We start from the raw sequence: 57,671 nt of genomic DNA, 5'->3' as shown, positions 1-57,671 counted from the left end.
GAGTTGCCCGTAGGTGGCGGTTGCCAGGTCGTGCTTGAGGTGCAGGGCCGGTACGACTCCTACGAGCTCGGTATCCGCACCCCGACCTCGGACGGCGTTCGCAGCATCGGCTGGGACGACATGGCTCACTGGCATCCGTTCGCGTTCCGGTGGTGGGAACTTGACTTCATCTGCCGTGCGGTAGCTGCCCTCGACCCGCTGATGCCGCACCCGGGTCCCACGCTGGTCCTGCTGTGCCGCTTCGTCAGCGTGCACGACGACGATGACGTCGAGCAGATCGCGTCGACCATGCACAAGGTGTTCGAGTCACTGCGCCCCGCTGGCTGGGCTCGTTACTGGCCGAACGTCACCGACTGGCTTTCACGCCGCGACTTCCGCGGACGCGGCGTCTCCTGGACCCGCGACCAGCCGGGCAACCTTTACGCCGTCCAGGAGGCCGACAACGACTACCCCTTCTACAGCATGCGCGCCCAGCCCACAGACGACCCGGCAGGCTTCCCGTACGACGAATGGCGCCACCTGCTTCTAGCAGCGGGCAACACACTCGGCGTCTAGGGCCAAACGTCAAGCATCAGCTGGGACGGATCTGGGCGGGTTCAAGGGGTGAGACTAGACAGTCGTCTAGTCTCCGCTCGCCGAGAAGGCTGCTCTACGGCGTCCAACCCAAGAAGCCCGGCCCGGTTTGAAGCCGGGGAACTGCAAGAACAAGGTCCACAAGCGGGAAACCCTGGGCATCGGCGGCCGACGTGTCCTGATCTCTCGGCAGTGGTCGGGGAAGACTCTGGCCGACCACCGGGCCGACCGGCGGGAGTGGGTCAAGGCCCTGCTCGGCGTCACCACCGACGCGGCCACCGCGCCGGCCGGCGGCGAACAACGGCACGCTTGGGAACTCGCCGAGCCGACCGATCCGGACGTGCCGCCCCTCGGCCACCGGGTCCTGCGCGCGAGCTCCGAGCGCATCCAGTGGCGTGCCCAACTCGATGCCGCGAGACGTGATCAGGCACCACCCGATGTTTCGGCAACTGCCACGAATGAGGAGGGAGCGGCATGAGGGCCCGGACGATCGAACCGCTGTGGACGGCTGAAGACGTGTCGACCTTCCTCGGCGTACCGGTGAGCACCCTCTATCAGTGGCGCTACCGGCGGATCGGGCCGCGGGCGTCTCGGGTCGGCCGGCACCTGCGCTATAACCCCGCCGACGTGCGTGCCTGGTTGGACGAGGCGGCCGAGCGATGAGCGTGGTCAGGCGCCCCGACGGTAAGTGGCGCGCGCCCGGTACCGGGATGCCTCCGGCAAGGAGTATGCTGGGTACTTTGACCGCAAGGTTGACGCCGACCGGTGGCTCGCCTCGGTGAAGACGGCACTCGCCCGCGGTGAATGGGTCGACCCGGCTCTGACGCGCGTCACGGTCGGCGATTGGGCCGCCCGGTGGTTGGACAATCAGGTGCAGCTCAAGCCGTCGACCCGCCAGCGGTACGCCAGCCTGCTCCGGATGCAGGTCCTGCCGGTGTGGGGCCGCGTTCCGCTTTCGGCAGTGACGCACGCCGACGTTGGGGAATGGGTGCGCCGCATGACCGAGGCGGGGCTTGCGCCCTCCACGGTTCGGCAAGCGCATCGGGTGTTCTCGTTGTTGCTGGCGCTGGCGGTTCGTGATGGCCGGCTGACCCGCAACGTTGCAACGGGTGTGCGCCTGCCACGGGTGGGACGGGCGGAGAAGGTCTTCCTGACGCACACCCAGGTCGGCGAGCTCGCCGCGGCGGCAGAGCCGCACGGGCTGATCGTCCGCGTGCTGGCCTACACGGGGTTGCGCTGGGGTGAGCTGGCCGCCCTCCGGGTGCGACGGGTGGACCTTGTGCGGCGGCGGCTCCTGGTGGCGGAGTCGGTGACCGAGGTCAACGGGAGGGCGATATTCGGTACGCCGAAGACGCACCATCGCCGGTCCGTACCGCTCCCCCGCTTCCTGGTCGAGCCGATGGCCGCGCAGGTGGCGGGCCGCGCCCGTGACGAGCTGGTATTCACGTCCCCGGGTGGCGAGGTGCTGCGGAACAACAACTTCCGGCGCCGGGTCTTCGACCGCGATGCGGCGTCGATCGGTCTCGCCGGCCTCACACCGCACGAGCTGCGGCACACGGCGGCCAGTCTCGCGGTGGCCGAGGGAGCGAATGTGAAGGCGGTCCAGCGGATGCTCGGGCACGCTTCGGCGGCGATGACTCTGGACGTCTACGCGAACCTGTTCGAGGACGACCTGGACCAGGTCGCCGACCGCCTCGACCGTGCTGCGGCTCGTGCTGCTGCGGACTCAGTGCGGACCGACGGCGTTGGTCCGGATCTTGACGCGGTTCACCCGGGTCGCCGTCACCATGGCTGACCAGGGCTTTCGCGTGGTGGGGCGGGCGGGACTCGAACCCGCGACCGAGGGATTATGAGTCCCCTGCTCTAACCCGCTGAGCTACCGCCCCGTTACCGCGCCGGATCGTAACCCGCCCGGTCGATCACCGGCCACCACCGAAACGGGCGGTCTCTCAGTGTCTCCGCCGCCGCAACAGCACGATGGGCAACGCGAGGATAACAGTGAGCAGCCAGCCCACCCCGACCATGCCCCACAGCCAGCCGATGTCACCGTCCGACTCGTCGGCGACGAAGAGACCGAAGGTGAGCAGCAGGGTGATCCCGCCGACGCCGAGGGTGGCGAGGCCGCTGAGCACCATCAGCGGGATCTCCCACCAGGACCGCTGCACCGGGGCCGGGCGCTGCTGCGGGTGCGGCCGGTTGGCGGCCGCGTACGGCTGGGGGATCTTCTCCGGCGGGCGGGCCGGCATGGGGACCCGCCGGTCGGCGGGGATCTGCTGGTCGATCACGCCGATGGCGGCGGGGTGCAGGTCGAACAGGGTCGGCTCGATGTGCATCGAGATGGCGTCGTGACCGATCAGCCGGCGGGCGCCGTCCGGCCAGGCGAGCAGGGCGGCGCACTCGGCGTACCGGACGGTGAGCGGGCCGCCGGGGCCGACGTAGCTGACGCCGTCCACGCCGACCCGCAGCTCGCCGTCGCCCTCCCGTTCCCGGTAGGCGGTGCCGGGCAGGGTGTGGGTGGAGCGGGTGGGCGCCTCGGCGAAGCCGGCCCAGTCGGCGGTGGTGCCGTCGGGCACCATCAGCAGCGCGGTGGCGGTGACCTCCTGGGCCACCTGGTGCAGGTCGGGGAGGGTGACGGTCTTGAGTTCCGCGCGGAGTTCGTCGACGGTGACGGTGGGTTGGCCGGTGAGCAGGTCCACCGCCTGGCCGGGCAGCCGCGCGGCGTCCACCTCGGCGGTGCCGAGGGTGTCCTCCCGCTTGGCCACGGTGGCGTCCAGGTCGGCCTGCTCGATCCGGCCGACCCGCAGCTTGGCCAGCACGTCGATGAAGCCGCCGAGCACCGCGTCCTGCTTCTCGGGCAGCGCGTCGGCGAGGGCGCGCAGCGTGGCGTGGCCGTCGCCGCGCGGCTCGTACCCGGTGTTGATGGTGTAGGAGAGCCCGTCCTCCTGGCGCAGCGAGCGGTACATCTCGCGCTCCAGCACCCCGGCGAAGACGCCCGCGGCGGTCCGGCGCCGCACGACCGAGTCCAGCACCACGGCCCGCGAGCCGTTGACGAAGTACGCGGGGGTGCGCGGCAGCGCCGACGACACCGGCGGCACCGGCTGCCGTACGCCGGCGGGCAGCGCCAGCCGCAGCCCGGCGGGTACCCGGTCGCCGGCGATCCAGAGCACCGCGTTCTCGCGGGTGAACCAGCGGGCCGCCCAGTACCGCAGGTCGTGCTCGGTCAGGGCGTACAGCCCGAACTCCGGGTAGCTGCTCAGGCCGTGGTCGCGGGCGCCGTGCCGCCACAACGGCAGCGCGTCGACGGCCGTGTTGCCGCGGCTGCTCCACTCGGTGCGCAGGATCTCCTTCTCCACCTCCAGCCGGGCCATCGGCAGGTCGTGGATGGTGTGGCAGACGGCGGTGAGGAAACCGGCGATATCGGACTCGGAGCCCTGCATGTAGAAGGAGGTGAAGGTCGGCGCGGTGGCGCCGTTGAAGTGGTAGTCGGTCAGCCCGAGCGGGGCGAGCGCCAGGTGTTCCAGCAGGTGGGTGATGCCGCTGCGGGCCAGGGTCTCGTCGGCGGTGCCGACCCGGAAGGTCAGCCCGGCGCGCATCGGCCCGGCGGTGGGTGCCATCAGCGTGGGCACCCCGTCCACGTCCAGCTGCCGGATCAACGAAACACACCCTTCGCGTACGCCTCGGCGCGGATGTTGTCAAGCACCTCAGTGCCGCCCACGTACGACCACGGGTGCTGGCTGCCCAGGTGGCCCAGGGCGGCGAGCTGCGCCCCGGCCGCGGCCCACTGCCCGGTCAGCCCGAACCAGAGGACGAAGACCGATCGGGTGGAGACCCAACCGGGCTCGTGCCGGAAGTTCGGGTGCAGCACGGAGCGCTGCGCCGCCGCCCAGATGTCCTGCATCACCCGCGGGTCCTGCAGGTACGCGCCCTGCTCGCCGTCGCTGTCGGAGGTGACGAACCGTTCGAGGTGCGCCTCGGCGAGCAGGACGGCGTTTTGCGCGCCCTCCGGGGCGGAGAGCATGCACTCCCGGGCGAAGTCGAACGCCTTCTCCCAGCTGCCGCCCCACTTGGGGCAGAGCTGCTGGAACAACCGGGACTGGGCCGACATCTGGTGCGGGGCGTACCGGGCGAGCCGGTCGTAGCGGCGGCGGGCCTCCGCCTGGCCCAGTCCCAGGCCCATCGCGGTGGTCAGCCGTTCCTCCCAGGCGATGACGTTGCCCGGTTCCCGGGCGCAGACGTCGATGAGGATCTGCTCGGCTTGCCGCAGGTGGTCGTGGAGCTGGGCGAACTGCTCCCGGCTGACGTACTTCGCCAGCTTGTCGGTCCGGATCTTCCAGCCGACCTGGACGAGGTGCGCGGCGAGCATGGTGGCGGCGACGGTATCGCCGGGCTGCTGGGCGAGGACCTGGCGGAGCCAGGTCCCGGTCGCGGCGTCGTCCTCGGCGAACCCCATCAGGAACGCCCTGCCCGCCCAGTCGCGGACGTCGAGCAGCTGCCGGACTCGGGGCCAGTCGCGCCCGGCGAGGGCCGCGCGCATGTCGTTGACCTCGGGAAAGGCGGCGGCCGGGTCGAAGGTGATCGCCGGGAGGGGTGTGGGCATGGCGGCGATCATAGGTGATCACGAGGGGGCCTCGGGTCACCCGTCCAGCTCGGACGGGGCCCCCTGCCCGGGGCGGAGCGCGGCGAGGACGGCACCGGCGGTGCGCCACCCGCTGGCGAGCGCCCCCTGGACGGAGGGGCTGTCGCGGTGGTCGCCGGCCACGAAGAGCCCGTCGCCGAGCGCCACGGGCTTGCGCAGCCGGCCCTGCGGCGGCGGCGCGGCGGGCAGCGCGTCCGGGATCGACACGGTGGTCAGGTGGGTCCAGTCGGCGGTGGACCGCCCGTAGAGCCGGTCCAGCTCCCGCCGGATCACCGGCTCGGGCGGGGCCTGCGGGCCGACCACGGAGGTGGCCACCAGGTGCCGCCCGGCCGGGGCGTACGTCGGCGCGGCGTTGCTGGGCACCACCGTGTTGGCGACCAGTTCCCGCCGGTCGCCGTCGACCAGCAGGATCGGCTCGTCCAGCGGCGCCGACTCGGCGGCGTGATCTTAGGTGGTGTAGCGGTGCATCCGTACCCGCACGAGCCGCGGCAGCAGCGTGGCCGCCGCCGGCGGGTCCACCGCGACCACGACGGCGCGGCAGGCGATGTCGCCGGCCTGGGTGCGGACTCGGCCGGGCGCGACCTCGGCGACCGGGGTGTCCAGCTCGATCAGGTCGGCGGGCAGCGGGTCGGCGACGGCGCGGGGCAGCGCCCCCATGCCGTGCGCGGGGAGGCCGATCCGACCGCGGGCGAAGGAGCGCAGCACCATGGCCAGCACGTGACTGGAGGTCTCCAGCTCCCGGTCGATGAGGACGCCCGACAGGAACGGTCGGAGCAGCTCCTCGATGATCGCGTCGGAGAGGCCGGCCCGGCGCAGGGCGGCCTCGCTGGTCGTCTCCGCGGCGGCGAGCAGCCGGCTCACCGGCAGGGTGGCGCAGCCGATGGCGAGCGCGGCGAGGCGCAGCCGGTCCACCAGGGACCCGGCCCCGGCGGTGGCGGTCCGCGCCGCCCCGGTGGGTTCGCGCAGCGGGTTGACCAGCCGGTCGAGGCGGTCGCCGCGGCGGACCAGCACGCCGGAGGTGAACCAGCCCAGGTCGAGCGCGGCCAGGTCGAGCAGGGTGCCCAGCCGGGGGTAGGCGGTGTTGAGCACCTGGAAGCCGCGGTCGAGCAGGTAGCCGTCGACCTGGTCGGTGGCGACCCGGCCGCCGAGCCGGTCGCCGGCCTCCAGCAGCAGCCAGGGCACGCCGGCGCGGTGCAACCGGCGGGCGGCGGCGAGGCCGGCCAGGCGTCCGCCGACGATGACCACGTCGGTCTCAGCGAGCATGTTCGACCTCCGCGCCGGCCCGGTCGCCGTTGCGGTTCGTCCGGGACAGCCGGCTCGGCCACCAGACCTTCGGCCCGATGTCGTACGCCAGGGCGGGCACCAGCAGCGACCGTACGACGATGGTGTCGAGCAGCACCCCGACGGCGACCGCCACGCCCAACTCGACCAGCACCACCAGCGGCAGCACGGCGAGCGCGGAGAAGGTCGCGGCGAGCACGATGCCGGCGGAGGTGATCACGCCACCGGTGACCGCGAGGCCGCCCAGCACCCCGGCGCGGGTGCCGCGCTTGACCGACTCCTCGCGGACCCGGCTCATCAGGAAGATGTTGTAGTCGATGCCGAGCGCGACCAGGAAGACGAACGCGAAGAGCGGGAAGGACTGGTCGACGCCGGGGAAGTCCAGCACGTACTTGAAGATCAGCGCGCAGAGCCCCAGGGTGGCCAGGAACGACAGCACCACGGTGGCGATGAGCAGCACCGGGGCGAGCAGGGCGCGCAGCAGCAGGGCCAGGATGACCGCGATGACCACGAGCACCACCGGGATGATGACGTTGCGGTCCCGGGTGGAGGCGGCGGCGGTGTCCACGTTGATGGCGGTGAAGCCGCCGACCACGGAGTCGGAGCCGGGCACCCGGTGCACCGCCTCGCGCAGGTCGCGGATGGTCCGTTCGGCGCCGTCGCTGTCCGGCGGGTCGGCCAGCGTCACCTGCAGCTCCACCCGGCCGTCGACCACCTTGGGTGGCGCGTTCGGGTCGGGCGGGCCGGCCTGGCCCCGCTCGGTGACCGGGCGGACCGAGGCCACCCCGGGCACGCCCTGGGCGACCTGGGCCACCTGCTGCGCGGTCGCCTGGGTGGTGAAGATGGTGGCCGGGCTGCCGGTGCCCGCCGGGTAGTGCCGGGCGATCACCTCCTGGCCGGCCACCGAGTCGGTGCGGCTGGTGAACAGGTCGGACTGGCCGAGGGTGGTGGCGCCGAGCTGGCTGAGGCCGAGGGTGAGCGCGGCCAGGGCGACGGCGGTGACCAGCCACACGGCGCGGGACCGGCGGGCGACGAAGCCGGCGATCCGGCTCCAGATGCCGTCGGCCTGCGGGTCCGCCTGGTCCTCGCGGGGCGTACGCGGCCAGAACGCCCAGCGTCCGCCGAGCACCAGCAGCGCGGGCAGGAAGGTGAGCATCACCAGCAGCGTGACGGCGATGCCGAGGGCGGCGACCGGACCGAGTGCCCGGTTGGAGTTGAGGCTGGACAGCAGCAGGCAGAGCAGGCTGACGATGACGGTGGTGCCGGAGGCGATGACGGCCGGGGCGGCGCCCCGCCAGGCGGTCTTCATCGCGTCCCACGGCCGGTGGTGCCGGTGCAGCTCCTCCCGGTACCGGGCGATCAGCAGCAGGGCGTAGTCGGTGCCGGCGCCGAAGACCAGCACGGTGAGGATGCCCTGCGCCTGCCCGTTGAGCTTGATCACGTCGTGCTTGGCCAGGTGGTAGACGAAGACCGACGCCAGCGAGTAGGACATCCCGGCGGCGAGCAGCGGAAGGATCCAGAGCACCGGGCTGCGGTAGACGATCAGCAGGATGACCAGGACGACGACCAGGGTGACCAGCAGCAGCGGCCCGTCGATGGCGGTGAAGACCTCGATCAGGTCGCCGAGCAGGCCGGCGGGTCCGGCCACGTTGACGGTGAGCCCGTCCCGGTCCGGGCCGGCGATGTCGCGCAGCTCGTCGACGACCTGCCGGATCTGCTCGCCCTCGGCAGCGTCGATCGGCACGATCACCTGGACGGCCTGCCGGTCCTGGCTGACGATCGACGGCGGGAGCGGGCCCAGCACGCCGGGCAGTTGGGCGAACCGGGCGGCGTCGGCCTGCACCCGCTGCTGGTCGGCGGGGGTGATCCCGGAGGGGCGCTCGTAGACGACGAGCGCCGGCGTCGTCTCCTTCGCCACGAAGCCGGCGGAGAGGTCCTGGGCCCGGGTGGCCTCGGCGTCGGTGGGCAGGAACGCGGCGTTGTCGTTGGTGGCGACGTCGCCCAGCTTCCCGGAGTACGGCCCGGCGACGCCCCCGACGACCAGCCAGCCGACCACGACCGCCACCGCGATCAGGGTGGCCGTCCAGCGGCCTCGTCCTCCGGTCATCTCCACCCCTCATGATCGACGCACCAATCGACGCAGCGGGAGTCCAAGTCGACATCGACCATCCTGCCGGGCAACCCGACCCTGCGGGGCGAAAACCTCCCGCCGGCGGCTGGGGGCCGGCTGGAGGTTCGCTGGAGCTGGCGCACCGGGAAACGAGAAACGCCCGCCGGCGGGGCCGACGGGCGTGCTGTGGAGCGAAGCTCCCCCGTTTGGACTCGAACCAAAAACCTGCCGGTTAACAGCCGGCTGCTCTGCCAATTGAGCTACGGGGGACCGTGCACCGCCGGGTCGCGGATCTCTCCGCGCCGTGCGACGGGGACAAGAGTACAGGACATCGGGGGGTGGCGCGCCAGGGGGTTACCGCATCGCCGTCCGCTCTCCCGCCGGGATTCGGACGCGCCGGAATTCGGACAAATCGTCATCTCGGCGCATGGAGGCATGGGCGCGGAGCAGGATGGGTAGTTAGCCGCCGACAGAGGACGTAGGCGCGAGTGGGTCGCCCCCGGTCGGGGACGACAGCGCGTCAGGTACGAGAGGAGCCGCCATGCGCGGAAAGATCATGTTTCTTGGCGGGCTGGCTGCGGGATTCGTCCTGGGCGCCCGTGCCGGCCGAGAGAAGTACGAGGAACTGGTGGTCCGGGGCCGCAAGGTGCTCGACCACCCGACCGTCCAGGAGGCGGCGGGCGTCGCGCAGGCTCAGGCGACCCGGCTCTACAGCGAGGGCAAGGACAAGCTCGGGCAGACCAAGCTCGGCGAGAAGCTCAGCGGCAACGGCAACACGCAGCAGCTGACCGCGGCCGACAAGCCGTTCGCCGGCACGCCGGCCACGGTGGGCGCCAAGGCCGGTTCATCCAGCACGGGCTCGGCCGGCTCGACCTCCGGGTCGTCGGGCACCACCAGCCCGCGTACCAAGCCGTCCGGCACGGGCAGCAACGCCAGCACCCTCTGACCGCACCGACGACAGCGGGCCGGCACCTTCGGGTGACCGGCCCGCTGTCGTCTGTCCGAACGACACCGAGCCGCCCCACTTTTGCTGATCCTGAACAAAAGTGGGAGAGGTTCGTTCAAAACTTTTGCCTCCAACCTCTTCTCTTTGCTGGCGTACGCAAATATCGTCCTGCGTAGAACCTGGCCAGGCTCTCGTCACCTCCCCAGCGACCTCCTCAGCCTCGTCCCGGCTGAGGCGGACCCGCCCGACCAGAGCGAGGTTCGATGCGCAGACCAATCGGCCGCAGGGCCGCCACCCACCTGAGCCTGCTCGCCCTCGTCGGCGCGACGCTCGTCGCGACGGCGCAGCAGCAACCGACCCCGGCGCAGGCAGCGCCGGCACTCACCGCACCGGCACCCGTCAGCAACGGCATCGAGTACAAGGTGCTCGTCTTCACCCGCTCGGCCAGCGGCAGCAACGGCGCCACCGCGGCCGGGGTGCAGGCCATCCAGCAGCTCGGGCGCGACCGGCGCTTCACCGTCGAGGTCACCGACGACGCCCGCAAGTTCGACGCGCCACACCTGAAGCAGTTCCGGGCGGTGGTCTTCCTCAACACCGCCGGCGACGTGCTCAACGACGCCCAGCAGGCCGCCTTCGAGGAGTACTACCGCGACGGCGGCGGGTTCGTCGGCGTCCACTCCGCGATCGAGGCCGAGCCGGGGTGGTCGTTCCTCACCAACGTGCTCGGCACCCGGGCCAACGGCGCCCCCTCCGCGGTGAGCAAGGCGACCGTGACCGTCGCCGACCGGGTCCACCCCGCATCCGAGACGCTGCCGCAGCGCTGGAGCACCACCGACCGGTGGTACAACTTCGCGGCCAACGTCCGGGGCGTCTCGCACGTGCTGGCCACCGTGGACGAGAAGTCGTACAGCGGCGGCAGCATGGGCTTCGACCACCCGGTGACCTGGTGCAAGGACTACCAGGGCGGCCGGTCGTTCTACACCGGACTCGGCGCCACCGCGGAGAGCTACGGCAGCGCCGACCTGCGCGCCCACCTCGGCGGCGCGATCCAGTGGGCGGCCGGCGTGACCGACGGCGACTGCGGCGCCACCGTGCTGGCCAACTACCAGATGACGGTGGTCGGGGCGCAGCCCAACGTCAACGAGCCGATCGGCTTCGACGTGCTCCCCGACGGCCGGGTGATCCAGACCGACCGGCGCGGCGGCGTACGCCTGCACGACCCGGCGAGCAACGAGACCACCGTGCTGGCGCAGATCCCGGTCTACACCCACAGCGAGGACGGGATGTACGGCCCGGCGATCGACCACGACTTCGCCACCAACAAGTGGGTCTACCTCTACTACGCACCGCCGCTGGACACCCCGACCGGGGGCGCGCCCACCACCAGCACCGACCCGGCCGCCTGGGACCAGTGGAAGGGCTACTTCCAGCTGTCCCGGTTCAAGTTCGTCGACGGGGACACCCCGTCGCTGGACCTGAGCACCGAGCAGAAGATCCTCCAGGTGCCGGTGGACCGGGGAGCCTGCTGCCACGTGGCCGGCGACATCGCGTTCGACTCGAAGAACAACCTCTGGCTGGTTACCGGGGACGACACCCCGGCCGGCGGCGGTGGCTCCGGCGGCTTCTCGCCGCACAACGACTCGGTCAGCGCCACCGGGGTCTACCAGGCGCCCTTCGTGGACGCCCGGCGCAGCTCGGCGAACACCAACGACCTGCGCGGCAAGGTCCTGCGCATCACGGTCGGGGCGGACGGGTCGTACAGGGTGCCGGCGGGCAACATGTTCCCGGCGGGCACCGCGAAGACCCGGCCGGAGATCTACGCGATGGGATTCCGGAACCCGTTCCGGATCACCCTCGACAAGAACGACGTCGCCTACGTCACCGACTACTCCCCCGACTCCTCGACGGCGCAGGTCGGTCGTGGACCGGCGGGCACCGGCCGGATGATGGTGGTCGACAAGCCGGCGAACTACGGCTGGCCGATGTGCGTGCAGCCGAACCTGCCGTACATCGAGATGAACTGGACCACCAACCCGATCTCGCCGGTCGCGCCGTTCGACTGCGCGGCGCCGAAGAACACCTCCCGGCACAACACCGGCCTGACCGACCTGCCGGCGGTGGAGAAGTCCGAGCTGTGGTACTCGTTCCAGGCGCCGACCCCGTGCCCGGAGTCGTACCTGTCGACGCCCACGCAGACCTGTCCGGTGCTCTTCCCCGAGCTCGGCACGGGTGGCGTCGGCCCGCACGGTGCGGCGAAGTACGACTTCGACCCGGAGCTGAGGTCGGAGACGAAGTTCCCCGAGTACTACGACGGCGCGATCTTCTTCGGCGAGTTCACCCGGGACACCCTCAAGGAGGTCCGGCTGGACGACAAGGGTGACATCCTGAAGATCAACAATGTGCTGAACTGCGGCCAGGCGCCGACCACGCCGGCCAAGCCGTTCCTGTGCGACAACCCGATGGACATGCGTTGGGGCGCCGACGGCAACTTCTACCTGCTGACGTACGGCGACGGGTTCTTCAACGTCAACCCGGACGCGGCGATGCTGAAGTTCAGCTACGTCAAGGGCCTGCGGGCACCCACCGCCACGCTGACCGCGACCCCGACCAACGGCATCGCGCCGCTGACCGTGGCGTTCTCCAGCGAGGGCTCGAAGGACCCGGACCCGGCCGACTCCATCTCGTTCGCCTGGGACTTCGACGGCAACGGCACCACCGACTCCATCGACCCGAACCCGACGCACACCTACACCGCCAACGGCGTCTACACCGCCCGGCTGACGGTGACGGACTCCAGCGGCAAGACCGCGTCGGCGAACACCACCATCACCGTCGGCAACACCGCGCCGACCGTCACCGTCGTCACCCCGCTCGAGGGCGGCTTCTTCAGCTGGGGCGACGACATCCCGTGGTCGGTCACCGTCACCGACCCGGAGGACGGGCCGGTCGACTGCAGCAAGGTCGAGGTGACCTTCGTCCTCGGCCACGACCAGCACGGTCACGGTGAGGCCAACCAGTTCGGCTGCTCCGGGGTGCTGCCCACCGAGCCGGACGACGCCTCGCACGGCGGCTACATCTACGGCGTGGTCAGCGCGTCGTACACCGACCAGGGCGCCAACGGGCAGCCGGCGCTGACCACGGTGGACCAGCAGATCGTCCAGGCCAAGCGGCAGGAGGTGGAGTTCGCCACCGACGAGACCGGCACCACGGTGGGCGCCAGCGCCGACACCGGCGGCGGGCAGCAGCGCGGCAGCCTCGACCCGGGCGACTGGATCGCGATCAACAACACCGTGAACCTGAAGAACATGCAGTCGGTGACGCTGCGTACCTCCGGTGGCAGCGCGGCCACCGCCGGGCAGCCCCGGTTCGGCGTTCAGTTCCGGCTGGACTCGCCCACCGGCCCGCTGCTGACCACCGCCACGGTCAACGCGACCAGCGGCAACAACGCCTTCACCAGCACCACCGTGCCGCTGACCGACCCGGGCGGCTCGCACAAGCTCTACCTGGTCTTCACCACCGTTCCCGGCGGTGCGGCCAGCGGTTTCGGCAACGTCAACTGGGTCGAGTTCGCCGGTCAGGGCATCGGCGTCACCCCGTGACCACCGGGTGGGGCCGCCACCGGCGGCCCCACCCGGACACCGCAGCACCAGTCCCCCAGCACCAGTCAGCACGGAAAGGCAGCCAGGACATGAACGACACACAGCACGGAATGAGCCGTCGCCGGGTGCTCGGCACCATCGCCGGGGCCGCCGGCGCGGTCGCCGTCGGCGCCGCCGGCTGGGCCCCCTCGGCCGCCGCCGAGGGCAACGGCCTGCTCATCCCCACCGGCAAGCGCGGCATCATCCTCTACAGCGTCCGCGACCGGATCAGCGCCGCACCGGACACCTCCGGCGTCCCGTATGGGTTCGAGCGGGTGCTCGGCCGGCTCGCCGAGATCGGCTACCAGGAGGTCGAGTTCGCCGGGTACACCCAGAACACCGGGATCCTCGGCCGGCAGATCACCCCCGAAGAGATCCGCAAGATCCTGGACGACAACGGGCTGCGGGCCAACGGTTCGCACGCCTCCGTCCCGAGCACGGTCACCCCGGACACCATCGCCGCGTTCGAGCAGACGCTGGACACCGCCGAGATCCTCGGCATGACGCACATCGGCACCGGCAACGACCCGACCGGCAGCAACTACAAGGCCGACTGGGACGCCGCGGCCGACCGGTGGAACACCTTCGGCGAGATGGCCGCCGCGCGCGGGCTGAAGCTCTACACGCACAACCACGACGCGGCGTACAACTTCCTGCTGGACAGCGGCCCACTGGACGGGCTGGGCCGGCCGACCCGGTCCTCCGGCGTACGGAAGCTGGAGTACTTCTTCGGGCTGACCAACCCGGAGTGGGTCTGGTTCGAGATGGACATCTACTGGGCGCACGTGGCGCAGTACCGGTACCGCAGCTACGTCGACCCGGACGGCGTGACCCAGACGAACGTCTTCGACCCGCTGGCCACGGTGGCGGTCCGGACCACCCGCTTCCCGCTGTTCCACGCCAAGGACGGGGCGTTCAACCCGGCCAGCTCCGCCGGTTACGACATGGTGCCGCTCGGCCAGGGCGACATCGACTACGGCACCTTCTTCGCCAACATGGGCGCGAAGGGGTACCACAACCCGATGTGGGAGCAGGACAACGCGCCGGGCGGCAGCGCCGACCCGGGCCGGTCGCTGCGCTTCGCGGAGATCAGCTACGAGCACATGTCGGGTCTGCGGGGCTGACGGACCCGACCGGCACCACCGAGGGCCGCGCCCGGGAGAACCCGGGCGCGGCCCCCTCGCGTCACGCCTCGTGACGCCGATATGGCACATTCCGGAGGGAGGTGATCGCGATGACGCTGATCGGACCGGAGAACCCGGACCAGGCGCGGCTGCTGCGCCTGCTGCGCGACGACGGCCCCCGCTCCCGGGTCGAGCTGGCCGACGCGCTGGGCCTGAACCGGAACCGGTTCATCGCGGAGGTGGACCGGCTGACCGCCCAGGGCCTGGTGGAGACGGCCGGGCCGGCCGCGTCCCGGGGCGGTCGCCGCTCGTCCCTGCTCCGGGTCGCCGGGCAGGTCCGCTTCGGCGCGGTGGCCGTCGGCGCCGGGCGGCTCGACGTCGCGCTGACCGACGGCGGGCTGACCCCGCTCTCCCGTCTCGGCGAGCCGATCGACCTCCGGGACGGCCCCGAGGCGGTCGTCGGCCGCGCCGTAGAGCTGCTCGGCAAGCTCCGCGCCGAGGCGGGGCTGTCCCGGTTGGCCGGGGTGGGCGTGGCGCTGCCCGCGCCGGTCGCGGTGCGGGAGGGATCCCCGGTCTCGTCGCCCGCCCTGCCGGGCTGGCACCAGTTCCCGGTGCGCGACGCGATCGCCGCCGAGCTGGGCTGTCCCGTGCAGGTGGACAACGACGCCAACGTGATGGCGCTGGGTGAGCTGCACGCCGGCACCGGCCGGGCGTTCGACGACTTCCTGTACGTCAAGCTCGGCAGCGCCATCGGGTGCGGACTGGTGCTGGGCGGCACGCTCTACCGGGGCGCGACCAGCGGGGCCGGCGATATCGGGCACCTGCGGCTGGCCGACGACGGCCCGCTCTGCGACTGCGGCAACACCGGCTGTGTGGAGGCGTACTGCGGGGACGGCGCCCTGGTCCGGGAGGCGCTGGCCGCCGCGCACGGCGGCCGGGCGGCGGCGCTCGCCGACCGCCTGGCGGAGGCTGGGACGCTGACCGCGGCGGACGTCGCGCGGGCGGCGACGGCCGGGGACCGCACCGCGCAGACCCTGGTGCGCGACGGCGCCCGCCGGCTGGGGCAGGTGCTGGTCGGCCTGGTCAGCTTCTTCAACCCGGCCATCGTGATCATCGGTGGGGCGGCCCCCGGCATCGGGCCCGTGCTGCTCGCCGAGATCCGCGGAGTGGTCTACCGGCGCTCCACGCCGCTCGCCGCCGGCAGCATGCCGATCGTCCTGTCCGACCTGGACGACCGGGCCGCCCTGGTCGGCGCGGCCCGCCTGATCAGCGACCAGGTCTTCGCGGCCCGCTGACCCGGGGTGGGGCGGGGCTGCGCGGCTCGGTCCGGCCGCGCTCATGTCCGGGCAGCGGGGGCCGGCCGCCGTCGGGGATCACCCTCCGGCGCAGACGCTATGAAGCTGATAACGCAAGTGAATCACCGTGCCGGGCAGGCCCATCCCGCCAGGCGGCGGTTCGTCGTTGGCCGGCGAGCCCACAGTGAATCGTTTACGTCATCAGCTTCGTAGCCCCCGACGGGGCATCTGCCGACAGCCGCGCCACGCCCGTGCCGGCTCCGGCGACACGACTGAAATGCTCGCCCGCCCGGGGCCGACGCGGCCGGCCCCGGGCGGCGCGGGTCAGTCGCGGTTGCTGCTGAACGCGGCGTCGAAGGCGGCCGCCGGGGCGTCGAAGGCGAGCCGGCGGACGAACTGGAGCGCCTCGGGCGCGCCGACCAGCCGGTCCATGCCGGCGTCCTCCCACTCGATGGAGATCGGGCCGGTGTACCCGATCGCGTTCAGCGCCCGGAAGCAGTCCTCCCAGGGCACGTCCCCGTGGCCGGTGGAGACGAAGTCCCAGCCCCGGCGCAGATCCGCCCAGGGCAGGTGGGAGGAGAGCCGGCCGCGCCGGCCGTCGCCGGTGCGGACCTTCGCGTCCTTGCAGTCCACGTGGTAGATCCGGTCGGCGAAGTCGAAGATGAAGTTGACCGGGTCCAGCTCCTGCCAGACGAAGTGCGACGGATCCCAGTTCAGCCCGAACGCCGGGCGGTGGCCGATCGCCTCCAGGGCCCGCTTGGTGGTCCAGTAGTCGTACGCGATCTCGCTGGGGTGCACCTCGTGGGCGAAGCGGACCCCCACCTCGTCGAAGACGTCCAGGATCGGGTTCCACCGGTCGGCGAAGTCCTGGTAACCGCGTTCGATCATCGCCGGGGGCACCGGCGGGAACATCGCCAGGGTGTGCCAGATCGACGAGCCGGTGAAGCCGACCACCGTCTTGACGCCCAGCTTCGCCGCCGCCCGGGCGGTGGCCTGCATCTCCTCGGCGGCGCGCCGGCGGACCCCCTCGGGCTCGCCGTCGCCCCAGATCCGGGCGGGCAGGATGTCCCGGTGCCGCTCGTCGATCGGGTGGTCGCAGACCGCCTGACCGACCAGGTGGTTGGAGATGGCGAAGACCTGAAGGTTGTGCTTGGCGAGGGTGGCCCGCTTCCGGTCGACGTACGACTCGTCGGCGAGGGCCTTGTCGACCTCGAAGTGGTCACCCCAGCAGGCGATCTCCAGGCCGTCGTAACCCCATTCGGCGGCGAGCCGGCAGACCTCGTCGAACGGAAGGTCGGCCCACTGGCCGGTGAAGAGCGTGATGGGTCGCGCCATTGTCCTTCTCCCCTGTCGTCATGGGGGATTCCGTAGCGGACCGGGGCGAGGGCGACCGGGTGCGGGCGGCCCCGACTGAAGGCCGGTGGGCGCGTTCGCACCTGGGCCCGACGGGTTGCGCCTCCCGTCGGGTCACCGGCCACCTCGCGGTCGCCGCCCTCACTCTAGGTCGGCGGGGACCGTCGGGGAAGGCCCGGCACCACCGGCAACCGAACCCTCATCCGGCCTCCTCCTCGGGGGCGGGCAACTCGGCCCGGACCAGCCAGCCGCCGCCCGGACGCGGCCCGGCGGAGAAGACACCACCGACGCTCTCGGCCCGCTCGCGCATGCCGACCACCTCCGGGCGGGGCGGGCCGTCGTCGCGTACCTCGATGGTGACGCCCTCGGGGTCGTAGCGCAGGCGGACGGCGACGGCCCCACCCGGGGCGTGCTCGTGCGCGTTGGTCAGCGACTCCTGGATGATCCGGTACGCCGCCACGTCGACGCCGTCGGGCAGCGGCCGGGGCTGCCCGCCGACGGTCCAGCGCACCGACTGCCCGGCGCCGAGCCCCTCCATCAGGGCGTCGAGCCGGTTGAGGCTGGGCGCCGGCTCGGCGGGCACGGGGGTCCTGACCGGTGTGAGATGGTGGGCCGCCACGTCGTGCGGTCTCCCGTACGCCCGCCGGCGGCGCACCTCCACGCCGAGGGCGGCCGCGACGCCGAACCAGAGCAGCAGCACCACGACGGCCCGGCCCAGCCACGGCACGTCGCGGGTGAGCACCAGCAGGCTGACCACGAACAGCACCGTGGCCAGCAGCGCGCCGGCGAGCGTCGGGTGCGCCCGGACGATCCGGCGCCACTGGGCGAGGCGTCCCATGCGGCCCAAGGTACGGCAGCCGGCCGGGCGGGGCCGCGCGCGTCCGAAGTCGGGGCGGCGCGTCGCCGGCCCGGCGGGTCGGAGGTGGCGCAGGTCAGCCGGGGGCTGGCAGGTTCCGGCAGCGGTCGCGGGGAAAGCGGGGCGCCGCGCGCAGCACCACGTCACAGCCCGCCGCGCTGGTCCGCGCAACCAACTGCCGGTCAGTGTCGGCGGTACACCGCGCGGGCCGCCAGGTCCGCGAGCGCCGACAGCGCCGGCTCCGCCAGGGACTGCCGGTCCAGCGCGGCCCGCGCCTGCTCCGCGCGTACCCGGATCATCCGCTCCACCTGCTCCCGGGCCCCGGTGGCCTCGATGAGCTCGCGCAGCTCGGCGGCGCCGGCCGCGTCCAACGCCGGGTTGCCGAAGAGGGCCCGCAGCCGGGCGGACCCGGCCGGGTCGGTGGCGGCCCGGGTCAACGCCATCAGCACCGTGGGCTTGCCCTCGCGCAGGTCGTCCATGGTGGACTTGCCGGTGACCGCCGGGTCGCCGAAGACCCCGAGCAGGTCGTCGCGGAGCTGGAAGGCGTCGCCGAGCGGGTCGCCGAACTCGGCCAGGGCGGCCACCGCGGCCGGGTCCGCGCCGGCCAGGGCGGCCCCGATCTGCAACGGCCGGGTCACCGTGTACCGGGCGGTCTTCATCCGGATCACGGTCAACGCGGTCGCCACCGAGCCGTCCCCGACGGCCGAGACCAGGTCGAGGTACTCCCCCGCGATCACCTCGGCGCGCATCAGCGCGAAGACCGCGTACCCCCGGCGGAGCTGCTCGGCGCCCAGGCCGCAGCCGTGGAACATCTCCTGCGACCAGGCGATGCAGAGGTTCCCGCAGAGCAGGGCGGCGCCCCGCCCGTACGCCTCGGGGTCGCCCCGCCAGCCCGACCGGGCGTGCAGGTCGGCGAAGTGCCGGTGCACCGTGGGCTGGCCGCGCCGGCGGTCGCTGCCGTCCAGGATGTCGTCGTGGATCAGCGCGAAGGCGTGGAACAGCTCCAGCGCCGCCGCCGCGCCGACGATCGGTGGCCCGTCCGCCCCGCCGAAACCGCGCCAGCCCCAGTAGCAGAACAGGGGCCGCAGCCGCTTGCCACCGGCCAGGACGAACCGGCGCAGGGCGGCGTGGACGGCCCCCGGAACGCCGTCCGACCGACCCGGCCCCCGCCGCTGCAGGAACGCCGCGAGTTCCGCGTCGAAACGCGCCCGCAGCAGGGCCGGGTCGGTCGGTACGACGGTTATGGTCATGGCGCCTCCCGGGCCAGTCCGGCGAGCTGGAGCAGCAACGCCTTCACGTCGGTCGCGGCCAGCCGGTCGCGGGCGGCGGACGGGTCCGAGCAGAGCAGCACCGGCCCGTCCGCCGGGTCGGCGGGCAGCCGGCCGTGCGAGCCACGGACCGCCCGAGCGCCGGCGTCCAGCCCGACCACGCTCATCAGGTAGCGCAGGCCGAGCTTCTTACGGGCCAGCGCCACCGCGGCCCGACGCTTCGCCGCGCCCGGCGCCGCGGGGTCGAAGAAGAGTTCAGCCGGGTCGTACCCGGGCTTGCGGTGGATCTCGACCAGCCGGGCGAAGTCGGGGGCGCGGGCCTCGTCGAGCCAGTAGTAGTAGGTGAACCAGGCGTCCGGCTCGGCCACCAGCACCAGTTCGCCGGAGCGGTCGTGGTCCAGCCCGTACCCGGCCTGGCCGTCTGCGTCGAGCACCTCGGCCACCCCCGGCAGCCCGGCGCAGAGCTTCGCCACCGCCGGCACGTCGGCCGGGTCCTTGACGTAGACGTGCGCCACCTGATGGTCGGCGACCGCGAAGGCCCGGGACGTCCACGGGTCGAGGTACTCCATGCCGGCCTGGGTGTAGACCCGCAGCAGTCCCTCGGCGCGCAGCAGCCGGTTGACGTCCACCGGCCGGGACACGTCGGTGATGCCGTACTCCGACAGCGCCACCACCGTGGCGGCCTTCACCCGGGCGGCGTCGAGCAGCGGGGCGAGCACCGCGTCCAGCTCGGCCGCCGCCGCGGCGGCCCGCGGCGAGTTCGGGCCGAAGCGTTGCAGGTCGTAGTCCAGGTGCGGCACGTAGACCAGGGTCAGGTCGGGCGCCTGGTCGGCCAGGATCCGCTCGGCGGCCCGGCAGATCCACCGGGACGACGGCAGCCCGGCGCCCGGCCCCCAGTAGGTGAACAGCGGGAACGTGCCGAGCGCCTCGGTGAGGACGTCGTGCAGCTCCGGCGGATCGGTCCAGCAGTCCGGCTCCTTGCGGCCGTCGGCGTGGTAGACCGGGCGCGGGGTGACCGTCCAGTCCACGTCGGCGCCCATCGCGTACCACCAGCAGACGTTCGCCACCGTGTAGCCGGGCTCGACCCGGCGGGCCGCCTGCCAGAGCTTCTCCCCGCCGACCAGCGCGTGGTGCTGCCGCCACAGCAGCACCTCGCCGAGGTCCCGGAAGTACCAGCCGTTGCCGACGATCCCGTGCCCGGAGGGCGGCTCGCCGGTGAGGAAGGTGGACTGGACCGAGCAGGTCACGGCGGGCAGCACGGTGCCCAGCTCGGCGGCGAAGCCGGCCTCGGCCACCGCCCGCAGCCGGGGCATGTGCGCGAGCAGGCGCGGGGTCAGGCCCACCACGTCCAGCACCACCAGCCGCCGGCTCATCGCCGTACCCCCGTCCGGGCCGGAGTCGCGGCGGCGAGGCCGACGGCGACCAGCTCGTCGCGGGCGAAGGCCAGCTCGGCGGCGATCCCGGCGGCCAGCTCCGGGTCGGTGCGCGGCCGCCGCGCCGCCGGCAGCACCCCCCAGGTGTACGTCTCGACGTCGAGGTGGTCGCAGCCGGCGGTCGGGCCGGCGAACAGCCCGGCCAGGGCGGCCCGCAGCACCGGCAGGGTGGAGCGCAGCGGCGGCTCGGGCGGCGCGTGCAGCGGCACGTGGTAGTGCACCCGCCACGGCCCGGGCAGCCGCGCGTCGAGGGCGGCGTCCAGGTCGTCGGCCGCGTACGCCGGGTCGGCCGGGTCGGCGGCGGACGCGCAGCCGGCGGCGCGGGTCTGGTGCAGGAAGCGGGGCTCGACCCAGTGGCGCAGCGCCTCGGTCGAGCCGCCCGGGTCGGCCGCCTCGACGGCGGCGGAGACCTGCACCTTGACCACCGGCAGTCCGGCCGACGCCAGCCGGCCCAGCGCCTCGGCCGGCTCCTCCCAGGCGCACGCCAGGTGCGCCAGATCGAGGCAGATCCCGAGCCGGTCGGTATCCATGGCTGACAATACCGCGCTCGCTTGTCCCGTGGACTCCACAATGCACCCCGGTTCCGGTTCGAAACCGACCCGGATCGGCCGGCCGGTCTCCCGCTCGACCGCGGCGAGCCCGGTCGCCAGCTCGGCGAGCCGGCGCCGGGCGACGTCGGCCCGGTCGGCGTCCCACGGCTCCCGCCAGGCCAGCGGCAGGGTGGAGACCGAGCCCCGGGCCGCGTCGTCGGGGAGCAGGTTGGCCAGCACCCGGGCCAGGTCCAGGGTGTACGCGAGCCGGTCGCCGGTGGTCCAGTCCGGGTGGTAGACCGCGCCCTTGACCACCGGGGCCTGGAAGGAGGCGTACGGGAAGCCGTTGAGGGTGACCACCTCCAGCCCGCGTACGGTCAGCTCGGTGCGCAGCCGCCGGCGCAGCGCCGGGTCGGCGGCCAGCTCGGCGGCGACCGGGGCGGCCAGCCAGAGCCCGAGTCCGAGCAGGTCGGCGTCGAGGGCCCGGCGCACCGGCACCGCGTAGCGGTCGAGCTGGGCGAGGATGCCGGCCAGGTCCTCCGCGGGGTGGACGTTGGTGCAGTAGCCGAGGTGGACGGTGCTGCCGTCGGCGTGCCGGAGCCGCATCACTCGCCCCCGCGCAGGATGGAGTTGCCGGCGAAGGTGACGCCGGGCGCCGCCAGGTCGCTGAGGTCGAGCCGGCCGGACTGGCCGTAGAACTCCACCGGATTGCGCCACAGCACCTGGTCGACGTCGTCCCCGGTGAAGCCGGCGAGCAGCATCGCCTCGCCGGTGGCCCGGGTCAGCAGCGGGTCGGAGCGCCCCCAGTCGGCCGCCGAGTTCACCAGCATCCGCTCGGTCCCGTACGTCCGCAGCAGCTCGACCATTCGCGGCGGCGTCATCTTGGTGTCGGGGTAGATGGAGAAGCCCAGCCAGCAGCCGGTGTCCCGGACCAGCTTCACGGTGACCTCGTTGAGGTGGTCGACCAGCACCCGGCCCGGCTCGATGCCCGACTCGGCGACCACCGCGAGGCTCCGCTCGACGCCCCGCGCCTTGTCCCGGTGCGGGGTGTGGACCAGGGCGGGCAGGTCGTGGGCGACGGCCAGGGCGAGCTGGCCGGCGAACGCGGCGTCCTCGGCCGGCGTCATCGAGTCGTAGCCGATCTCACCGACCGCCACCACGCCGTCCTTGTCCAGGTAGCGCGGGAGCAGGTCGAGCACCGGGTGGCAGCGCGGGTCGTTGGCCTCCTTGGGGTTGAGCGCGACGGTGGCGTGGTGCCGGACCCCGAACTGCCCGGCCCGGAACGGCTCCCAGCCGATCAGCGAGTCGAAGTAGTCGACGAAGCTGGCGGCGCTGGTGCGGGGCTGACCCAGCCAGAACGCCGGCTCCACCACCGCGCGTACCCCGGCGGCGGCCATCCGCTCGTAGTCGTCGGTGGTCCGTGACGTCATGTGGATGTGCGGGTCGAAGATGCGCATCACGCCTCCCTGGCGGTGGTCAGGTCCGAGCCGGCGCCGAGCCGGTCGAGCAGGTCGGTGGCGTCGGCGGGCATGGCCCGGCCGGCGGCGTGCCGCTCGGCCGCCAGCGCGGCCAGCATCGCGCCGAGTTCGCCGTCCGCGCGCCCGTCGAGGTCGTCCACCACCGCCAGCGGTACGCCGGTGAAGACGCACTTGAGCACCGCCTGCCGCCAGGCGGACTGCTCCAGGTGCCGGGCGTACGGGCCGAGGGCGGCGGCTACCAGCCGGGTGTCGTTGGTGCGGATGGCGTCGTGCAGCAGCGGTACGCAGGCCGCGCCGATCGGCAGCAGCGGCAGCGCCCGCAGCACGGCCCGCTTCTCGGCCGCGTCGCCGTGCCGGTAGAGGGTCTCCGCCGTGGCCGCCGCCTGGTCGGCGGGGAGCGCGGTGAGCAGCAGCGCCCGGGCGGCCTCGTCGGCGGTCCAGCCGGGCGGGTCGGGCAGCGGTCCCCGCCCGCAGCGCCGCGCGGCGGCGGGGAACAGCCGGGCGATCGCCGCGGGTTCGGCCGCGACGCGGCGCAGCGCCGCGTCCAGCCACTGCGGATCGGGTACGCCCCGCAACGCGGCGCGCAGTCGGTCGGGTGTCATGCCGTCTCCCCTCTCAGGTACGTGGTGCGCCGCCGCCCTTCTCGGCCGCCCGGGCGGCGGCGTGCAGGAACTCGATCGAGCCGGCGGCCACGGTCGGTGCGGCGTGCGAGTGCCGGGGCAGTTCCACCGCGACCAGGCCGCGGTAGCCGGCGTCGGCGAGGGCGCGCAGCACCGGCGGGAAATCGATCTCACCGGCGCCGAACTCGAGGTGCTCGTGCACGCCCCGGCGCATGTCGTCGATCTGCACGTTGACCAGGTGGTCGGCGACCGCCGCCACGCAGTCCGGCACCGGCGTCGGCTCCAGGCAGCGACAGTGTCCGATGTCGAGGGTGATGCCGAATGCGGGTGGCGCGTCGAGCGCGGCCCGCAGCCGCCGCCAGCCGGCGATGTCCTCGACCAGCATCCCGGGCTCCGGCTCGAAGCCGAGCGGCACGCCCGCGGCCTCCGCCTCGGCGCAGACGGTGGCGCAGCCGGCCACCAGCCGGTCCCACGCGACGGCCGCCGGGACCTCCGGTGGGCGTACCCCGGCCCAGTACGAGACCGCCTCGGCGCCCAGGTCGGCGCCGATCCGCACCGCCCGGCGGAGGAAGTCGACCCGCCGGGCCGGGTCGTCGTGCAGCAGCGTCGGGGCGTGCTTGTGCCACGGGTCGAGCAGGTAGCGGGCCCCGGTCTCGACCACCGTGGCCAGGCCGAGCGCGGCCAGCCGGCGGTGCACGGCGGCGACCCGGCGGGCCAGCCCGGGCGCGAACGGGTCCAGGTGGTCGTGGTCCAGGGTGAGCGCCACCCCCTGGTAGCCGAGGTCGGCGATGACCGCCAGCGCGTCGAGCAGCCGGTGGTTGGCGAAGCCGTTGGTCCCGTAGCCGAATCGCAGCCCGGTCGGGCGGAGCGGCACGTCGGCCGCCCCGGCCGGCCCCGGTGCCGCGCGCCCGGTCATGTCGGCGACACCAACCGGGCGAGACGGCGCCCGAGCGGGGCGGCGGCCGCGACGGCCAGGCCGAGCAGCCGGGCGCCGGCCCGGGCGGTCAGCGCGCCCTGCAACGCGGGCAGGCCGGTGATGCCGGCCGCGACCGCGGCCCGGACCCGGCCGGGCGACGGGTCGGCCACCACCCTGGCCTGCGCGGCGCCGTACCGGGTGGCGTAGCCGGCGGCGAGCGCGACCGGGACCGGGTCGGCCCGGCCCAGCGCGGTCGCCGCCACGACGGCGGTGCCGGCGAGGGTGGCCCGGGGCAGCCGCCGGTCGGTGCCGGTGACCTCGCGGCGGGACAGCTCGGTGACCGTCCAGGTGTGCGCGGCCACGGTCAGCGCCGCCGGCAGCGCCCGGGCCAGGCGGGTTCCCGCCGAGCCGCCGGCGCGGCGGCCGGCCGGAGCCGGGCCGGCGGAGGTGGTGCCGAGCAGCACGTCCAGGCCCCGGCAGGCGGCCATCACGGCGGGACCGGCCGCGGTGTTCTTGGCCAGCAGGTCGTACCCCCAGATGGCGGTGGCGAGCGGCACCGCGACGGCCGCCGCCCGCCGGCCCCCGGCGGCGGTGGCCAGGGCGAGCCCGGCGGCGGTGAGGCCGGCGGCGAGCCCGAGCGCGGCCGGCGGGCTCACCCGGCCGGAGGGGATCGGCCGCTCCGGTCGCTCCACCGCGTCCAGGTGGCGGTCGGCCCAGTCGTTGGCCGCCATGCCGGCCCAGTAGAGCAGCACCGACGCCCCGGCCAGCGCCGGCGTCCGGCGGTCCAGGACGCCGGCCGCCGCCGCGCCCGCCAGCACGTCCCCGGGTACGGAGAGCGCGGCCGGCGCCCGGACCAGTTCGGCGAGGTCAGCGAGGCTGGCCATGGGCGCCTCCCCGGTGCAGGCCGGCGACGAGGTCGCGCAGCAGGGCCCACTGCTCGACGAGCGAGTGGGTCGGGGCGTCGAGCGGGTCCTTGAAGAAGAAGGCCAGCTCGGGGAGGGGGCCGCGCCGGCCGGCGGCGTGCGCGGCGGCGGTGAGCCGGGCCAGGTCGAGCACCAGCGGGGCGGCCAGCGCGGAGTCGCAGCCGTGCCAGGTGAACTCCATCCGCATCCCGGTGCCCAGGAAGCCGGCGAAGGTGATCAGGTCCCAGGCGGTCTTGAAGTCGCCCAGCTCCTCGACGTGGTCGATCCGGGTGTCGCCCTGCGGCAGGTAGCCGAGCGTCTCGCCGAGCACCCGCTGCTTGCTGGCCACCTTGGCCGCGTTCGCCGCCGGGTCGGCCAGGTTCGCGCCGTCCCCGCCGCCGAGCAGGTTCACCCCGGACCAGGACCGGACGGCCAGGTGCCGCATCGCGAACATCGGCGCCAGCACCGACTTGACCAGCGTCTCCCCGGTCTTGCCGTCGTGCCCCGCGTACGGCAGGCCACGCTCCGCGGCCAGCGCCGCGAGCGCCGGCAGCCGGGCCCCGGTGGACGGTGTGAAGTCGACGTACGGGCAGCCGGCGGTGAACGCCGCGTACGCGTACAGCGAGCTGGCTGGCAGCACCTCATCGGGGCCGGCCAGCGCGGCGCGCAGGGCCACCAGGTCGGCGTGCGCCGGGTGCGGGTCGGCGGCCGGCTCGGTGGCGCAGACGTTGACCACCACCACCCGGTCCAGCCCGTGCCGGTCCCGGAAGTCGGTCAGGTCCCGCGCGACGGCGGCGGCCCGGTCGGCCTGGGTGCCCCCGGCCGGGGCGGGGCGCAGCGCCCGCTCGACCTCGTCCAGTTCCCCCGCGAGGGTGTCGACCAGCCGGCCGGGCAGCACGCCCGCGGTGGCCAGCGCCTCGGCCCGCTTGATCAGCGGGGTCGCCACCACGTCGTGGCCGCCGAGGACGAGATCGGCGAAGGCCGGCAGGGCCGGACCCCGCAGCTCGGGCAGCTCGGTGACGCAGCCGGTCGGGCCGGTGAGCCCGGCCCGGAGGGCGAGCGCCCCGACGATGCTGGTGGTCGCGACCGAGCCGCGCGCCCCCATCAGCCAGATACCCGTACGCATCGTGCTCCTTCCCGTGGAACCTCCGTGCCGAGATCTCGCTAGTCGTCAATGTGCGGATGGGCCCCGTCCGCCCGTGGCGTCCCGGGGTTGCGCCCGGGTCCGGCGGCGAAGTCGGCGGCAGCGCGCCGGACGGGGTCCCGGGCGGGTGTGGGCGGACGGGGCTGGCAGGCCGGGTCGGTCGGCGTCCCGGTCCTGCCTGCCCCGCGTCGCCGGGTGGTACGCGTCCGCCGGTGCGGCCGGGGAATCCCGGTCCGGCCGCACCGGACGGCCGTGCTGCTCGTGCCGCACCGGAGCAGCTCCGGTGGCACGCCCTCCGGGGCCGGCCTCGTCCCCGCCGCGGGGCGCAACCGCGGCCGGTCCCTCGCCGGCCGGCTCCGGAAAGTCGATCGGGCGGCGCCGGCGGGTCGGCCGGCGCCGCGACGGGTCAGGCGGCCAGCTCGGCCGCCACGGCCGGCTCCACCTCCGTCCAGGAGGAGCCCAGCTCCGCCGAGCGGGTCACCGCGTCCAGCACGAGCTGGACCTGCAACGCGTCGGCGAAGGAGGGGGTCGGGTCGACGCCGGTGGCGACCGCCTCGACGAAGTCCCGCATCTGGTGGGTGAAGGAATGCTCGTAGCCGATGATGTGGCCCGGCGGCCACCAGGCCGACATGTACGGGTGCTCCCCCTCGGTCACCAGGATCCGGGTGAAACCCTGCTCGGCGGCGGGCCGGGTGGCGTCGTAGAACTCCAGCTCGTTGAGGCGTTCCAGGTCGAACACCACGCTGCCGAGCGAACCGTTGATCTCCACCCGGAGCGCGTTCTTGCGGCCGGTGGCGAACCGGCTCGCCTCGTACGTGGCCAGCGCGCCGCCGTCGAGCCGGGCGACGAATACCGCCGCGTCGTCGACGGTGACCGTGCCGGTGGCCCGGCCGTTGCCGTCCGCGTGGGCGGCCAGGCCGCTCGACCCGGCCGGCAACGGCCGCTCCTTGACGAAGGTCTCGGTCAGCGCGCTGACCCCGCTGATCCGCTGCCCGGTCACGTACTGGGTGAGGTCGATGATGTGCGCGCCGATGTCGCCGAGCGCGCCGGAGCCCGCCCTGTCCCTCTGCAACCGCCAGACCAGCGGGAACTGCGGGTCCACGATCCAGTCCTGCAGGTACGCCGCCCGGACGTGCCGGATCACACCGAGCCGTCCGTCGGCGACCAGCTGCCGCATCATGGTGACCGCCGGCACCCGGCGGTAGTTGAACCCGCACATGGCGCGTACCCCGTCGGCCCGGGCCCGGGCGGCGGCGGCCGCCATCAGCCGGGCCTCCTCGACGGTGTTGGCCAGCGGCTTCTCGCACAGCACGTGCTTGCCGGCGGCCAGCGCGGCGATCGCGATCTCGCAGTGGCTGTCACCCGGCGTGCAGATGTCGACCACGTCGATCTCGTCGGACTCGACCAGCCGCCGCCAGTCGGTGGTGTGCCCCTCCCAGCCGAGCCGGTCGGCGGCGCCGGCCACCTTTCCGGCGTCCCGCCCGCAGATGAGCGACATCCGGACCCGCGCCGGCAGGTCGTACACCCGGTTCACGGTGCGCCACGCCTGGGAGTGCGCGGCGCCCATGAACGCGTAGCCGACCATGCCGACCCGCAGGTGTCTGTCGTGAGTGGACAAGGTGGGTCTCCCCCCGTGTGTCAGAACCCGAGCTTCAGGTAGTTGCCCGCGTTCTCCTTGGTGATCGTCTCCGAGGCGAGCACGATCTCCTTCGGAACCTGGAGTTCCACCAGGTCGGACATGCCCTTCCCCTGACCGATGAGGCGGGCCAGGGAGATGGCCGAGGAGGCCATCGACGGGCTGTAGGTGACGGTGGCCTTGAGCACCGTGTTGTCGGCCTGGATGTCCTCCATCGCCTTCTTCGAGCCGGCGCCGCCGACCATGAAGAACTCCTTGCGGTTGGCCTGGTTGACCGCGGCGAGCACACCGATGCCCTGGTCGTCGTCGTGGTTCCAGAGTGCGTCGAGCTTCGGCAGCGCCTGGAACAGGCCGGTGGCCGCCTGCTGACCGGAGTCGGCGGTGAACTCGGCCGGGCGGCGGTTGGCCACCCGCAGGCCGTTCGCGGCGAGGGTGTCGGCGAAGCCCTTGGAGCGTTCCTGGGTCAGCTCCAGCGAGTCGATGCCGGGGATCTCACCGATCACCGGGTTGCTGACCCCCTTGGCCTTGAGCTGCTCGACGATGTAGGTGGCGGCGGCCACCCCCATGCCGTAGTTGTCACCCTTGATCTGCAGGCGGTAGGCCTTGGGGTCGGGGAAGGCCCGGTCCAGGTTGACCACGGGGATGCCGGCCTTCATCGCCTCCAGGCCGAACGCGTTCAGCTCCTTGCCGTCGTGCGGCAGCAGCACGATCACGTCCGGCTTCTGGGAGATCAGGGTGGACAGCGCGGCGCGCTGGGCCGCCGCGTCCGCGCCGGCCTCCACGCTCTTGAACTCCACGTCGGAGTACGCCCCGGCCTGCGCCTTGGCGTTGTTGGTGATGGCGGCGATCCAGCCGTGGTCGGCGGCCGGGGCGGAGAAGCCGATGGTCACCTTCTTGCCCGGCTCGGCGTTGCCACCGGTTGCGGCGGCCTTGGTCTGCGCCTCGGTCGGCGTCGCCTCGTTGCTGGTGCAGCCGGCGAGCACGACGCCGGCGGAGAGCGCGGCCCCGCCGAACAGCAGCCGGCGGCGCGACAGGTCGCGACTGTGCTGGGTCATGACGACCTCCATGGATGAGGTGGTGGGGTGAAAATGGGTGTGCTGGTCCCGGCCACCGTCGCTGTCGAGGTGGCCGCCGGTGTGCGGTGGGTCAGGTGGTGGTGGCCCGATTGCGGCCGAGGAACTGGGTGAGGCTGCGGAACTGCACCTGCTGGATCAGGACGGCGGCCACGATGATGCCGCCCTTGACCATGTTCTGGGCCTCCGTGGAGAGGCCGTTGATGGCGAAGAGGTTGGTGATGGTGGAGAAGATGACCACCCCGAGCAGGGAACCGATGATGGTGCCCCGCCCGCCGCTGAGCAGCGTCCCGCCGATGATGGCGGCGGCGATCGCGTCCAGCTCGTAGAGGTTCGCCATCGCCGCCTGCGCGGAGGTGGCCTGCGCGGTCAGCATGACCGCGGCGATGCCGCAGCAGAGGCCGGACAGCGCGTAGAGGTACAGCGTGTGCCGCCGCACGTTGATGCCGGCGAGCCGGGCGGCCTCCGGGTTGCCGCCGACCGCGACGGTGCGGCGGCCGAAGGTGGTCCGGTTGAGCAGCACCCAACCGGCGACAACCACCGCGGCGAGGATGTAGACCAGCAGCGGGATGCCGAGCAGTTCGGTGCTGGCGATGCCGTTGATGAAGGTGTTGTTCGAGACCTGGGTCTGCTTGTCGGAGATCTCGGCGGCGAGCCCCCGGGCGGCGACCATCATGGCGAGCGTGGCGATGAAGGGCACCAGCCGCCCGTACGAGACGAGCAGGCCGTTGACCACGCCGACGGCCAGCCCGACGGTGAGGGCACTGAAGATCATGCCGCCGGCGCCGTAGCTCTGGGTGGCGACCGTGGTGGCCCAGACGCCGGCCAGGGCGACGATCGCGCCGACCGACAGGTCGATGCCGCCGCCGATGATCACGAAGGTCATCCCGACGGTGACCACGCCGACCACCGAGGCGAGCTTGAGGATGGTGAGCGTGTTGCCCCACACCCAGCTCGCGTTCCCGTACAGGTCGGGCCGGGTGAGGATGCCGATGACGACGAGCACCACCAGGGTCGCCAGCAGGCCCAGGTTGCGCTTCGCGCCCTCCCCGCCGTCGCCCCGCCACCAGGAGAGCCGGCCGGGCGCGTCCGACTTCGCGGTCGCCGCCGCGGTCTCCGCCGGATCCACCGGCGGCGACTGCGCCGGCAGGTCCGCCGGCCGCTCCGGCGTCGCCGTGGGACTCATCTCGCTCATGCCGCCGCCTCCGTCCACACGTCGATTCGCTCGCTGCGCTCGCTCATGCCGGCGCACCTTCCATGAGGGACCCCGCCATGACGAGGTCGAGCACGGTGTTCTCGTCGAGTTCGCCGGCCGGGGCCTCGCGGACGACCCGGCCCTCCCGCATCACCAGGACCCGGTCGGCCAGCCCCAGCACCTCGGGCACCTCGCTGGAGACCAGCAGCACGCCGACGCCCCGCGCGGCCAACTGGCGGATGACCTGGTACAGCTCGGCCCGGGCCCCCACGTCCACGCCCCGGGTCGGCTCGTCGAGCAGCAGCAGCCGGGTGTCGCCGAGCAGCCAGCGCCCGACCACCACCTTCTGCTGGTTGCCACCGGACAGGGTGCGCACCGGCCGCCGGACGTCGCGGGGCCGCAGCTCCAGGGAGTCGGCGATCCGGTCCGCCTCGGCCCGCTCCCGTCCGGTGTCGGTGAAGCCGAGCCGGGCGTACCGGCCGAAGGTCGCCAGGGTGACGTTGCGGTAGATCGACTCGCCGAGCAGCAGCGCCTGGCTCTTGCGCTCCTCCGGGGCCATCCCCATGCCGGCCCGCACCGCCGCGCCGACGCTGCCGGGCCGCAGCGTCCGGCCGCCCATCCGGACCGTGCCGGCCTGCGCGCGGCGGGCGCCGTAGATGGTCTCCAGCAGCTCGGAGCGGCCCGAGCCGACCAGCCCGGCGATCCCGACGATCTCGCCGGCCCGCACGGTCAGCGAGACGTCGGCGAACTCGCCGGACCGGGTCAGGCCGTCCACCCGCAGCAGCTCGGCGCCCGCCGGGTCCGCGGCGGGGCGGTCCGGGAAGACGTATTCGATGCTCCGGCCGGTCATCCGGGCGACCAGGTCGCGGGTCGGGGTGTCGCGCGCCGGCAGGTTCGCCGCCGTGGTCCGGCCGTCCTTGAGTACGGTCACCCGGTCGCCGATCTCGCGGATCTCCTCCAGCCGGTGCGAGATGTAGATGACCGCGATGCCCTGCGCGGTCAGCTCCCGGATGATCCGGAACAGGTTGCCCACCTCGTCGTGGGCCAGCACGGCGCTCGGCTCGTCCATGATGATCAGTCGGGCCTCGTGGGAGAGCGCCCGCGCCATGCTGACGACCTGCTTGCCGGCGGCGGGCAGCGCCCGGACCATCCGACCCGGCGGGATCTCCGGGTGGCCGAGGCGGCCGAGGATCTCCCGGGTGCGGCGGGCCATCCGGCCGCGACGGACGAACCCGAACCGGCGCGGCTCGTGGCCGAGGAAGGCGTTCTCCGCGACCGACAGGTCCTCGACCAGGTCGAGCTCCTGGTAGATGGTGGCGATCCCGGCCCGCATCGCGGCCTGCGGGCTGGCGAAGGCCGCCGGCTCGCCCCGCCAGTGGGCCTCGCCGGAGTCCGGCCGGTGCACCCCGGAGAGCACCTTGATCAGGGTGGACTTGCCGGCGCCGTTCTGCCCGAGCAGGCAGTGCACCTCGCCGGCCCGCACCTCCAGCTGCACCCCGTCCAGCGCGCGTACGCCGGGGAAGGTCTTGACCACGTCGGTGAGGCGCAAGACCACCTCGCCCGCGACGGTGTCCGCGGGGGCCTCCACCAGCGGCGTCCTCGTCACGACGGCCTCCTCGCTCCTGCTCGTCGACGGTCCGTCCCGGTCGGCCGGTTCCCCCGTGTCCCCGGCCGGACCGGCACCCGGGACGACCGGATCGTCGTCGCGCGCGGTCATGACGCCTCCCCGGCTCGCGACTGCGGGGCTCGCCGGCCCGGCTCGCTCCTCGCGGTCATGACGCCTCCCCGAAGGCCAGGTCGCTGGCGAGCACGGCCGCCCCCGCGACCCCGGCGCGCGGGCCGAGCTCGGACAGGACGACGGGCAGGTTGCCGGTGGCCAGCGGCAGCGACCGGCGGTAGACCACGCTGCGGATCTCGGCGAGCAGGATGTGCCCGAGCTGGGCGAGCCCGCCGCCGATCACGATCATCGACGGGTTGGTGAAGCTCACCAGCCCGGCCAGCACGCTGCCGACCCGCCGGCCGCCGTCGCGGATGAGCTGGATGCAGGTGACGTCCCCCTCGGCCGCCCCCTGCGCGACGTCCAGCGCGGTCAACGCGCCCCGGGCGTCGAGCCGCTCGGCGAGCGCCGGGGAGATGCCGGCGCGGGCCGCCGCGGTCGCCTCCTTGGCCAGCGCGGCGCCGCTGAACAGGGCCTCCAGGCAGCCCAGGTTGCCGCAGGAGCACATCGGACCGTTCGCGTCGACCTGGATGTGGCCGATGTCCCCGGCGCATCCGTCGGTGCCCCGGTACACCTCGCCGCTGAGGTAGATGCCGCAACCGATCCCGGTGCCGATCTTGATGAACAGGAAGTCGTCCACCGAGTGGGCGACCCCGCCGTGCCGCTCGCCGATCGCCATGATGTTGACGTCGTTGTCGACCACCGCCGGGCAGCCGTGCTCCCGGGTGAGCAGCTCGCGGACCGGGAAGCGGTCCCAGCCCGGCATGATCGGCGGCGAGACCGGCACGCCGTCGCGGAAGCTCACCGGCCCCGGCACGCCGATGCCGACCGAGTCGAGCCGCTCGTACGCGCCGTCCACCTTGGCCTTGTGCAGCAGCTCGTTGACCCGCTGGAGGGTCACCTTCGGGCCGGAGCGGATGTCGGCCGGCTCGGTGTAGGCAGCCACCGGTTCGAGGCGGCCGTTGACCACCTCGACGTCGATCGAGCTGGCGCCCAGGTCGACCGCGGCGAAGCGCAGGTGCGGGCTCAGCTCGACCAGGGTGGAGCGCCGGCCACCGCGGGACGCGGCCAGGCCCGCCTCGGCGACGTAGCCGAGGCCGACCAGCCGTTCCAGCTCGGCGAGGAGGCGGGGGCGCGGCATCTGCAACCGGTCGCCGAGCTCCGCCCGGGACACCGCTCCCTCGTCCCGGAGCAACCGCAGCAGCCGTACGTGCAGGGGGTCCACCGTCCGCACCGGGACTCACCTCCGCATCGGAGTCGTTCACATCGACGCAACGGCGACGTGTCGTGTCCGACACAGTAGGAGCCTTCCGGGCCGCATGTCCATAGCTTCAGCGCGATCCAAGCCAAACTTTTGTCCATCTGAGCAAAAGCGCGTAGTGGATCACGAAAAGCGGGCCGTTCCGGCCCAGCTCACCCCACCGCCGCCCGGGGCGGCCGGCACGACGATCGACGCCAGATCGGCGAGATGGCGCGATCCGCCGACCTCCGACGCCGCCACCTCGCCGACCCGCAGCCGGTCTCCCGGACCCGGCGCGGCGAAACGGGGCGGGCACGGGACGCTGGACGTGCGACCGCCCCGCCGCGACGGACGCGGCGGGGCGGGGCGGTCGACGGGGCCGGATCAGCGACGGGCGTTGCGCTTCTTCTTCAGCTTGCGGTCGTCGCGCAGCTCGACGTAGGGCTCCTCCTCGGCCGGGTGCCCGGCCTCGATGGCGCGCCCGCGCTCCAGCTCCGCGTCGAACTCCGCGCCGAGCAGGATCGCGATGTTGCTCAACCAGAGCCAGACCAGGAAGATGATCACGCCGGCCAGCGTCCCGTAGGTCTTGTTGTACGAGCCGAAGTTGCTGACGTAGAGGGCGAAGAGGCCGGAGATCACCAGCCAGATCACCACCGCCAGCACGCCGCCGGGGCTGACCCAGCGGAAACCACCGTGCCGCGCGTTCGGCGAGGCCCAGTAGAGGATCGCGAACATCAGGCTCACCAGGATCAGCAGCACCGGCCACTTGGCGATGTTCCACACCGTCACGGCCGTCGAGCCCAGCCCGATCGCGCTGCCGACCTGCTCGGCGAGGCCGCCGGTGAAGACCACGATCACCGCGGCGGCCAGCAGCAGCACGCCGACCAGGGCGGTCACCCCGAGCCGGATCGGCAGGGTCTTCCAGATCGGCCGCCCCTCCGGCACGTCGTAGATGGTGTTGGAGGCGCGCATGAAGGCGGCGATGTAGCCGGAGGCCGACCAGAAGGCGGCGAGCAGACCGATGATCGCGGCGATGCTGGCCAGGCCGCCGGAGGCGCCCGCCTGCTCGATCGCGGTCTCGATGATCTCGCGGATGTTCTCCTGAGGCACGGCCTGGTTGACGGTGTCCTTGACCCCCTCGGTGGCGCGGGTGCCGAGCAGGCCGAGCACCGAGATGAGCACCAGCACGCCCGGGAAGATCGAGAGCACCCCGTAGTAGGTGAGCGCGGCGGCCCAGTCGGTCAGGCTGTCGTCCTGGAACTCCTTGACCGTGCGCGTCAGCGCGGCCTTCCACCCCGCGCCCGGTAGCTCGGTCGGGCTGCCCGGCGCTTCGTCCGGGCCGACCGGCCCGCGGTTGCGCCCACGGCCGGCCTCCCGGCCCGCCCGGTCACCGCCGCGGGCCGCGGCGGGTTCTCCGCGGTCGGCACGGTCGCGCCCGCTGCGGGCGGAAGTCTCGTCGGAGGCCATCGCCACTCCCTCGTCGTCGGCGTCGCCCTGCACATGCCCCGCGAGAGCCGGTGATTAACCAGCTACTTGTAGAGCAACCTCCCCATCCGTCGGGATGCCACCAACAGCCCCACCCCGGTCAGGACCAGCAGATACGCCACGTCGAGCAGCCACGACCAGCCGGTCGCCCCGACGGAGATGCCCCGGATCAGGTGCACCGACCGGTAGAGCGGGGTCAGCTCGACCACCCAGCGCAACACGGCCGGATACGCCTCGGCCGGAACGAAGGTGCCGGAGAAGAGGAAGAGGGTGAACTGGGCGGAGCCCATCAGGTCGAAATCCTGCCAGCTGCGCATGAACGTGGCGACGGCCATGCCGAGCGCGCCGAACGCGAAGCCGACCAGCACCGCGGCCGGGAACGCGGTCGCCGCCCGGCCCACGCTGGTCAGGTCCATCCCCACCATGACGACCAGGAAGGCCGCCGAGTAGAGCGAGCCCCGGATCATCGCCCAGCCCAACTCGCCGAGGGCGATCTCGAACGGCTGCACCGGGGTCGCGATGATCCCGTCGTACAGCTTCATGTACTTCATCTTCCCGAAGAAGTTGAAGGTGGTCTCCGCCAGCGCGCCGGTCATCGCCGACGAGGCCAGCATCGCCGGCGCGACGAACCCGGCGTACGAGACGACCCGGCCGCCCGGGAGGGTGAGGTCGCCAACCAGCGCCCCCACCCCGATGCCGATGGAGAAGAGGTAGAGCACCGGCTCCAGGAAGCCGGAGATGAGCACCAGCCAGTAGGCGCTCTTCAGCGCCGCGAGGTTGCGCTCGGCGACCGAGGCCGACCGGCGGGGCGCCCCCTCGAAGCTGACCAGCCGGGGCAGGACGAGACCGACCACGACACCCCTCCCCTAGACGACGAGCTCGCGGCGGAACGCGCGCCGGGCCAGCAGCCAACCGGCGATCGCCCAGGCGGCGAGGTAGAGCAGATGACCGGGGACGGACCACTGCGGCGCCACCCCGAGCGTGGCCGCCCGACAGAGGTCCACCCCGTGCCAGAGCGGCGTCGCGTACGCCAGCTGGCGCAGCCCCGACGGCAGCGACTCGACCGGGAAGAACACCCCGGCGAAGAGCGTCATCGGGATCACCGCGAAACGGAACAGCAGTGCAAGATAGCTGTCGCTCGGCGCCCAGGCGCTGAACGCGAAGGTCGGCGCGGCGACCGCCAGGCTGAGCAGCAGCACCACCGGCAGCACGGCCACCGCCCACGGCGAGCGCACCGCCCCGAACAGCGCGGTCACCAGCAGGAACGCGGCCGTGCTGGTGAACGCCCGGAACAGCACGAAGGCGAGGTGGCCGGCGAGGATGTCTCCCACCCGCAGCGGCGCCGCGGACTGGGCGAAGTAGGTCTTGATCCAGCGGAAGTTGCTCAGCACCGGCCAGGTCGACTCGCCGATCGCGACCTGCATCGCGGTGGAGGCGATCAGGCCCGGCACCAGCCAGTCGAGGTAACGCAGGCCGCCGACGCCCTGGTCGACGTACGCCCCGACGCCGAAGCCGAAGCCGACCACGGTGAGCACCGGCAGCAGGAAGGACGAGAAGACCCCCGCCCGCCAGGTCCGCCGATAGCCCACCAGGTAGTGCGCGAGCACCGCCAGCGCCGGCACCCGCGGCAACGCCGGCCGGACCCGCCCCGCCACGCTCACGTCCACCACCCCCGCTCTCCGCCCACCACGGCCTTCCTACCTCCCGGGTACGACAGACCGCCGGCCACCCTACGACGGTCCATAGGCCGTCAGTCCACCAACGTCCGGCCGGTGAGGTGCAGGAACACGTCCTCCAGGCTGCTGCGCCGGACCAGGACGCTGGCCGGGACGAGGCCGAGCGCGGTGACCTCGGCGACCGCCGCGTCGCCGTCGGCGACGTAGAGCAGGATCCGGTCGGGCAGCACCTCGACCCGCTCCCCCAGCCCGTCGAGCTTGCCGGCGAACGCCTCCTGCGAGTCGGCGGCGAAGCGCAGCTCCACCACCTCCCGCGTGGAGTGTTGCTCGATCAGGGCGCGGGGCGAGCCCTCGGCCACGATCCGACCGCCGTCCATCACCACGAGGCGGTCGCAGAGCTGCTCGGCCTCGTCCATGTAGTGGGTGGTGAGCACCAGGGTGACGCCCTGCTGCTTGAGCCGGAACAGCCGCTCCCAGACCAGGTGCCGGGCCTGCGGGTCGAGCCCCGTGGTGGGCTCGTCGAGCAGGACGATCTCCGGGTTGTTGACCAGCGCGCGGGCGATGGTCAACCGGCGCTTCATGCCGCCGGAGAGTGGCTCGACCTTGCTGTCGGCCCGCTCGGTGAGCTGGACGAAGTCGAGCAGCTCGGCGGCGCGCTCGCGGGCCACCCGGCGGGGAATGCCGAAGTAGCGGGCGTAGGTGGTCAGGTTCTCCCGGACGGTCAGCTCCGGGTCGAGGTTGTCCAGCTGGGGGCAGACGCCCAGCCGGGCCCGGATCGCCGGGCCGTCCCGGACCGGGTCCATGCCGAGGATGCGCAGCTCGCCGCCGCTCGGCGGGGAGATGCAGCCGACCATGCGCATGGTGGAGGACTTGCCGGCGCCGTTGGGCCCGAGGAAGCCGAACGCCTCGCCGGGTCGCACCTCGACGTCGATGCCGTCGACGGCGGTGAAGTCGCCGAACCGCTTCACCAGCCCCCGAGCCTGGATGAGTGGTTGAGCAGTGGTCACCGGCCGACCCTAGCCGCCGGGTCCGACAGCTTCGACCGGATTAGTCGCCGCGGACGCGCGGCACCCACGACACCACGCGGAGTGCTGTCCGCTACGCCACGTGAGCGACCTGACGGTCTCGCCGGGAGCCGCCCGCCGGGGCGACTCCGCCTCATAGTGGGCAGATCCTGTTCGGACTCACGCGACGCGGGAAGCTCGCTGCGGATTTTTGCGCGGACTGCGGCGGGGAAGTCCGCCCGACAAACGGGTGCGCTGAGTGACTGCCAGCCGATTTCCATGACTTGCCGCAATCACGAGGGGCAATGCGTGGTGTACGGAATTCGCGTATGTTCCCCTCGTGTCGCCCGTTCGTTCCTCCGACGGCTCTCCCCCGCGGCCCCGGCCTGCCGGCTCCCGCGAGGCGACGCCTGCGCCCAACGCCGCCCCGGTCGCCCTACCGCCGGACGACGGAGCGGTCGGCGACCCGGCCTGGGCCGACGACGGGCCGACCAGCGCCCACCCCGACACCCGCGAACTCGCCGCCCGCTTCGAGGACGAGAAACCGGGGCGCGTCCTTTCCGGACCGATCGGGCTGCTGTTCACCGGGGCGACGCTGGCGATCGCACTGCTCGCGCTCTGGCAGGTCTTCTTCCCGCTCCCGCAGGGCAGCAAGTATTACCTGATCATCTTCCTGACCGGCATTCTGCCGATGGTCTTCCTCGCGTACCCGGCGGACCTGCGACTGCCCCGCCGGCACCGCCCGACGGCCGACGCCCCGGGCGCACCGGCCGACGGGCACGCCGTACCGGCCGACGGGGCGGCTACCGGGGCCGGGACGGCGGCGGGCCGGGCGGCGCAGGGGCCCACCCCGACCGACCGGGCGCTCGCCGTCGCGGCGCTGGTGAGCTGCCTCTACCCGGTGCTACCGGTCACGCTCGGCGCCGGCGGTGGCGGGTACGACGCGTTCCTCGACCGGCAGGGCCTGCTCGTCCCGCTGGACGTCGCGATGGGCACCGTGCTGCTGCTCCTGCTGCTGGAGGCGTGCCGGCGCACCACCGGGTGGATCCTCCCCGCGGTCTGCCTGCTCTTTCTGGCCTACGGCTACTACGGCGGGCTGCTGCCGCAGTCCTGGCCGGTGGCCCACGCCGGCCTCGACTTCGGCCAGCTCGTCGACGCCTTCTACAACTCCGACAGCGGCTTCTACGGGACGCCGCTGGACGTCGCGGCCTCGTACATCGTGCTCTTCACCATCTACGGCGCGGTGCTGGACCTCTCCGGGGCGGGCCGATTCTTCGTGGAGCTCTCCGCCGCCGCCTTCCGGCGCTCCCGGACGGCCGCCGGGCGCACCGCCGTCGCCTCCGGTTTCCTGCTCGGCACCGTCTCCGGATCGGGTGCCGCGACGACGGTGAGCATCGGCGCGGTGACCTGGCCGATCCTGCGCCGGGCCGGCTACCCGGCCGAGCGTGCCGGCGGCATGCTGGCCGCCGCGGGCGTGGGGGCGATCCTCTCCCCGCCCACCCTCGGCGCGGCGGCCTTCATCATCGCCGAATACCTGGGCGTGTCGTACCTCCAGGTGCTCGGCTGGGCGACCGTCCCGACGGTCCTCTACTACCTCGGCATTCTGCTCTCGGTCGAGATCGACGCCCGGCGCTCCGGCGTGCGCCCGGTGGTGATCGACACCGGCTCTGCCTGGCGGCTGCTGGCCCGCTTCGGCTACCACTTCCTCTCGCTGCTCGTGATCATCGTGTTGCTCGCGCTCGGCATGTCCGCGACGCGGGCCGTAGTGGCCGCCACCGTCCTGGCCGCCGCGCTGTCCTTCCTGGACCGGCGGCACCGGCTCACCCCCGCCCGCCTGGTGGCCGCGCTCAGCGGCGGCGTGCGCGGGGTGCTCGCAGTGACCGCGGTCTGCGCCGCCGCGGGCATCATCACGGCGACCACCACCAAGACCGGCCTCGGCCCGCAGGCGGCCGCGCTGCTGGTCGGCGGGGCGCAGGCGGTCAGCTCGGACCCGGCGGTGGTGCTGGCGCTCACCGCGCTGCTCGCCGCGATCGCGCTCAGCCTGCTCGGCCTGGCCGTGCCGGTCACCGCGTCGTTCGTGATCGGCTGGGTGATCATCGGCCCGGCCCTGCTCAACCTGGGCGTCGCCGCGCCCGCCGCAGCGATGTTCGTCTTCTACTTCGCGGTCCTGTCCGAGGCCTCCCCGCCGACCGCGCTCGCGGCGGTCGCCGCCGCCGCGGTCACCGGCGGCCGGCTGGTGCCGACCATGTGGCAGACCCTGCGGTACGCCCTGCCGGCCTACCTCATCCCGATCGCCTTCGTGATCACCCCAGCCGGCCTCGGGCTGCTCGGCATCGGCGGCCCGGGGCGGATCGCCGTGGCCGGAGCGGTGGTTGCGCTCAGCGTCGCCGTGCTGGCCGTCGCGGCGGGCGGCTGGCTGCCCGGCGTCGGCCCGGCCGGCCCGCCGGAGCGGATCCTCGGCGCCGTCGCCGGGCTGCTGCTGCTCTGGCTCGAACCTGTCCCCATCACGGCCGGCGCGGTCCTGGCCGCACTGGCCGTGGCGGGTGTGCTCGTCCGACGTGGATCCGCCGGGGCGGACCTGACCGGGGCTGGTCACCGGTGAAGGTCACGCGCATCGCTTACTCGACGGGCCTGAATGCAGGTAAGTACGCCGCCCTGGCGGAGCAGGCGCGCCGGTTGGGTCGGGTGCGTAGCGAGGTGTGGCAGCGTTACGGGTCGGTCGCCGGTGTTGGGTCCGGGTTGACGGATCGACAGGTGCGGGACCGGTGGCTGGCCGACGGCACGCACACGCGGTTCGGTGTGCTGGCGAACGCGTGGAAGGAAACGGTCCGCGACGCCATGGCCGACATCGCGGCGAACCTCGCCTCGGCCAAGGTCGAGGTCCGGCGGGCGATCACCCGACGCACCACCGATCCGGTTGAGCGCAAGCGGATGTTCACCGCGCTGAAGGCCGACCGATGGGCTGTCGACCCCTTTCTGGCTCGACAGATGCGCACGCACTGGAAGCGTGGCCGCAACCGCACGCACGATCAGATCGTGGTGCGCGCCGACAAGTACAACACCGTCGTGGACCGGCGGGGCCGGTTGTGGTTGGCGGTTCCCGGTCTCGAACGCCGCCAGATGGTCAGGATCCCGCTGTCGTCGACCGTCGCCCCGACGGGCACGCTGCGGCTGATGCTGCGCGGCGGGCGGGTCGAGGTGCACTACCAGATCGACGCATCGCAGATGCGGTCGTCGCAGCGGCCGTGCGGTGACCGGACGGTCGGCGTCGACAAGGGCTACACCGAAGCCGTGACCGACTCCGACGGCGGCCGCCACGGCACCCGCCTCGGCCAGCTGCTGAGCAGCGAGTCGGACCAGTTGAAGGAACGCAACCGGCGTCGGGCGAAGCTGCGCTCGATCGCGAACACCGCCGCCCGTCGTGGCGACCATGCGAAAGCGCACCGGATCAGGGCCAACAACCTCGGGACCGTCAAGCGGGAGCGACAGGCCGCGCGCCACCGCGCACGGGTGCGCACGGAGATCTTCACCGCCGTGCACCGCGCCGTCGACAAGGCCGCCACCGTGGTCGCCGAAGACCTCACCAAGAGCTTCGCCGGACGCACCACGCTCGGCCGCAACGTCAACCGGCGCCTCGCCGCGTGGACCAAAGGGGTCACCGCCGAGGCCCTAACAAACGTGTCGGAGCGCAGAGGTTCTGTGCTCGTGCACGTCAACGCCGCCTACACCTCACAAGCCTGTCACCGCTGCGGCCGGCTCGGCCGACGCAGCGGGGACCGGCTTCACTGCACCTCGTGCGGGGTGGTGTGGCAGGCCGACGTGAACGCCGCGATCAACATCCTGCAGCGAGCAGGCGACCCCGACATCGCCCTGCACACCCCGCACCACGCAGTGAGGCAGATCCTGCAGGACAGGACCGATCGCCACCGGACCAGACTGCCGGTCCAGGACTCCAGCCCGGCCACCGCCGAGCGGAGAGCGAACCATCCGAACCGCTCAGCAATGAGCAACAACTAGGAAGCAGGAAAGACAGTGAGACGGATCGACGTGCGGATCGCCGCGGGGGTGGGCGCGCTGGCCCTTGTCGCGGCGGGTGCCGCCGGATGCGGGGGCCGTCAGGACGGCGCGGCCAAGGACGACGCCTCCAGCGAGGTCACCTGCAAGGTCACCGAGAACACCCGGGTCGGCATCGCCACCGGCAACGCCACCGGCGTCTACTACGTGGTCGGCAACGCGTTGGCCGGCCAGCTCTCCGCGGCCACCGGCGGCAAGCTGACCGGCACCGCCGCGGAGACCGGCGCCTCGGTGCAGAACGTCGAGCAGCTGGTCAGCGGCCAGTACGACGTCGCCTTCTCGCTCTTCGACACGGCGGTCAACGCGGTGCAGGGCAAGGGCAGCTTCACCGCCCCTCAGCCGGTCGAGGCGCTCGGCCGGATCTACGACAACTACACCCAGGTCGCCGTCCGGGCCGACTCCGGGATCACCTCGGTCGCGGACATGAAGGGCAGGAAGATCTCCACCGGCTCCCCCAAGTCCGGCACGGAGGTCATCGCGAATCGGCTGCTGGAGGCCGCCGGGTTGGACCCGGCCAAGGACATCCAGACGCAGCGGCTCGACCTGACCAAGACCGTCGAGGGCATGAAGGACGGCAGCATCGATGGCTTCTTCTGGTCCGGCGGGGTGCCCACCGGCGGGGTGACCGACCTGTTCACCACCGCCGGCGACAAGGTGAAGTTCATCGACATCACTCCGCTGCTGCCGAAGATGACCGAGCTCAACCCGGCGTACCAGGCCGGGACGATTCGCGCGGACGTCTACCGGACCGCGGCCGACACCCCCACCATCGTGGTGCCGAATGTGCTGTTGGTCCGAAAGGACCTCGACGCGAACGTCGCCTGCGCGATCACGAAGACGGTCTTCGAGAAGAAGGACGCCCTCGCCCAGGCCAATCCGGCCGCCAATGGCATCAGTCTGGAGAACGCCCGCAAGACCGACCCCGTGCCACTGCACCGGGGCGCGGCCAAGGCGTTGCAGGACCTCGGCGCGAACTGATCCACCCGGACCGGGTCCGGACGTCCCGTCCGGGCCCGGCATCGCGGCCGGGCGCTCGCCCCGGTCGCGTCAGGCCCGCCCCCGGCACCCGGTTCACTGGCGGCTCGGCTCCACAGTGGGGTACGCCTCAGACGTCAACGGGGGCGGTCGCGGCGCGGGCGGCGGCGACCAGCCGGTCGGTCTCGGCGGCCACCGTCTCGTCGTCGGCCGGCGTGCCCGGGTCGTAGCGGACCGTCCAGGTCAGCCCGTCCACGCCGGCCACCCGGCGGGCGGCGATCCGGCCGGCGCCGCCGGGCAGCTCGTGGTGCGCCGTGTACGCCACCGAGCGGGTGACCCGGGCGCGCACCTGGTGCGGCAGGTCACCGGGGTCGAGCAGGAGGTACGTCTCGGCCGGGCAGTCCGCGACGACCTGGTAGCCGTCCCGCTCGGTAACCTGCTCGGCCGGGGTCACGGTCAGCTCGCGGCCGGACCAGATCGCCTTGAGGATCTCGTGCCAGCCCAGCCGGTGGCCCCGGCCGGGCAGCCAGAGCCCGAGGTTGCTGGCGACCAGCACGCCGTCGCCCTCGCCGTTGCCGGCGGCGGCCCAGGCGAGCACCCGCTCGTCGGTCGCCAGCGGCGGCCGGTCGGCGGGGGGCAGCTTGGGTTTCCGGTTGAACAGTCCCATCACAGTCCTCCGGCGGCCTGCTCGCGAAGCGCCCGCGCGTGCTGCTCCAGCGAGAGCAGTTCCCCGAAGAGCGCGAAGTACTCGTCCTTGTTGCTCACCGGGTTGATCCGCTGGATCTTGGACTTGAGGTCCTTGATCCGGGCGGTCACCGAGCCCCACTGGAGCCGGGCCATGGTCACCGAGACGTAGCGCGGGTCCGGCTCACCGTCGATGCGCAGCGGCTCGACGGCCAGCTCGCCGACGAGCGCCCTGGCGGCCAGGTCCTCGCAGGCGTCGCGGACCTGCTCGATCCAGACCGCGCCGCCGGTGGCCGCCGCCGCGCCGCCGGCCGCCGCGACCGCCGCCCGCACCGCCACGTGGACGGGGTGGCGGTACGCGGCGGACTCGACCGCGTCGAACATCGGGCCGGCCAGCACCGGCTCCTGGAGGGCGAGCTTGAGCGCCTCCCGCTCGACCATCGACTGCGGGCTGTCCACGGCGGGGGCGGCCGGGGCGGACCGGGCCGGGCCGGGCCGCTCGCCGCTCGGCTGGCCGTTGGCGGCGGTCAGCACCGCCCGCTGCACCGGCTCGATCTCCATGCCGAGGTCACCGGCGAGCTTGCGGACGTACTCCGGGCGCTTCTCCCGGTCCTTGAGCTTGGCGACCAGCGGGGCGGCTCGGCGCATCGCCTCCACCCGGCCGTCGACGGTGTCCAGGTCGTACCGGTTGATCACGTGGCGCAGCGCGAAGTCGACCAGCGGCTCGCGGCGGGCGACCAGGTCGCGGACCGCCAGGTCGCCCTTGGCCAGGCGCAGCTCGCACGGGTCCATGTTGTCGGGGCTCACCGCGATGAAGGTGCGCCCGACGAAGCGCTGGTCGTCCTCGAACGCGCGCAGCGCGGCCTTCTGGCCGGCGGCGTCCCCGTCGAAGGTGAAGATGATCTCGCCGGCCACGGCGTCGGTGTCCAGCAGCAGGCGGCGCAGCACCCCGATGTGGTCGGCGCCGAACGCGGTGCCGCAGGTCGCCACGGCCGTGGTGACGCCGGCCAGGTGGCAGGCCATTACGTCGGTGTAGCCCTCGACGACGACCACCTTGCCCTGTTTGGCGATCTCGCGCTTGGCCTGGTCGATGCCGTAGAGGACGTGCGACTTCTTGTAGAGCGGCGTCTCGGGGGTGTTCAGGTATTTCGGGCCGTCGTCATCGGCGAAGAGCTTGCGGGCGCCGAACCCGATGACGTCGCCGGCGAGGTCCCGGATCGGCCAGAGCAACCGGCGGCGGAACCGGTCGATCAGGGAGCCCGACCGGGCCGGGCGGGACAGCCCGGCGGTGACCAGCTCGTCGTGGGTGAAGCCCTGCTGGCGCAGGTGCTTGGTGAGCAGGTCCCAGCCGTCCGGGGCGAAGCCGCAGCCGTACCGGTCGGCGGCGGCCCGGTCGAAGCCGCGCTCCGCCAGGAACTCCCGGGCCGGGCGGGCGCCGGCCGTGGTGAGCTGGGCGCGGTAGAACTCCACCGCGGCCGCGTGCGCGGCGACCAGCCGCTGCCGCTGGCCCTGCTGGGGGCGGCTGCGCGGGGTGGACCGGTCGTCCTCCACGTACCGCAGCTGGAGGCCGGCGCGGGCGGCGAGCCGCTCGACCGACTCGACGAAGCTGAGGTGCTCCGCGTCCATCAGGAACTTGATCGCGTCCCCACCGGCCCCGCAGCCGAAGCAGTACCAGACGTTGCGGGCGGGCGAGACGTTGAACGACGGGCTCTTCTCGTCGTGGAACGGGCAGAGCCCCTTGAGGTTGCCGCCGCCGGCCGACTTGAGGGTGACCGTGTCGGAGATGACCTCGGCGATGGAGCTGCGCTCGCGGACCAGCGCGATGTCCTCGTCCCGGATCCGCCCCGCCATCTCCGCCACCTCCTCGGCGTACATCCTGCCCTGCCGGACCGACGATCCGGTGGTCGGGGGACGCCCGTGTGGCGAAGGACGCCGCGGCCCGCCGGACCGGCCGGCCGCGCGGTCAGGCGGAGCGGCCCGCGCCGCTGGTCACGTCGCCGATCCGGGGGAACGGCTCGATGGAGAAGACCACCTCGACCGGCACCTCGAAGAACGCGGCGATCCGCAGCGCCAGGTGCAGGCTGGGCCGGAACTCACCCCGCTCCAGGTAGCCGACCGTCTGGTAATGCACGCCCAGCGCGTCGGCGAGCTGCCGGCGGGAGACGCCCCGCTCGGCGCGCAGCACCGCGATCCGGTTGTGCACGGTCTCGCTCATCGACGCCCTCTCATCCGACCCGCTGCATGGCCCGCTCCCGGCGAGCGGCCACCCGCGAGCCGGATTCCCGGCGGGCCATCCGGCGCAGCACGACCGGCGCCAGCACGAGCCCGAGCACCGCCCACGCGCCGAGCACCCCGAGCGTCTCCAGGTGCCGCCAGGAGCCGTCGAGCTCGACCGCGGCCATGCCGTCGGGCAGCAGCGCCGAGCGCATCCCCAACCCTAGCCAGTAGATCGGGAAGACCTGGGCGACGCCCTGCAGCCACCCCGGGTAGCCGTTGATCGGGTAGAAGATGCCGGAGAGGGCGATCAGCCCCATGTTCGGCAGCATGACCAGCCCGAGGTTGCGCGGGTTCTCGATCAGCGCGCCGAGGACCGCGCCCATCGGCAGGGTGGCGACCAGGCCGAGCACCGCCACCCAGAGCAGGGTGAACCAGGCGGACGCGTTGGTCACCCGGAGCCCGTCCAGGAAGAACAGCGCCGGGACGAGCTGGATGAACATGCTCATCAGCGCCACCGTCGACATCAGGATGATCTTGCCGACCAGGTAGCCGAGCATCCCGTTCGGGGTGGCCTTGGCGCGCAGCAGGGTGCCGTCCTCCCGCTCGATGACCAGCTGCGAGGCGAGGACCAGCATGCCGCCGAAGGCCAGCCCCATGCCGAGGGCGCTGGGCAGCGTTCGGGCCCCGAGGGAGAAGGAGGTGCCGGGCACCGTGGAACCGCGCATGAAGAACATGGCGGTCAGCAGGGCCGCGGTCGGGAAGAAGTAGTTCCACAGGTCCTGAGCGTTGGTGAAGGTGTTACGCAGCTCGATCACGCCGCGCTGGACGCCGGCCCGGACGGCCGCCACGGTCGGGTTCATCGGTCGCTGCTCCCCTGCCGCCACATCCGGGTCGCCGCGCCGGCCCGCACCCCGGATTCCTCTTCGTAGACCAGTGCCATGTACGCGTCCTCCAGGCTCGCCCGGCGGATCTCCAGCTCCTGCACGGCGTCGCTGTACTGGCGGAGCAAATCGCGGACGAAGCCGGTGGCGTCGGCGGCGGAGTGCACGAAACGCTTCCCGTCCCGGGTCCAGCGGATCTCCGCGTCCCCCGCGACCCGACGGGACAGCTCGTCCGGCGAACCGTTGGCGACGATCCGGCCGCCGGCCAGGATGAGGATCCGGTCGGCCAGCTTCTCCGCCTCGTCCAGGTCGTGCGTGGTGAGCAGGATGGTGGTCTCGTCCAGGTCGGCGAGACGGTGCACCAGCTCGTGGAACTCGCGCCGGGCGGCCGGGTCGAAGCCCACCGTCGGCTCGTCCAGGAAGAGCAACTCCGGGCGGCCCACGATGCCGACCGCCACGTCGAGCCGGCGGCGCTGGCCGCCGGAGAGCTGGTGCACCCGCTTCCCGGCGTGCGCGCCGAGGCCGACCGTGTCCAGCAGCTCGTCGACCGGGCAGGGCCGGCGGATCCGGGCGGTCGAGTACGGTGCGTAGAAGTCGCCGAGGTGGGCCAGCAGGTCCCGGACCCGCCACTTGCCGTGGTCCCGCCAAGACTGGAGGACCACGCCCATCCGGGCCCGCCACCGCTCGTCGCCCCGGCCCGGGTCGCTGCCGAGGACGCTCACCTCGCCGGCGGAGCGCATCCGGAAGCCTTCGAGGATCTCGATGGTGGTGGTCTTGCCGGCCCCGTTCGGCCCGAGCAGGGCGAGCACCTCGCCGCGCCGGGCGGTGAACGTGACCCCGTGCAGCACGTCGACGCTGCCGTAGCGCATACGGAGGTCACGGACGTCGAGGACGAGGTGGTCGTCGGGTGGGTGGGGAGTCGTGTCCACTCCCGGTAGTTCGACCGCCGTCATGACCGCTCCCCGAGGTGTGTCGGATCAGTACCGCGAAATGTAGCACCCCTACTACATTGTGAGGTAGACCGACTCCCTCGGGAATCGGACCGCCAGGCCGCCGGCCCTCGCGGATCTTGGCTACGGTGGGGGCCGCGACCGCGAGGAGGAACGCCGGATGGCCCAGGACACGGACGTACCGCTGACCATCGCCCTCGCCGAGTACGAGCACCTGCGCGAGCTGAGCCGCGCGGTGCACGACCAGTCGGCGGCCCGGTTCACCTTCTTCCTCGCGGTGGCCTCCGCCGCCACCGCCGTCTCCGCGGGGCTGATCACCACCGGCAGCCCGGACGGCTGGGTGCGGCCCGCCGTCCTGGCCGGCCTCGGGGTGCTGGTCCTGCTCCTCGGGATCTCGGTCTTCGCCCGCCAGGTCGAGCTGAACGACCGGGGCCGCCGCTACGCCGTGGCGGCCACCGTGCTGCGCACCTACCTGGCCCGGCGGGCGCCCGACCTGACGGCGTACGTGATGATGCCGACGCTGGACGACCATGGCCCCTTCGCGCCGGAGCCGTTCCGGCGGCACTGGTTCCGCGACCTGGTCAGCCAGGCCGGCATGATCGCCCTGCTCAACAGCGTGCTGCTGGGCCTGGCCGCCGCCCTGGCCGTGCTGGCCGCCGGCCCGCCCTGGCTGGCGATCACCGTGGCGGCCCTGGTGGTCCCCGGCTCGGTCGCGGCGCACCTGCGGGTCATCCGCCGCCGCATCGCCCGCTCCGCCGACCGGGTCGGCACCGTCCTGGCCGACCGCCGTCTCGCTTCCACCACTGGGTGACACCGGCGCGGCCGGGTGTAGACCCGGCGGCGACGGGGACAACCGGCGCATGTCGGGTGCAGGCGGACCCCGGATCGCGTACCAGCCGGCGCTGGACGGCGTCCGGGCGCTGGCGGTGGCAGCGGTGCTCGCCTTCCACGGCGGGGTGGCGGCGCTCCCCGGCGGATTCCTCGGCGTGGACGCGTTCTTCGTCCTCTCCGGGTTCCTGATCACCTCGCTGCTGCTCGCCGAGCACCGGGACACCGGGCGGATCGACCTGACGGCCTTCTGGGGCCGGCGGATCCGCCGGCTCCTCCCGGCGCTGCTGCTGGTGCTCCTCGTCGTGCTGCTGGTCTCCCGCCAGCTGCTGCCCGGCACCGAGCTGCCCGCGCTGCGCTGGGACGCGCTGGCCGCGCTCGGCTACCTGGCGAACTGGCGGATGGCGCACCGCTCCGGGGACTACTTCGCCGCCACCGGCAGCCCGTCGCCGTTGCAGCACACCTGGTCGCTCGGCATCGAGGAGCAGTTCTACCTGGTCTGGCCGCTGCTGCTGGTGGCGCTGCTGGCGTGGACGGCGCGCCGAGCCCGACGACGTGGGGCAGGCGCGCCGCCGTCCCCGCCGGAAGTCGGCGGGCTCCGCACGGTGACCCTGCTCGGCACGGCCGGGTCGGCGCTCGCCGCGGCGGCACTCTTCGCGCCCGGCGCGGTGGACCGGGTCTACTACGGCACCGACACCCGGGCGGTGGCCCTGCTGGTCGGCGCCGGCCTGGCCGTGTTGCTGAGCAGGAGGACGACACCGGCCGGAACGCCGGCGCGGGTACGGCACCCGGTGCTCGGCGGGCTCGCCCTGGCCGGGGCCGTGGGGACCGGCTGGCTCTGGGCCACCGCCGACGGCGGGGACGGCTGGGTCTACCGGGGCGGCCTCACCCTGGTGGCCCTGGCCGTGGCGGCCGTCATCGCACACGCCACGGTGAGCCCGACCGCGCCGACCGCCCGGCTGCTCGCGCTGGCCCCGCTGGTCCGGCTCGGCCGGATCTCCTACGGCGTGTACCTCTGGCACTGGCCGCTGTTCCAGTGGCTCACCGCGGAGCGCACCGGGCTGACCGGGGTCGCGCTGCTGGCCGTCCGGTGCGCGGTCACGCTGGCCGCCGCGACCGGGTCGTACCTGCTGGTGGAGCGGCCGATCCGGCGGGCCCGGCGGCTGCCCCCGCCGGCGCCGGCGGTGGCGGGCGCGGCGGTCGCCGGGGTGGCCGCGGTCGCCGTGTTCGGCACGGTGCCGCCGGCCCCGCGGTCCCGCCCGCCGATCGCGCTGGACGCCCCGGCCGCGGCGGCCGGCGGCGCGCCGGAGTCAACCGCCTCGGCCCCACCGGCCCATCGGCCCGGGCGCAAGCCCGGGGCGCCGCGGGTCGACTTCCTGGGCGACTCGGTCGCCTGGTCGCTCGGCACCTACCTGCCGCCGCAGGAGAAGCTGACCGTGAGCGTGCGCGCCGTGCAGGGCTGCGGCATCGCCCGCCTGCCGGAGCTGCACTACCTCGGGGAACCGCATCCCAACTACCCGGGCTGCGAGGACTGGGACGACCGCTGGCGGCGGGGCGTACGCGCCGACGACCCGGACGTGGCGGTGATCCTGCTGGACCGCTGGGAGCTGATGGACCGCAAGCTGGACGGGCGTTGGCAGCACGTCGGCGACCCGGCGTTCGACCGGTACCTGACCGGGGAGCTGGACCGGGCCATCGGCGTCGCAGCCGAACGGGGCGCCCACGTCACGCTGCTGACCGCGCCGTACACCCACCGGGCGGAGCGACCGGACGGCGGGCTGTGGCCGGAGGACGACGCCGACCGGGTGGACGCCTGGAACCGGCTGCTGCGGGCGGCCGCCGAGCGGCACGGCGCGACGGTGCTCGACCTGAACCGGCGGGTCTGCCCGGACGGGCGGTTCACCTGGGAGGCCGGCGGGGTGCGGGTCCGCAGCGACGGCCTGCATTTCACCCCGGAGGGGGTACAGGAGTGGATCGCCCCGTGGCTGCTGCCCCAGCTCTACCGGATCGCCGTGCGGGGCGGGTGACCGGCGAAATCACCGTCCAGGGGCGGATGACCGGCGGATCACCGTGCGGGGGCGGGTGACCGGCGCCGCCGCTCAAGCGACGGCCGCCACCTCTTCCGCCTCGACCTGGGCGTTCCAGCCGGCCTTCGTCGAGCGCCAGCCCTCGTCGTCCATGCCGAGCCGCCAGTAGCCGGAGATGGAGAGCGCCTCCCGGGGCACGCCGCGCTCGATCCGCAGCAGCCGGCGCAGCTCCTTGACGAACGTGGCCTCGCCGTGGACGAAGGCGTGCACCGCGCCGGCCGGGAAGTCCAGCGCGCGGACCGCCTCGACCAGCGCCGCGCCGACCGGGCGCCCGGCCCGGTGCAGCCAGGTCAGCTCCACCGCGCCGGGACTGGCCAGCGGCAGCTCGTCGGCCGGGCCGTCGACCTCGACGAAGACCTTGGCGGGCGCGCCGATCGGGAGCCGCTCCAGCGCGGCGGCGATCGCCGGCAGGGCGCTCTCGTCGCCGGCCAGCAGGTGCCAGTCGGCGGCCGGGTTCGGGGCGTACGCGCCGCCGGGGCCGGTGAAGAGCACCTCGTCGCCGGGGCGCAGGGCGGCGGCCCACGGCCCGGCCAGCCCCTCGTCGCCGTGGTGCACCACGTCGACGGTCAGCTCGCCGGCGGCCGCGTCCCAGGCCCGGACCGTGTACGCCCGCAGCCGCGGCCACTGCTCGCGGGGCAGGTCCCGCTTCAGGGCGGCCAGGTCCACCGGGTGCGGGTAGCTCACCCCGGCCGGGGGGAAGATGAACTTGATGTAGTGGTCGGTGTAGGCGCCCACCGGCAGGCCGGCCAGCTCCGCACCGCCCAGCACCAGCCGGATCAGGTGCGGGGTGGGCCGCTCGGTCCGCAGGACCTTCGCGGCGGTGACCATCTTCGGGCGCTCACTCATGCTGCTTAGGCTAGCCTAAGTCGCGCAGGCCACCCACCGGTCGGTCCCGGCACCCGCTCAGCCGAGCCCGGGCCGGGCGCCCACCAGGCGGCCGTGCCAGGCCAGCGCGGCCGGGTCGGTGAGCGAGGCCACCTGGTCGACCACCACCCGCAGCCGGGCGGCGTCGTCCGGGGCGTCCCGGAACAGCGGCGCGAAGACCGGGTCCAGCGCGTCCGGAGCGCGGTCGACCAGGGCGGCGACCAGCTCGGCGAGGATCTCCCGCTGGCTGGCGTACCGGGGACCGGCGGCCGGGCGGCGCATCACGTACCGCAGCGCGATGCCCTTGAGCAGCGCGCACTGCGCCCGGATGCGGCGGGGCACCACCAGGTCGGCGGCGTACCGGCGGTGCGGGCCGGGGCCGAAGCGCTGCTGGGTGGCGGCCACCACGGTCGAGACGAACCGGCCGGTGAGCACGCTGGTGGTCGCCTTCAGCGCCGCCTGGGCCCGGTGGCTGCCGTCGTACGCGGCGAGCGGGGCGAGCGCCGGCTCGGCCACCAGCTCGACCAGCACCTCACCCAGGTCGTCCGGGGACTCCCCCGAGTACGCGGCCGCCACGTCGGCGCAGAGCGCCCGCCGTTCGTCGGCGTCCTCCAGCAGCGGGCGCAGGCTGACGTACCCGCCGTGGATGCCGTCCTCCACGTCGTGCACCGAGTACGCGACGTCGTCGGCCCAGTCCATCACCTGCGCCTCCAGGCAGCGCCGGCCGCCGGGCGGGGCGCCGGCGCGCAGCCAGTCGAAGACCGGGCGGTCGTCGGCGTACACGCCGAACTTGCGCTTGCCCGGGCGGCGCGGCCACGGGTACTTGCTGACCGCGTCGAGCGACGCCCGGGTGAGGTTGAGCCCGACGGAGCGGCCGTCCGGGGCGAGCACCTTCGCCTCCAGCCGGGTGAGCACCCGCAGCGTCTGCGCGTTGCCCTCGAAGCCGCCGCAGTCGGCGGCGAGCACATCCAGCGCGTCCTCGCCGTTGTGCCCGAACGGCGGGTGGCCGAGGTCGTGCGCCAGCCCCGCGGTGTCCACCACGTCCGGGTCGCAGCCCAGCCGCGCCCCCATCTCGCGGGCGATCTGCGCCACCTCCAGCGAGTGGGTCAGCCGGGTACGCAGGAAGTCGTCGGTGCCGGTGCCCGCCGTGTGCACCTGGGTCTTCGCCGCCAGCCGGCGGAACGCCGCCGAGTGCAGCACCCGCGCCCGGTCCCGCTCGTACGGCGACCGCCCGTACCCGGTGTCCTTGGGCGCCTCGTCGATCAGGCGCGCCGCGTCGTCCACCCGGCCGCTCAACCGCTATCCCCGCTGCCGCAGCACGCAGAACTCGTTGCCCTCCGGGTCGGCCAGCACGGTCCACTGCACGTCGCCCTGGCCGACGTCGACGTGCCGGGCGCCCATGTCGACCAGCCGCTCGACCTCGGCCTCCTGGTCGGCCGGGCGCAGGTCGATGTGCAGCCGGTTCTTGGTGATCTTGTCGTCGCTGACCGGGACGAAGACGATGCCGGGGGTCTGGTCCGCCGCCGGGCGGATCTCCACCTCGTCCGGCCGGTCGCTGATCACCTGGTAGCCGAGCGCCTCCGCCCACCAGTGCGCGAGCCGGGACGGGTCACGGGCGTCAACGGTCAGGCTCTCCCAGACGCTGGTCATGCGGCCACCCTTCCCGGTTGATCGAACAGTGCGCTCAGGTTACGCCCGACCGGGTCGATCGGCGCGCCGGGCGGCGCGCCGGTGGGGTCGAAAACGGCCACGGGGCCGCCGGCGCGGCCGCCGACGACCCCGTGGCCGACGCGGGTCAGCGGGAGTCGGAGCCGTCGGTCTCCACGGCGGCGCGGCCGGCCTCCAGGCGGGCCACCGGAACCCGGAACGGGGAGCAGGAGACGTAGTCGAGCCCGACCTCGTGGAAGAAGTGCACCGAGTCCGGGTCACCGCCGTGCTCGCCGCAGACGCCGAGCTTCAGCTCGGGCCGGGCCGCCCGGCCCTCCTCGGCGGCGATCCGGACCAGCCGGCCCACGCCCTCCCGGTCGATGGACTCGAACGGCGAGATGCCGAAGATGCCCAGCTCCAGGTAGCGCCAGAAGAACGCCCCCTCGACGTCGTCGCGGGAGAAGCCCCAGGCCATCTGGGTCAGGTCGTTGGTGCCGAAGGAGAAGAACTGCGCCGCCTCGGCGATCTGCCCGGCGGTCAGCGCCGCCCGGGGCACCTCGATCATGGTGCCGATCAGCACCTCGACACCGCTGTCCGCGACCACCTCGGCGATGATCTTCTCGGCCTCGGCGCGGACCGTCTCCAGCTCCTGGACGGCGCCGACCAGCGGGACCATGATCTCCGGCTTGGCCACCGCGCCGTCGCGGGTGACCGCGACCGCGGCCTCCGCGATCGCCCGGACCTGCATGGCGAAGAGACCGGGGATGACCAGGCCCAGCCGTACGCCGCGCAGGCCGAGCATGGGGTTCTCCTCGTGCATCCGGCGCACGGCGGCGAGCAGCGCCTCCTCCTTGGCCACGTCCTCGCCACGCTCCTGGGCGACCGCCACGTTGACGGCGAGCTGCTCCAGCGGGGGCAGGAACTCGTGCAGCGGCGGGTCGATCAGCCGGACCGTGACCGGCAGGCCGTCCATCTCGCGGAAGATCTCCACGAAGTCCTCCCGCTGCAACGGCAGCAGGGCGGCCAGCGCGGACTCCCGCTCGTCGTCGGTGCGGGCCAGGATCAGCCGCTCGACCAGCTCCCGGCGGTCGCCGAGGAACATGTGCTCGGTGCGGCACAGGCCGATGCCCTCGGCGCCGAACCGCCGCGCCCGCGCGGCGTCCGCGCCGGTGTCGGCGTTCGTCCGGACCGCCAGCCGCCGCCGGGCGTCGGCGTGGGTCATGATCCGGTGTACGGCCCGGACCAGCGCGTTGTCGATGTGCTCCGGGTCGAGGCTTCCCTCGAAGTACTGCACCACCTCGGACGGCATGACCGGCACCTCGCCGAGGTAGACCTTGCCGGTGGTGCCGTCGATGGAGACGATGTCGCCCTCGCTGACGGTCTGCCCGGCCACGGTGAACTTCTTGGCCGGGACGTTGACGTCCAGCTCGTCGGCGCCGGAGACGCAGGTCTTGCCCATGCCGCGGGCCACCACGGCGGCGTGGCTGGTCTTGCCGCCACGCGAGGTGAGGATGCCCTTGGCGGCGATCATGCCGTTGAGGTCGTCGGGGTTGGTCTCCCGGCGGACCAGGATCACCGCCTCCCCCTCGGCGGCCAGCTCGACCGCCCGGGCGGAGGTGAAGACCACCTTGCCGGACGCGGCGCCCGGGGAGGCGCCGATGCCCTTGGCCACCGGCTCGAACTCGTGGTCGAGCTTGAACCGGGGGAACATCAGCTGGGCGAGCTGCGCGCCGTTGACCCGGTGCAGCGCCTCGTCCAGGTCGATCAGGCCCTCGTCGACGAGTTGCCCGGCGATGACGAACGCGGCGGCGGCGGTGCGCTTGCCGACCCGGGTCTGGAGCATCCACAACTTGCCGCGCTCGATGGTGAACTCGATGTCGCAGAGATCCTTGTAGTGCGCCTCGAGCCGGGCCATGTACCTGAGCAGCTCGTCGTACGACTTCTTGTCGAGCTGCTCCAGCTCCTCCAGCGGCACGGTGTTGCGGATGCCGGCGACGACGTCCTCGCCCTGGGCGTTGGCCAGGTAGTCGCCGTAGATGCCCTGCGCGCCGCTGCCCGGGTCGCGGGTGAACGCGACGCCGGTGCCCGAGTCGGCGCCCAGGTTGCCGAAGACCATGGCCACCACGTTGACCGCGGTGCCCAGGTCGGCCGGGATGCGCTCCTGCCGGCGGTAGACCACCGCGCGCTCGGCGTTCCACGACTCGAAGACGGCGCGGATGGCCAGGTCGAGCTGCTCCCGCGGCTCCTGCGGGAACTCCCGGCCGGTGTGCTTGGCGAAGATCTGCTTGTACGAGTCGACCAGCCCGCGCAGGTCGTCCGCGTCGAGGTCCAGGTCGTTGGTCGTGCCCTTGGCGCGCTTGGCGTCTTCGAGCGCGTGCTCGAACTCCTCGCCCGGCACCTCGCAGACGGTCTTGCCGAACATCTGGATGAGCCGGCGGTACGAGTCCCACGCGAACCGGTCGTTCCCCCCGGCCTGTGCACTGAGCCCGACCACGCTGCGGTCGTTGAGGCCGACGTTGAGGACGGTCTCCATCATGCCGGGCATGGAGAACTTGGCGCCGGAGCGGACGGAGACGAGCAGTGGGTCCTGCGGGTCGCCGAGCTTGCGGCCCATCTCGCGCTCCAGCGACTCCCGGTGCGCCTCGATCTGGCCGGCGAGCCCGTCCGGCTCGCGGCCGGTCGTCAGGTACGCCTTGCAGGCCTCGGTGGTGATGGTGAAGCCGGGCGGTACCGGCAGTCCGAGATTCGTCATCTCGGCGAGGTTCGCCCCCTTGCCGCCGAGCAGGTCCTTGAGGTCCTTGTTGCCCTCGGAGAAGTCGTAGACGTACTTGTGATCGACGGTCTCTTGCGCTGCCACCAGAGCCTCCCACGCGCGCCGGAATTGACACTTAACGAAGGTTCAGTTGCCTCATACCCCGGGGCCGACCGCCGGTAATCCCGGCGTCATCAGCGATCGGTGGGCGAAGGTTAAGCGAACATCGAGTGGCCTGGGACCGTTCGGTGACAATAGGCACAGCTATCACGACTATCCGCGTTCGTGCAGGTTTCTGGGAACGCTTCCACGAGCAGGATCACGCAATTCCAGCTCCCCTCGTACTCTTGACGGCACTGGTTCTGCTGAAGCTGACTTTTGCCATATCCCGCGCGAATACACCCCCGGAGCCGTCGTCGTGCCGTCCACGCCTTCCGCCACCCCCGCCACCGGCCCGGACGAGCGGGGCCGCGTGCTGCTCGACCCGGCCACCATGCCGGCGCAGGAGCCGGCGGCGGCCGACCTCGCCCGGGCCGCGGCGCGGACCGCCAGTGACCTGCTCGCCCCGCCGGCCCCGGTCCGGCTGGGCGACGTGATCCCGGTCCCCGAGCGGGTGGCGCCGGACCCGACCGCCGACTTCGTGCTCCCCGGGGACGCGGCGGTCCGGGTCAGCCACGACCCGACCGCCCGGGAGGTCGCCGAGCAGCTCGCCGAGCTGCTCCGGCCCGCGACCGGCTACCCGGTGCCGGTCACCGGGCTGGCCGACGACGGGACCGACGGGCACCTGGTGCTCACCCTGTCCAGCTCCGCGACTCCGGCCCGGGCTGCGGCGGCGGGTGACTTCGACCCGGCTGAGCGGCTGGGCGACGAGGGCTACCGGCTCCACGTCGCCCCCGCCGAGGTCCGGATCGTCGCCGACACCGCGGCCGGCCTCTGGTACGGCGTACAGACGCTGCGCCAACTGCTGCCGAGCGCGGTCGAGAGCCCGACCCCGGTGGCCGAACGCTGGGTGGTGCCCGGTGGGCTGGTCGTCGACCGGCCGCGGTTCCCCTACCGGGGCGCGATGCTCGACGTGGCGCGGCACTTCTTCGGCGTCGCCGACGTGCTGCGGGTGATCGACCACCTGGCCCGGTACAAGCTCAACCACCTGCACCTGCACCTCACCGACGACCAGGGCTGGCGGATCGCCGTCGACTCCTGGCCCCGGCTCGCCACCGTCGGCGGCGCCACCGAGGTGGGTGGCGGCCCGGGCGGCTGGTACACCGCCGCCGACTACCGCCGCATCGTCCGGTACGCCGCCCGCCGGCACGTCACCGTGGTGCCGGAGATCGACCTGCCCGGTCACACCAACGCGGCGCTGCTCGCGTACCCGGAGCTGGCGCCGGACAAGGTCGCGCCGCCGCCGTACACCGGCACCGAGGTCGGCTTCAGCTACGTGGACCCGGCCGACGAGCGGACGTACGACTTCGTGGCGGACGTGGTCGGCGAGGTGGCCGCGCTGACCCCCGGGCCGTGGCTGCACATCGGCGGCGACGAGGCGTTCAAGGTGAAGGGCGAGGCGTACACCGGCTTCGTCGAGCGGGCGCAGCGGATCGTGGCCGCCACCGGGAAGACCGTCGTCGGCTGGCACCAGCTCGCCCCGGCCGCGCACCTCGACGGGCGGGTGCTCCAGTGGTGGGGCACCGACGGCGACGACCCGGTGGTGGCCGAGGCGGTCCGCCGGGGCGCCCGGCTGATCCTCTCCCCCGGCAACCACGCCTACTTCGACATGAAGTACGCCCCGGACACCCCCATCGGGCACGACTGGGCCGGCCTGATCGACGTACGGCGGTCGTACGACTGGGATCCGGGGACGCACCTCGCCGACGTACCGGCGGAGGCCGTGATCGGCGTCGAGGCGCCGCTCTGGACCGAGTCGGTCACCTCGCTGGCGGAGATCGAGTTCATGCTGCTGCCCCGGCTGCCCGCCCTCGCCGAGCTGGCCTGGTCACCTCGGGCCACCCACGACTGGGCGGGGTTCCGGGACCGGCTGGCCGGCCACGGCCCGCGCTGGCACCGGGCCGGGATCAGGTTCCACCGCGCCCCGGAGATCCGCTGGCCCACCGAGCCGGCGCAACCGGCCGTGCCGCGTCAACCGGCCGCCGAGGCGGCGGATCGGGCGTCCGTCCAGGTCCGTCCCGACCCGGCCGCAATGCCCGAGCCGCCGCGCACCACGAACGGAGCGTGACGGCCTACGGCCGAACCCACCGCCGACGCTCAGTGACCGGTTTCCTGGTGAAGGCGCCAGATTGTTCGCCTTCCCGACCCGTCGCAGACCCCTGACCAGGCATCTCCGACTCGACCGCGCCGACCGACGACCACCCACCACCCCCGCTTTGCTCTGCTTCAACGGACGCAACAGTTACCGGCCGTGCCTGTTGCCTGTGGTGAAGCAGAGCAAAGGGGGCGATGGGATGGTTGGCCGGCCGAGCGAGGGTGACCGTCCGTAGCTCGACGCGGGCGGCGGAACGTTGGGGGCGGATGTCCCTGGTGTCCGGGTCGCCCTGAAGAGGCCAGGCCGCCCCCACGCGCGCCTCCCGCCCG

Annotated in this window: 44 protein-coding genes, 2 tRNA genes and 2 pseudogenes (1 of these 48 running past the window's edge); 14 read left to right on the top strand and 34 right to left on the bottom strand. The window is 73.3% G+C overall.

Features of this window, described 5'->3' with window-relative positions; genetic code table 11:
• The 4 genes and pseudogenes from DKT69_RS29405 to DKT69_RS29390 all read left to right on the top strand — a co-directional run.
• On the top strand, nt 1–555 hold the 3' portion of the coding sequence (locus DKT69_RS29405; protein ID WP_146231244.1) for a hypothetical protein. It extends 105 nt beyond the left edge of the window; the window shows 555 of its 660 coding nt (coding positions 106–660); the start codon falls outside the window, past its left edge; it ends in the stop codon at nt 553–555.
• Nucleotides 556–644: 89 nt separating this feature from the next.
• Nucleotides 645–1,051: pseudogene (locus DKT69_RS29400) on the top strand (replication initiator); the annotation flags it as partial.
• Nucleotides 1,048–1,236: a helix-turn-helix domain-containing protein gene (locus tag DKT69_RS29395; RefSeq protein WP_109804710.1), complete on the top strand. Its 189-nt coding sequence runs from the start codon at nt 1,048–1,050 to the stop codon at nt 1,234–1,236. The pseudogene DKT69_RS29400 and the gene DKT69_RS29395, both read left to right, overlap by 4 nt.
• A 25-nt stretch (nt 1,237–1,261) precedes the next feature.
• A complete protein-coding gene (locus tag DKT69_RS29390; RefSeq protein ID WP_109804709.1) occupies nt 1,262–2,368 on the top strand; it encodes a tyrosine-type recombinase/integrase in 1,107 nt (368 codons plus the stop codon).
• A 14-nt stretch (nt 2,369–2,382) separates the two neighbouring features.
• Here DKT69_RS29390 and DKT69_RS29385 read toward each other — a convergent pair.
• From DKT69_RS29385 to DKT69_RS29360, 6 genes and pseudogenes are all read right to left on the bottom strand, one after another.
• Nucleotides 2,383–2,459: transfer RNA gene (locus DKT69_RS29385), tRNA-Ile, on the bottom strand.
• Nucleotides 2,460–2,522: 63 nt separating this feature from the next.
• The gene (locus DKT69_RS29380; RefSeq protein ID WP_109804708.1) at nt 2,523–4,226 is read right to left on the bottom strand and encodes a M16 family metallopeptidase; all 1,704 of its coding nucleotides are present in this window, start codon (nt 4,224–4,226) and stop codon (nt 2,523–2,525) included.
• Nucleotides 4,223–5,170, bottom strand: a complete 948-nt coding sequence (locus DKT69_RS29375; RefSeq protein WP_146231243.1) for a hypothetical protein — start codon at nt 5,168–5,170, stop codon at nt 4,223–4,225. Before DKT69_RS29375 ends, DKT69_RS29380 begins: the two co-directional genes overlap by 4 nt.
• Nucleotides 5,171–5,206: 36 nt before the next feature.
• Nucleotides 5,207–6,472, bottom strand: a pseudogene (locus DKT69_RS29370) (NAD(P)/FAD-dependent oxidoreductase).
• Nucleotides 6,462–8,597: an MMPL family transporter gene (locus tag DKT69_RS29365; RefSeq protein ID WP_109804729.1), complete on the bottom strand. Its 2,136-nt coding sequence runs from the start codon at nt 8,595–8,597 to the stop codon at nt 6,462–6,464. Before DKT69_RS29365 ends, DKT69_RS29370 begins: the two are co-directional and overlap by 11 nt.
• A gap of 200 nt (nt 8,598–8,797) precedes the next feature.
• Nucleotides 8,798–8,870, bottom strand: a tRNA-Asn gene (locus tag DKT69_RS29360).
• 271 nt (nt 8,871–9,141) lie between these two features.
• Here DKT69_RS29360 and DKT69_RS29355 point away from each other — a divergent pair.
• The 4 genes from DKT69_RS29355 (at nt 9,142) to DKT69_RS29340 (ending at nt 15,603) form a co-directional block, all read left to right on the top strand.
• On the top strand, nt 9,142–9,546 hold the full coding sequence (locus DKT69_RS29355; RefSeq protein WP_109804706.1) for a hypothetical protein: 405 nt from the start codon (nt 9,142–9,144) through the stop codon (nt 9,544–9,546).
• 263 nt (nt 9,547–9,809) lie between these two features.
• Nucleotides 9,810–13,145: a ThuA domain-containing protein gene (locus tag DKT69_RS29350; protein ID WP_109804705.1), complete on the top strand. Its 3,336-nt coding sequence runs from the start codon at nt 9,810–9,812 to the stop codon at nt 13,143–13,145.
• Between the two features lie 89 nt (nt 13,146–13,234).
• Nucleotides 13,235–14,308: a sugar phosphate isomerase/epimerase family protein gene (locus DKT69_RS29345; RefSeq protein WP_236648426.1), complete on the top strand. Its 1,074-nt coding sequence runs from the start codon at nt 13,235–13,237 to the stop codon at nt 14,306–14,308.
• Nucleotides 14,309–14,418: 110 nt separating this feature from the next.
• The gene (locus tag DKT69_RS29340) at nt 14,419–15,603 is read left to right on the top strand and encodes an ROK family transcriptional regulator (RefSeq protein ID WP_109804728.1); all 1,185 of its coding nucleotides are present in this window, start codon (nt 14,419–14,421) and stop codon (nt 15,601–15,603) included.
• Between the two features lie 324 nt (nt 15,604–15,927).
• Here DKT69_RS29340 and DKT69_RS29335 read toward each other — a convergent pair whose 3' ends face one another.
• From DKT69_RS29335 to DKT69_RS29245, 19 genes are all read right to left on the bottom strand, one after another.
• Nucleotides 15,928–16,938 (bottom strand): sugar phosphate isomerase/epimerase family protein, encoded by a 1,011-nt coding sequence (locus DKT69_RS29335; protein WP_109804703.1) that lies wholly within the window; start codon nt 16,936–16,938, stop codon nt 15,928–15,930.
• A gap of 217 nt (nt 16,939–17,155) precedes the next feature.
• Complete coding sequence (locus tag DKT69_RS29330) at nt 17,156–17,794, bottom strand: sensor histidine kinase (RefSeq protein WP_109804702.1); 639 nt, start codon at nt 17,792–17,794, stop codon at nt 17,156–17,158.
• 200 nt (nt 17,795–17,994) lie between these two features.
• Nucleotides 17,995–19,062, bottom strand: a complete 1,068-nt coding sequence (locus DKT69_RS29325) for a polyprenyl synthetase family protein (protein WP_109804701.1) — start codon at nt 19,060–19,062, stop codon at nt 17,995–17,997.
• Entirely contained in the window at nt 19,059–20,453 is a 1,395-nt protein-coding gene (locus DKT69_RS29320; protein ID WP_109804700.1) for an alkaline phosphatase family protein, read from the bottom strand. The genes DKT69_RS29325 and DKT69_RS29320 overlap by 4 nt, the downstream gene beginning before the upstream one ends.
• Nucleotides 20,450–21,649, bottom strand: a complete 1,200-nt coding sequence (eboE, locus tag DKT69_RS29315) for a metabolite traffic protein EboE (protein WP_109804699.1) — start codon at nt 21,647–21,649, stop codon at nt 20,450–20,452. The genes DKT69_RS29320 and eboE overlap by 4 nt, the downstream gene beginning before the upstream one ends.
• Entirely contained in the window at nt 21,649–22,500 is an 852-nt protein-coding gene (locus tag DKT69_RS29310; RefSeq protein WP_109804698.1) for a TatD family hydrolase, read from the bottom strand. Before DKT69_RS29310 ends, eboE begins: the two co-directional genes overlap by 1 nt.
• A complete protein-coding gene (locus DKT69_RS29305) occupies nt 22,500–23,123 on the bottom strand; it encodes an EboA domain-containing protein (RefSeq protein ID WP_109804697.1) in 624 nt (207 codons plus the stop codon). The genes DKT69_RS29310 and DKT69_RS29305 overlap by 1 nt, the downstream gene beginning before the upstream one ends.
• A 13-nt stretch (nt 23,124–23,136) precedes the next feature.
• Nucleotides 23,137–24,057: a sugar phosphate isomerase/epimerase family protein gene (locus DKT69_RS29300; protein ID WP_109804696.1), complete on the bottom strand. Its 921-nt coding sequence runs from the start codon at nt 24,055–24,057 to the stop codon at nt 23,137–23,139.
• Nucleotides 24,054–24,941, bottom strand: a complete 888-nt coding sequence (locus DKT69_RS29295; RefSeq protein ID WP_109804695.1) for an SCO3242 family prenyltransferase — start codon at nt 24,939–24,941, stop codon at nt 24,054–24,056. The genes DKT69_RS29300 and DKT69_RS29295 overlap by 4 nt, the downstream gene beginning before the upstream one ends.
• Nucleotides 24,925–26,085 (bottom strand): inositol-3-phosphate synthase, encoded by a 1,161-nt coding sequence (locus tag DKT69_RS29290; protein ID WP_109804694.1) that lies wholly within the window; start codon nt 26,083–26,085, stop codon nt 24,925–24,927. Before DKT69_RS29290 ends, DKT69_RS29295 begins: the two co-directional genes overlap by 17 nt.
• A gap of 424 nt (nt 26,086–26,509) precedes the next feature.
• On the bottom strand, nt 26,510–27,721 hold the full coding sequence (locus DKT69_RS29285; protein WP_109804693.1) for a Gfo/Idh/MocA family protein: 1,212 nt from the start codon (nt 27,719–27,721) through the stop codon (nt 26,510–26,512).
• Nucleotides 27,722–27,741: 20 nt separating this feature from the next.
• Nucleotides 27,742–28,794 carry a substrate-binding domain-containing protein gene (locus tag DKT69_RS29280; protein ID WP_109804727.1) on the bottom strand — a complete coding sequence of 351 codons (1,053 nt, stop codon included), beginning with the start codon at nt 28,792–28,794 and terminating at the stop codon, nt 27,742–27,744.
• Nucleotides 28,795–28,885: 91 nt separating this feature from the next.
• Complete coding sequence (locus DKT69_RS29275) at nt 28,886–30,007, bottom strand: ABC transporter permease (protein WP_109804692.1); 1,122 nt, start codon at nt 30,005–30,007, stop codon at nt 28,886–28,888.
• Nucleotides 30,008–30,050: 43 nt separating this feature from the next.
• Nucleotides 30,051–31,562 (bottom strand): sugar ABC transporter ATP-binding protein, encoded by a 1,512-nt coding sequence (locus DKT69_RS29270; RefSeq protein ID WP_201749921.1) that lies wholly within the window; start codon nt 31,560–31,562, stop codon nt 30,051–30,053.
• A 217-nt stretch (nt 31,563–31,779) separates the two neighbouring features.
• Complete coding sequence (locus DKT69_RS29265; RefSeq protein ID WP_109804691.1) at nt 31,780–32,958, bottom strand: ROK family protein; 1,179 nt, start codon at nt 32,956–32,958, stop codon at nt 31,780–31,782.
• 390 nt (nt 32,959–33,348) lie between these two features.
• Nucleotides 33,349–34,431, bottom strand: a complete 1,083-nt coding sequence (locus DKT69_RS29260) for a YihY/virulence factor BrkB family protein (RefSeq protein WP_109804725.1) — start codon at nt 34,429–34,431, stop codon at nt 33,349–33,351.
• A 62-nt stretch (nt 34,432–34,493) separates the two neighbouring features.
• Nucleotides 34,494–35,303, bottom strand: a complete 810-nt coding sequence (locus DKT69_RS29255) for an ABC transporter permease (protein ID WP_109804690.1) — start codon at nt 35,301–35,303, stop codon at nt 34,494–34,496.
• A gap of 12 nt (nt 35,304–35,315) precedes the next feature.
• Nucleotides 35,316–36,116, bottom strand: coding sequence for an ABC transporter permease (locus DKT69_RS29250; protein WP_438361887.1), 801 nt, complete (start codon nt 36,114–36,116; stop codon nt 35,316–35,318).
• A gap of 83 nt (nt 36,117–36,199) precedes the next feature.
• Nucleotides 36,200–37,132 carry an ABC transporter ATP-binding protein gene (locus DKT69_RS29245; RefSeq protein WP_109804688.1) on the bottom strand — a complete coding sequence of 311 codons (933 nt, stop codon included), beginning with the start codon at nt 37,130–37,132 and terminating at the stop codon, nt 36,200–36,202.
• Nucleotides 37,133–37,469: 337 nt separating this feature from the next.
• Between DKT69_RS29245 and DKT69_RS29240 the strand changes: the two genes are divergently transcribed.
• The 3 genes from DKT69_RS29240 (at nt 37,470) to DKT69_RS29230 (ending at nt 42,181) form a co-directional block, all read left to right on the top strand.
• Nucleotides 37,470–39,731: a TRAP transporter permease gene (locus tag DKT69_RS29240; protein WP_109804687.1), complete on the top strand. Its 2,262-nt coding sequence runs from the start codon at nt 37,470–37,472 to the stop codon at nt 39,729–39,731.
• Nucleotides 39,732–39,883: 152 nt separating this feature from the next.
• The gene (locus tag DKT69_RS29235) at nt 39,884–41,146 is read left to right on the top strand and encodes an RNA-guided endonuclease TnpB family protein (protein ID WP_201749918.1); all 1,263 of its coding nucleotides are present in this window, start codon (nt 39,884–39,886) and stop codon (nt 41,144–41,146) included.
• Nucleotides 41,147–41,161: 15 nt separating this feature from the next.
• On the top strand, nt 41,162–42,181 hold the full coding sequence (locus tag DKT69_RS29230; RefSeq protein WP_109804685.1) for a TAXI family TRAP transporter solute-binding subunit: 1,020 nt from the start codon (nt 41,162–41,164) through the stop codon (nt 42,179–42,181).
• A gap of 127 nt (nt 42,182–42,308) precedes the next feature.
• Here the strand turns inward: DKT69_RS29230 and DKT69_RS29225 are convergent, their stop codons facing one another.
• From DKT69_RS29225 to DKT69_RS29205, 5 genes are all read right to left on the bottom strand, one after another.
• On the bottom strand, nt 42,309–42,845 hold the full coding sequence (locus DKT69_RS29225; protein WP_109804684.1) for a hypothetical protein: 537 nt from the start codon (nt 42,843–42,845) through the stop codon (nt 42,309–42,311).
• The gene (gene dnaG / locus DKT69_RS29220; protein WP_109804683.1) at nt 42,845–44,737 is read right to left on the bottom strand and encodes a DNA primase; all 1,893 of its coding nucleotides are present in this window, start codon (nt 44,735–44,737) and stop codon (nt 42,845–42,847) included. Before dnaG ends, DKT69_RS29225 begins: the two co-directional genes overlap by 1 nt.
• Before the next feature lie 88 nt (nt 44,738–44,825).
• Nucleotides 44,826–45,077 (bottom strand): helix-turn-helix transcriptional regulator, encoded by a 252-nt coding sequence (locus DKT69_RS29215; protein ID WP_109804682.1) that lies wholly within the window; start codon nt 45,075–45,077, stop codon nt 44,826–44,828.
• Between the two features lie 10 nt (nt 45,078–45,087).
• Complete coding sequence (locus DKT69_RS29210) at nt 45,088–45,939, bottom strand: ABC transporter permease (RefSeq protein WP_109804681.1); 852 nt, start codon at nt 45,937–45,939, stop codon at nt 45,088–45,090.
• Entirely contained in the window at nt 45,936–46,913 is a 978-nt protein-coding gene (locus DKT69_RS29205; RefSeq protein WP_109804680.1) for an ABC transporter ATP-binding protein, read from the bottom strand. The genes DKT69_RS29210 and DKT69_RS29205 overlap by 4 nt, the downstream gene beginning before the upstream one ends.
• Before the next feature lie 157 nt (nt 46,914–47,070).
• Here DKT69_RS29205 and DKT69_RS29200 point away from each other — a divergent pair, with 157 nt between their 5' ends.
• Nucleotides 47,071–47,721, top strand: a complete 651-nt coding sequence (locus DKT69_RS29200) for a hypothetical protein (RefSeq protein ID WP_109804679.1) — start codon at nt 47,071–47,073, stop codon at nt 47,719–47,721.
• Nucleotides 47,722–47,770: 49 nt separating this feature from the next.
• Nucleotides 47,771–49,765: an acyltransferase family protein gene (locus DKT69_RS29195; protein WP_109804678.1), complete on the top strand. Its 1,995-nt coding sequence runs from the start codon at nt 47,771–47,773 to the stop codon at nt 49,763–49,765.
• A gap of 72 nt (nt 49,766–49,837) precedes the next feature.
• On the opposite strand, the gene DKT69_RS29190 is transcribed toward DKT69_RS29195, so the two are convergent.
• From DKT69_RS29190 to ppdK, 4 genes are all read right to left on the bottom strand, one after another.
• Nucleotides 49,838–50,671: a siderophore-interacting protein gene (locus tag DKT69_RS29190; protein ID WP_109804677.1), complete on the bottom strand. Its 834-nt coding sequence runs from the start codon at nt 50,669–50,671 to the stop codon at nt 49,838–49,840.
• A gap of 57 nt (nt 50,672–50,728) precedes the next feature.
• Nucleotides 50,729–51,973 carry a deoxyguanosinetriphosphate triphosphohydrolase gene (locus tag DKT69_RS29185; protein ID WP_109804724.1) on the bottom strand — a complete coding sequence of 415 codons (1,245 nt, stop codon included), beginning with the start codon at nt 51,971–51,973 and terminating at the stop codon, nt 50,729–50,731.
• A 15-nt stretch (nt 51,974–51,988) separates the two neighbouring features.
• Nucleotides 51,989–52,339 (bottom strand): VOC family protein, encoded by a 351-nt coding sequence (locus DKT69_RS29180; RefSeq protein WP_109804676.1) that lies wholly within the window; start codon nt 52,337–52,339, stop codon nt 51,989–51,991.
• 145 nt (nt 52,340–52,484) lie between these two features.
• The gene (gene ppdK, locus DKT69_RS29175; protein ID WP_109804675.1) at nt 52,485–55,193 is read right to left on the bottom strand and encodes a pyruvate, phosphate dikinase; all 2,709 of its coding nucleotides are present in this window, start codon (nt 55,191–55,193) and stop codon (nt 52,485–52,487) included.
• Between the two features lie 313 nt (nt 55,194–55,506).
• On the opposite strand from ppdK, the gene DKT69_RS29170 reads away from it, so the two are divergent.
• Entirely contained in the window at nt 55,507–57,315 is a 1,809-nt protein-coding gene (locus DKT69_RS29170; RefSeq protein WP_375373532.1) for a beta-N-acetylhexosaminidase, read from the top strand.
• Nucleotides 57,316–57,671: the final 356 nt, after the last annotated feature.

Origin of the sequence: Micromonospora sicca (genome assembly GCF_003172935.1) — a bacterium.
In the GTDB taxonomy this organism is placed as follows: domain Bacteria; phylum Actinomycetota; class Actinomycetes; order Mycobacteriales; family Micromonosporaceae; genus Micromonospora; species Micromonospora sicca.
Note: the sequence above shows the minus strand (reverse complement) of the source record. Positions and strands in the feature narration are given on the sequence as shown.

Bases quoted from the DNA above. Each gene is read 5' to 3' on its own strand.
- DKT69_RS29395 (WP_109804710.1), top strand. From the start codon at position 1,048: ATGAGGGCCCGGACGATCGAACCGCTGTGGACGGCTGAAGACGTGTCG.
- DKT69_RS29375 (WP_146231243.1), bottom strand. From the start codon at position 5,170: ATGCCCACACCCCTCCCGGCGATCACCTTCGACCCGGCCGCCGCCTTT.
- DKT69_RS29365 (WP_109804729.1), bottom strand. From the start codon at position 8,597: ATGACCGGAGGACGAGGCCGCTGGACGGCCACCCTGATCGCGGTGGCG.
- DKT69_RS29355 (WP_109804706.1), top strand. From the start codon at position 9,142: ATGCGCGGAAAGATCATGTTTCTTGGCGGGCTGGCTGCGGGATTCGTC.
- DKT69_RS29350 (WP_109804705.1), top strand. From the start codon at position 9,810: ATGCGCAGACCAATCGGCCGCAGGGCCGCCACCCACCTGAGCCTGCTC.
- DKT69_RS29345 (WP_236648426.1), top strand. From the start codon at position 13,235: ATGAACGACACACAGCACGGAATGAGCCGTCGCCGGGTGCTCGGCACC.
- DKT69_RS29340 (WP_109804728.1), top strand. From the start codon at position 14,419: ATGACGCTGATCGGACCGGAGAACCCGGACCAGGCGCGGCTGCTGCGC.
- DKT69_RS29335 (WP_109804703.1), bottom strand. From the start codon at position 16,938: ATGGCGCGACCCATCACGCTCTTCACCGGCCAGTGGGCCGACCTTCCG.
- DKT69_RS29330 (WP_109804702.1), bottom strand. From the start codon at position 17,794: ATGGGACGCCTCGCCCAGTGGCGCCGGATCGTCCGGGCGCACCCGACG.
- DKT69_RS29325 (WP_109804701.1), bottom strand. From the start codon at position 19,062: ATGACCATAACCGTCGTACCGACCGACCCGGCCCTGCTGCGGGCGCGT.
- DKT69_RS29320 (WP_109804700.1), bottom strand. From the start codon at position 20,453: ATGAGCCGGCGGCTGGTGGTGCTGGACGTGGTGGGCCTGACCCCGCGC.
- eboE (WP_109804699.1), bottom strand. From the start codon at position 21,649: ATGCGGCTCCGGCACGCCGACGGCAGCACCGTCCACCTCGGCTACTGC.
- DKT69_RS29310 (WP_109804698.1), bottom strand. From the start codon at position 22,500: ATGCGCATCTTCGACCCGCACATCCACATGACGTCACGGACCACCGAC.
- DKT69_RS29305 (WP_109804697.1), bottom strand. From the start codon at position 23,123: ATGACACCCGACCGACTGCGCGCCGCGTTGCGGGGCGTACCCGATCCG.
- DKT69_RS29300 (WP_109804696.1), bottom strand. From the start codon at position 24,057: ATGACCGGGCGCGCGGCACCGGGGCCGGCCGGGGCGGCCGACGTGCCG.
- DKT69_RS29295 (WP_109804695.1), bottom strand. From the start codon at position 24,941: ATGGCCAGCCTCGCTGACCTCGCCGAACTGGTCCGGGCGCCGGCCGCG.
- DKT69_RS29290 (WP_109804694.1), bottom strand. From the start codon at position 26,085: ATGCGTACGGGTATCTGGCTGATGGGGGCGCGCGGCTCGGTCGCGACC.
- DKT69_RS29280 (WP_109804727.1), bottom strand. From the start codon at position 28,794: ATGACCCAGCACAGTCGCGACCTGTCGCGCCGCCGGCTGCTGTTCGGC.
- DKT69_RS29275 (WP_109804692.1), bottom strand. From the start codon at position 30,007: ATGAGCGAGATGAGTCCCACGGCGACGCCGGAGCGGCCGGCGGACCTG.
- DKT69_RS29260 (WP_109804725.1), bottom strand. From the start codon at position 34,431: ATGGCCTCCGACGAGACTTCCGCCCGCAGCGGGCGCGACCGTGCCGAC.
- DKT69_RS29225 (WP_109804684.1), bottom strand. From the start codon at position 42,845: ATGGGACTGTTCAACCGGAAACCCAAGCTGCCCCCCGCCGACCGGCCG.
- dnaG (WP_109804683.1), bottom strand. From the start codon at position 44,737: ATGTACGCCGAGGAGGTGGCGGAGATGGCGGGGCGGATCCGGGACGAG.
- DKT69_RS29215 (WP_109804682.1), bottom strand. From the start codon at position 45,077: ATGAGCGAGACCGTGCACAACCGGATCGCGGTGCTGCGCGCCGAGCGG.
- DKT69_RS29210 (WP_109804681.1), bottom strand. From the start codon at position 45,939: ATGAACCCGACCGTGGCGGCCGTCCGGGCCGGCGTCCAGCGCGGCGTG.
- DKT69_RS29205 (WP_109804680.1), bottom strand. From the start codon at position 46,913: ATGACGGCGGTCGAACTACCGGGAGTGGACACGACTCCCCACCCACCC.
- DKT69_RS29200 (WP_109804679.1), top strand. From the start codon at position 47,071: ATGGCCCAGGACACGGACGTACCGCTGACCATCGCCCTCGCCGAGTAC.
- DKT69_RS29195 (WP_109804678.1), top strand. From the start codon at position 47,771: ATGTCGGGTGCAGGCGGACCCCGGATCGCGTACCAGCCGGCGCTGGAC.
- DKT69_RS29190 (WP_109804677.1), bottom strand. From the start codon at position 50,671: ATGAGTGAGCGCCCGAAGATGGTCACCGCCGCGAAGGTCCTGCGGACC.
- DKT69_RS29180 (WP_109804676.1), bottom strand. From the start codon at position 52,339: ATGACCAGCGTCTGGGAGAGCCTGACCGTTGACGCCCGTGACCCGTCC.